Annotated in this window: 50 protein-coding genes (2 of these 50 running past the window's edge); 29 read left to right on the top strand and 21 right to left on the bottom strand. The window is 69.9% G+C overall.

Features of this window, described 5'->3' with window-relative positions; all coding sequences use genetic code 11:
- Positions 1-281 carry the end of a 4-alpha-glucanotransferase gene (gene malQ / locus GF068_RS00775; RefSeq protein WP_153817376.1) on the top strand. Its footprint begins 1246 nt before the window's first position, so only the last 281 of its 1527 coding nucleotides appear in the window; the start codon falls outside the window, past its left edge; it ends in the stop codon at positions 279-281.
- Positions 278-697 carry a zf-TFIIB domain-containing protein gene (locus tag GF068_RS00770; RefSeq protein ID WP_153817375.1) on the top strand — a complete coding sequence of 140 codons (420 nt, stop codon included), beginning with the start codon at positions 278-280 and terminating at the stop codon, positions 695-697. Before malQ ends, GF068_RS00770 begins: the two co-directional genes overlap by 4 nt.
- 5 nt (positions 698-702) lie before the next feature.
- On the opposite strand, the gene GF068_RS00765 is transcribed toward GF068_RS00770, so the two are convergent.
- Positions 703-1629, bottom strand: a complete 927-nt coding sequence (locus GF068_RS00765; protein ID WP_153817374.1) for an NHL repeat-containing protein — start codon at positions 1627-1629, stop codon at positions 703-705.
- Positions 1630-1807: 178 nt separating this feature from the next.
- On the opposite strand from GF068_RS00765, the gene GF068_RS00760 reads away from it, so the two are divergent.
- Entirely contained in the window at positions 1808-3949 is a 2142-nt protein-coding gene (locus GF068_RS00760; RefSeq protein WP_153817373.1) for an SBBP repeat-containing protein, read from the top strand.
- Between the two features lie 49 nt (positions 3950-3998).
- On the top strand, positions 3999-4541 hold the full coding sequence (locus tag GF068_RS00755; protein ID WP_153817372.1) for an inorganic diphosphatase: 543 nt from the start codon (positions 3999-4001) through the stop codon (positions 4539-4541).
- Positions 4542-4607: 66 nt separating this feature from the next.
- Here GF068_RS00755 and GF068_RS00750 read toward each other — a convergent pair whose 3' ends face one another.
- Positions 4608-5522, bottom strand: a complete 915-nt coding sequence (locus tag GF068_RS00750) for a M57 family metalloprotease (protein WP_240806556.1) — start codon at positions 5520-5522, stop codon at positions 4608-4610.
- A gap of 230 nt (positions 5523-5752) precedes the next feature.
- Here GF068_RS00750 and GF068_RS00745 point away from each other — a divergent pair, with 230 nt between their 5' ends.
- A complete protein-coding gene (locus GF068_RS00745) occupies positions 5753-6388 on the top strand; it encodes a hypothetical protein (protein ID WP_153817371.1) in 636 nt (211 codons plus the stop codon).
- Positions 6389-6403: 15 nt separating this feature from the next.
- Here the strand turns inward: GF068_RS00745 and GF068_RS00740 are convergent, their stop codons facing one another.
- Positions 6404-7651: a right-handed parallel beta-helix repeat-containing protein gene (locus GF068_RS00740; RefSeq protein WP_170319237.1), complete on the bottom strand. Its 1248-nt coding sequence runs from the start codon at positions 7649-7651 to the stop codon at positions 6404-6406.
- Positions 7652-7704: 53 nt separating this feature from the next.
- Positions 7705-8937 carry an LA_2272 family surface repeat-containing protein gene (locus GF068_RS00735; protein ID WP_153817369.1) on the bottom strand — a complete coding sequence of 411 codons (1233 nt, stop codon included), beginning with the start codon at positions 8935-8937 and terminating at the stop codon, positions 7705-7707.
- Between the two features lie 103 nt (positions 8938-9040).
- On the opposite strand from GF068_RS00735, the gene GF068_RS00730 reads away from it, so the two are divergent.
- Both GF068_RS00730 and GF068_RS00725 read left to right on the top strand, forming a co-directional pair.
- Positions 9041-9550, top strand: coding sequence for a universal stress protein (locus GF068_RS00730; protein ID WP_153817368.1), 510 nt, complete (start codon positions 9041-9043; stop codon positions 9548-9550).
- 111 nt (positions 9551-9661) lie between these two features.
- Positions 9662-11017 (top strand): cytochrome P450, encoded by a 1356-nt coding sequence (locus GF068_RS00725; RefSeq protein WP_170319236.1) that lies wholly within the window; start codon positions 9662-9664, stop codon positions 11015-11017.
- Here the strand turns inward: GF068_RS00725 and GF068_RS00720 are convergent.
- The gene (locus tag GF068_RS00720) at positions 10988-11386 is read right to left on the bottom strand and encodes a response regulator (protein WP_240806555.1); all 399 of its coding nucleotides are present in this window, start codon (positions 11384-11386) and stop codon (positions 10988-10990) included. The two genes, GF068_RS00725 and GF068_RS00720, sit on opposite strands and share 30 nt — an antisense overlap.
- A complete protein-coding gene (locus tag GF068_RS00715; protein WP_170319235.1) occupies positions 11373-13700 on the bottom strand; it encodes an ATP-binding protein in 2328 nt (775 codons plus the stop codon). Before GF068_RS00715 ends, GF068_RS00720 begins: the two co-directional genes overlap by 14 nt.
- Positions 13701-13803: 103 nt before the next feature.
- Between GF068_RS00715 and dinB the strand changes: the two genes are divergently transcribed.
- From dinB to GF068_RS00700, 3 genes are read left to right on the top strand one after another with little or no spacing between them, the layout of a single operon-like run.
- The gene (gene dinB, locus GF068_RS00710; protein ID WP_153817365.1) at positions 13804-15039 is read left to right on the top strand and encodes a DNA polymerase IV; all 1236 of its coding nucleotides are present in this window, start codon (positions 13804-13806) and stop codon (positions 15037-15039) included.
- Positions 15040-15082: 43 nt separating this feature from the next.
- Complete coding sequence (locus GF068_RS00705) at positions 15083-15736, top strand: succinate dehydrogenase/fumarate reductase transmembrane subunit (protein ID WP_153817364.1); 654 nt, start codon at positions 15083-15085, stop codon at positions 15734-15736.
- A gap of 42 nt (positions 15737-15778) precedes the next feature.
- A complete protein-coding gene (locus tag GF068_RS00700; protein WP_153817363.1) occupies positions 15779-17698 on the top strand; it encodes a hypothetical protein in 1920 nt (639 codons plus the stop codon).
- Positions 17699-18385: 687 nt separating this feature from the next.
- Here the strand turns inward: GF068_RS00700 and GF068_RS00695 are convergent.
- Genes GF068_RS00695 through GF068_RS00680 form a run of 4 tightly spaced genes read right to left on the bottom strand, consistent with a single transcriptional unit; the run spans position 18386 to position 23307 of the window.
- Positions 18386-19123, bottom strand: a complete 738-nt coding sequence (locus tag GF068_RS00695; protein ID WP_153817362.1) for a hypothetical protein — start codon at positions 19121-19123, stop codon at positions 18386-18388.
- A 60-nt stretch (positions 19124-19183) separates the two neighbouring features.
- Positions 19184-20665 (bottom strand): ATP-binding protein, encoded by a 1482-nt coding sequence (locus GF068_RS00690; RefSeq protein ID WP_153817361.1) that lies wholly within the window; start codon positions 20663-20665, stop codon positions 19184-19186.
- A complete protein-coding gene (locus tag GF068_RS00685; RefSeq protein WP_153817360.1) occupies positions 20662-21078 on the bottom strand; it encodes a response regulator in 417 nt (138 codons plus the stop codon). Before GF068_RS00685 ends, GF068_RS00690 begins: the two co-directional genes overlap by 4 nt.
- A gap of 6 nt (positions 21079-21084) precedes the next feature.
- Entirely contained in the window at positions 21085-23307 is a 2223-nt protein-coding gene (locus GF068_RS00680; protein WP_153817359.1) for a GAF domain-containing sensor histidine kinase, read from the bottom strand.
- 164 nt (positions 23308-23471) lie between these two features.
- On the opposite strand from GF068_RS00680, the gene GF068_RS00675 reads away from it, so the two are divergent.
- The 5 genes from GF068_RS00675 (at position 23472) to GF068_RS00655 (ending at position 28837) form a co-directional block, all read left to right on the top strand.
- On the top strand, positions 23472-23963 hold the full coding sequence (locus GF068_RS00675; RefSeq protein ID WP_153817358.1) for a DsrE family protein: 492 nt from the start codon (positions 23472-23474) through the stop codon (positions 23961-23963).
- Positions 23964-24028: 65 nt separating this feature from the next.
- Positions 24029-24673: an Isoquinoline 1-oxidoreductase subunit gene (locus GF068_RS00670; RefSeq protein WP_153817357.1), complete on the top strand. Its 645-nt coding sequence runs from the start codon at positions 24029-24031 to the stop codon at positions 24671-24673.
- Positions 24670-25137 carry a (2Fe-2S)-binding protein gene (locus GF068_RS00665; RefSeq protein ID WP_153817356.1) on the top strand — a complete coding sequence of 156 codons (468 nt, stop codon included), beginning with the start codon at positions 24670-24672 and terminating at the stop codon, positions 25135-25137. The genes GF068_RS00670 and GF068_RS00665 overlap by 4 nt, the downstream gene beginning before the upstream one ends.
- Positions 25134-27371, top strand: coding sequence for a xanthine dehydrogenase family protein molybdopterin-binding subunit (locus tag GF068_RS00660; protein WP_153817355.1), 2238 nt, complete (start codon positions 25134-25136; stop codon positions 27369-27371). Before GF068_RS00665 ends, GF068_RS00660 begins: the two co-directional genes overlap by 4 nt.
- 53 nt (positions 27372-27424) lie before the next feature.
- Complete coding sequence (locus GF068_RS00655; RefSeq protein ID WP_170319234.1) at positions 27425-28837, top strand: FGGY family carbohydrate kinase; 1413 nt, start codon at positions 27425-27427, stop codon at positions 28835-28837.
- A gap of 10 nt (positions 28838-28847) precedes the next feature.
- On the opposite strand, the gene GF068_RS00650 is transcribed toward GF068_RS00655, so the two are convergent.
- The gene (locus GF068_RS00650) at positions 28848-29657 is read right to left on the bottom strand and encodes an inositol oxygenase family protein (protein WP_153817353.1); all 810 of its coding nucleotides are present in this window, start codon (positions 29655-29657) and stop codon (positions 28848-28850) included.
- Between the two features lie 47 nt (positions 29658-29704).
- On the opposite strand from GF068_RS00650, the gene GF068_RS00645 reads away from it, so the two are divergent.
- The 3 genes from GF068_RS00645 to GF068_RS00635 are packed head-to-tail and all read left to right on the top strand — an operon-like array spanning position 29705 to position 32459.
- Entirely contained in the window at positions 29705-30676 is a 972-nt protein-coding gene (locus GF068_RS00645) for a sugar ABC transporter substrate-binding protein (protein WP_338046143.1), read from the top strand.
- 8 nt (positions 30677-30684) lie between these two features.
- Positions 30685-31668: an ABC transporter permease gene (locus GF068_RS00640; protein ID WP_420814108.1), complete on the top strand. Its 984-nt coding sequence runs from the start codon at positions 30685-30687 to the stop codon at positions 31666-31668.
- Positions 31665-32459 carry an ATP-binding cassette domain-containing protein gene (locus GF068_RS00635; protein ID WP_240806553.1) on the top strand — a complete coding sequence of 265 codons (795 nt, stop codon included), beginning with the start codon at positions 31665-31667 and terminating at the stop codon, positions 32457-32459. Before GF068_RS00640 ends, GF068_RS00635 begins: the two co-directional genes overlap by 4 nt.
- Here GF068_RS00635 and GF068_RS00630 read toward each other — a convergent pair.
- From GF068_RS00630 to ribA, 8 genes are all read right to left on the bottom strand, one after another.
- Complete coding sequence (locus GF068_RS00630; protein WP_153817352.1) at positions 32454-33695, bottom strand: lactate racemase domain-containing protein; 1242 nt, start codon at positions 33693-33695, stop codon at positions 32454-32456. The two genes, GF068_RS00635 and GF068_RS00630, sit on opposite strands and share 6 nt — an antisense overlap.
- Position 33696: 1 nt before the next feature.
- On the bottom strand, positions 33697-34524 hold the full coding sequence (locus GF068_RS00625) for an SDR family oxidoreductase (protein WP_153817351.1): 828 nt from the start codon (positions 34522-34524) through the stop codon (positions 33697-33699).
- The gene (gene uxaC, locus GF068_RS00620; RefSeq protein WP_153817350.1) at positions 34521-35954 is read right to left on the bottom strand and encodes a glucuronate isomerase; all 1434 of its coding nucleotides are present in this window, start codon (positions 35952-35954) and stop codon (positions 34521-34523) included. The genes GF068_RS00625 and uxaC overlap by 4 nt, the downstream gene beginning before the upstream one ends.
- A 111-nt stretch (positions 35955-36065) precedes the next feature.
- A complete protein-coding gene (locus tag GF068_RS00615) occupies positions 36066-38570 on the bottom strand; it encodes a DUF8189 domain-containing protein (RefSeq protein WP_153817349.1) in 2505 nt (834 codons plus the stop codon).
- A gap of 87 nt (positions 38571-38657) precedes the next feature.
- Positions 38658-40205 carry an IS1182 family transposase gene (locus GF068_RS00610; RefSeq protein ID WP_153818295.1) on the bottom strand — a complete coding sequence of 516 codons (1548 nt, stop codon included), beginning with the start codon at positions 40203-40205 and terminating at the stop codon, positions 38658-38660.
- A gap of 230 nt (positions 40206-40435) precedes the next feature.
- Positions 40436-41608 carry a LuxR C-terminal-related transcriptional regulator gene (locus GF068_RS46805; RefSeq protein ID WP_206079373.1) on the bottom strand — a complete coding sequence of 391 codons (1173 nt, stop codon included), beginning with the start codon at positions 41606-41608 and terminating at the stop codon, positions 40436-40438.
- Between the two features lie 447 nt (positions 41609-42055).
- A complete protein-coding gene (locus GF068_RS00600) occupies positions 42056-42982 on the bottom strand; it encodes a hypothetical protein (protein WP_153817348.1) in 927 nt (308 codons plus the stop codon).
- 95 nt (positions 42983-43077) lie between these two features.
- Positions 43078-43851: a GTP cyclohydrolase II gene (ribA, locus tag GF068_RS00595; protein ID WP_153817347.1), complete on the bottom strand. Its 774-nt coding sequence runs from the start codon at positions 43849-43851 to the stop codon at positions 43078-43080.
- A gap of 92 nt (positions 43852-43943) precedes the next feature.
- Here ribA and GF068_RS00590 point away from each other — a divergent pair, with 92 nt between their 5' ends.
- The 7 genes from GF068_RS00590 (at position 43944) to GF068_RS00560 (ending at position 52357) form a co-directional block, all read left to right on the top strand.
- A complete protein-coding gene (locus GF068_RS00590; protein WP_338046141.1) occupies positions 43944-45059 on the top strand; it encodes a penicillin-binding transpeptidase domain-containing protein in 1116 nt (371 codons plus the stop codon).
- Between the two features lie 82 nt (positions 45060-45141).
- A complete protein-coding gene (locus tag GF068_RS00585; protein ID WP_153817345.1) occupies positions 45142-46710 on the top strand; it encodes a WD40 repeat domain-containing protein in 1569 nt (522 codons plus the stop codon).
- Between the two features lie 15 nt (positions 46711-46725).
- The gene (locus GF068_RS00580; protein WP_153817344.1) at positions 46726-47760 is read left to right on the top strand and encodes a rhomboid family intramembrane serine protease; all 1035 of its coding nucleotides are present in this window, start codon (positions 46726-46728) and stop codon (positions 47758-47760) included.
- A 60-nt stretch (positions 47761-47820) separates the two neighbouring features.
- Positions 47821-48405 carry a 2-hydroxychromene-2-carboxylate isomerase gene (locus GF068_RS00575; protein ID WP_153817343.1) on the top strand — a complete coding sequence of 195 codons (585 nt, stop codon included), beginning with the start codon at positions 47821-47823 and terminating at the stop codon, positions 48403-48405.
- Positions 48405-49364, top strand: a complete 960-nt coding sequence (locus tag GF068_RS00570; RefSeq protein WP_153817342.1) for an alpha/beta fold hydrolase — start codon at positions 48405-48407, stop codon at positions 49362-49364. The genes GF068_RS00575 and GF068_RS00570 overlap by 1 nt, the downstream gene beginning before the upstream one ends.
- Positions 49365-49455: 91 nt before the next feature.
- Positions 49456-50085 (top strand): hypothetical protein, encoded by a 630-nt coding sequence (locus GF068_RS44085; RefSeq protein WP_206079372.1) that lies wholly within the window; start codon positions 49456-49458, stop codon positions 50083-50085.
- A gap of 61 nt (positions 50086-50146) precedes the next feature.
- Positions 50147-52357 (top strand): hypothetical protein, encoded by a 2211-nt coding sequence (locus GF068_RS00560; RefSeq protein ID WP_206079371.1) that lies wholly within the window; start codon positions 50147-50149, stop codon positions 52355-52357.
- 9 nt (positions 52358-52366) lie between these two features.
- Here GF068_RS00560 and GF068_RS00555 read toward each other — a convergent pair whose 3' ends face one another.
- Positions 52367-53173 carry a hypothetical protein gene (locus tag GF068_RS00555; protein WP_153817341.1) on the bottom strand — a complete coding sequence of 269 codons (807 nt, stop codon included), beginning with the start codon at positions 53171-53173 and terminating at the stop codon, positions 52367-52369.
- A 156-nt stretch (positions 53174-53329) separates the two neighbouring features.
- Here GF068_RS00555 and GF068_RS00550 point away from each other — a divergent pair, with 156 nt between their 5' ends.
- The gene (locus GF068_RS00550; RefSeq protein WP_153817340.1) at positions 53330-53635 is read left to right on the top strand and encodes an EthD family reductase; all 306 of its coding nucleotides are present in this window, start codon (positions 53330-53332) and stop codon (positions 53633-53635) included.
- A gap of 180 nt (positions 53636-53815) precedes the next feature.
- Complete coding sequence (locus GF068_RS00545; RefSeq protein ID WP_153817339.1) at positions 53816-54079, top strand: hypothetical protein; 264 nt, start codon at positions 53816-53818, stop codon at positions 54077-54079.
- A 7-nt stretch (positions 54080-54086) separates the two neighbouring features.
- Here GF068_RS00545 and GF068_RS00540 read toward each other — a convergent pair whose 3' ends face one another.
- On the bottom strand, positions 54087-55178 hold the full coding sequence (locus GF068_RS00540) for a M20/M25/M40 family metallo-hydrolase (protein ID WP_170319233.1): 1092 nt from the start codon (positions 55176-55178) through the stop codon (positions 54087-54089).
- 59 nt (positions 55179-55237) lie between these two features.
- Here GF068_RS00540 and GF068_RS00535 point away from each other — a divergent pair, with 59 nt between their 5' ends.
- Positions 55238-56188 carry a class I SAM-dependent methyltransferase gene (locus GF068_RS00535; protein ID WP_153817337.1) on the top strand — a complete coding sequence of 317 codons (951 nt, stop codon included), beginning with the start codon at positions 55238-55240 and terminating at the stop codon, positions 56186-56188.
- A 1-nt stretch (position 56189) separates the two neighbouring features.
- Positions 56190-56674: the 5' portion of a polysaccharide deacetylase family protein gene (locus GF068_RS00530; RefSeq protein WP_153817336.1), read on the top strand. It continues 217 nt past the right edge of the window; the window shows 485 of its 702 coding nt (coding positions 1-485); the start codon lies at positions 56190-56192; its stop codon lies off the right edge, out of view.

Below are 56674 nucleotides of genomic sequence, written 5' to 3'. Positions count from 1 at the left end.
ATCACATCCAGCGTTACCTCCGCGTGAGCGGTCAGGACATCGCCTGGGACTTCATCCTCGCCGCGTTCGCCTCCACCGCGCGCACGGCGATCATCCCCATGCAGGACGTGCTCGCGCGCGGCAGCGAGGCGCGCATGAACAACCCCGCCACGACCCGCGACAACTGGCGCTTCTTGCTCCAGGGCGACGTCTTCCGCCGCGAGACGGCCATGCGCCTGCGCGAGCTCGCCGAGCTCTACGGGCGCGTCGCGGAGCCCACGCCCACCGGAGCCGCGCGATGAGCGAGCAGTACCGCCTCGCCTCCCCGCAGTGCCCGCTCTGCAGCGGCCTGCTTCAAGAGAAGCCGACGCCCGGCGCGCTCGTCGACGTCTGCGCCGACTGCCATGCCGTGTGGATCGACTGGTTCGACGGCGACGTCTCCACCGTCGCCGCGGCCGTCGACGTGCGCCCCGCGGTTTCGCAGGCCAAACCCGGCGATCGCATCTGCCCGCGGTGCAAGGATGTCCTCGCGCCCGAGCACCTGCGCGGCCAGGGCCCCGAGATCCTCCGCTGCCCGAGCTGCGCCGGCGTGCTCATCGCCTCGACCCAGCTCGCCGAGGTCGTCGCCCTCGGCCCCGTCGACGACACCACGCAGGACACGCCGGAAGAGGGCCTCTTCCGGCGCATGCTCAACGCGATCCGCTCGCTCGGCGCCTGACCGGATCACTTCGGCGGAGGCTCGATCGGCGCGATCGTCGTCGAGCCTGCGCCCCAGAAGATCAGGTTCAGGTCTCCCGAGGTCGGGATCTGCGTCGACGTGATGCCGCTCCCGTTCGGATCGAAGGTGATCTCGAAGAGGAAGCCCGACTGGTTGAAGCCGTAGACGCTGCCTGCCCAGAAGGCGATCCCGAAGACGTTGTCGTAGCCCACCGGGCCCCAGTTCTTGATGAGCGCGCCCGTCTTCGGGTTCACCTCGACCAGGCAATCGCTGCAGCCGTTGCCGGTCACCGTGAGGTACGTCCCGCCGCCCTTCACCGACACGATGTCCCCGCTCGACGCGTACCCGCCCCCGAGCGAGCCGACGGTCGTCACCGCCCCCGTGACCTTGTCGATGCGCACGTACGTCGCGATCTGATACCCGACGAGCACCTCCTCGTTCGGATCGAGCGTCCCTGCGGGCACGAACGAGAGCGAGTTCGGGTAACTGCCGTTCTGGATGAGCGTGCACTTCGCGGTCGTCTTGTCGATCGCGACGAGCCCCCCGAAGGTCGTCCCGAAGATCTTCGAGTCCTTGTCGATCGCGATGTCGATGACGTCGACCCCGCACCCTTCGAAGTAGTCCACGAGCGTGACCTCCTTCGTGTAGGGATCGAGCTTGTACAGCCGGTCCGGGCCGTGCCCGAACACCTCTCCAGGCAGCTCGGGCTCCGGCGGACCGCCGTCGGTCGGGAAGTCGAACCCGCCCGCGCCGCCCTGCCCGGCCTCGCCGCCCTCCCCGCCCCCGCCGGCCGAGCCTCCTTGCCCGGCCTCGCCGCCCTTCCCCCCGTCGCCCTGGAACGTCCCGTCGGTGTTCGTGGCCGAGCAGCCGTAGGCGAACGCGGCGGCCGCGATCAAGGCGAACGAAGAAAAAAGCAAGGAGGCGCTTCGCATGGGGAAAAAGAGAGCAGAGCCCCTCCCGGGCGTCAAGGAGCGCACCCAGCGCACGTTTCCCTCGACATTTCTCGCCGGAACCGGCAGGAAACGGCCCGGCTATTGTGGATGGCCTTGCATTCGCTAATGTGACGGAAACTCGGGAACACTCCCCTCGGTCCACGCCGGAGGCTCCAGCATGCTTCGCCGATCGCGTATTCTTTCTCTTTCTTTCCCCACGATCACCCTCGCCCTGCTCACCGCCGTGACGGGCTGCAGCGACGCCCCCCCCATCACCACCGGAGGCGCGCAGGGCGGCGCCGGCGGCACCGGCGGCCAGGGCGGCGCCGGCGGGATCGGCGGCCAGGGCGGCGCCGGCGGGATCGGCGGCCAGGGCGGCGCCGGCGGGATGGGCGGCCAGGGCGGCATGGCCGGCTGCACCCTCGGCACCACGCAGCCGTGTTATTCGGGCCCCGACGACAGCCAGGGCGTCGGACCCTGCGTCGCAGGCGTGCAGACCTGCGAGCCGAGCGGCGAGTTCGGCGCGTGCGTCGGCGAGGTCGTACCCGCGACCGAGACGTGCAACGGCGTCGACGACGACTGCAACGGCATGGTCGACGACGGCGCCGACTGCGTCTGCGTGCCGGGCGAGATGATGGACTGCTACGAAGGCCCGGGCGGCACGGCCGGCGTCGGCATCTGCATGATGGGCAAGGCCACGTGCGCGGCCGACGGCAAGTCCTACGAGGCCTGCGTCGGGCAGGTCCAGCCCGCGGTCGAGGTCTGCAACATGCTCGACGACGACTGCGACGGCAACGTCGACGACGGCATCGGCTGCGCCTGCGTCCCGAACACGTCGATGTCTTGTTACACCGGCCAGGATGGCACGTCCGGCGTCGGCGTCTGCATGCCCGGCATGCAGACCTGCCTCCCGGACGGCACGGGTTACGGCGCCTGCATGGGCGAGGTCCTCCCCTCGCTCGACAACTGCGCCTCGCCCGCCGACGAGGACTGCAACGGCGTGGCGCTCGCGTGCACGGGCAACCACGTCGCGAGCAAGCCCTACGGCGACGCCTCGAACCAGATCGGCATGGACGTCGCGGTGGACAGCCAGGGCAACGTCTACACGATCGGCCACTTCGAGGGCTCGATCGACTTCGGCGGCTCCGTCGGCACGCTCACGAGCGCGGGTGGCTTCGACCTGCTCGTCGCGAAGTACGACCCCATGGGCAACGTCCTCTGGGCGAAGCGGTACGGCAACAACCTGAACCAGGTCGGCAACGGCATCGCCGTCGACGGCTCGGGCAACGTGTACGTCACGGGCTCGTTCCAGGGCACGCTCAGCTTCGGGAGTGGCACGCACACGAGCATGGGCGGCGACGACCTCTTCGTGGCCAAGTTGACCACGGAGGGCGTCCAGGTCTGGGTGAAGACGCTCGGCAACACGGTCACGCAGCAGGGCATGGACATCGCGGTCGACGCGGCGGGCGCGGCCTACGTGACGGGCCAGTTCTCGGGCAACATCACCTTCGGCGGCCAGCAGCTCATGGGGGTCGACGGCCTCGACGCGATCCTCCTCAAGTACTCGACGACCGGTGGCGAGCTCTGGGCCAAGACCTTCGGCGGCCAGGGCACGCAGTTCGGCTACGAGGTCTCGGCCTCCGGATCGAACCAGGTCACGTTCGTCGGGGCCTTCCAGAACAGCGTCAACTTCGGCGGCGGCACGCTCACGAGCGCGGGTGATTACGACGTCGCCGTCGTGCGGCTCGACAGCTTCGGCACGCACCAGTGGAGCAAGAGCTACGGCGACGCCTCGAACCAGCGCGCGTTCGCGGTGGCCGTGGACAACCAGGGCGCCGTCGTCTTCACGGGCGAGTTCGCCGGAGCGATGACGATCGGCGGGTTCGCGCTGACCTCGGCCGACGGGACGGCCAATGTCGACGGGTACATCGCCAAGCTCGACGCCATGGGCAACCCGGTCTGGGCCAAGAGCTTCGGCAACATGAGCGCGCAGCGTGGCCAGGGCGTCGCGGTCGACGTCTTCGGCAACATCGTGGTGACGGGCGAGTTCTTCGGGCAGGTCAACTTCGGCGGTGGCCCGGCGGTCAGCGCGGGCGGGCGCGACGTCTTCGTGGCCAAGCTCGACCCGAGTGGTGGGCCGCTCTGGCTCCGCCGTTACGGCAGCGGCATGCTGACGCACCAGTCGGGCGAGTCGGTCGCGATCGACCCGATGACCAACACCTGGGTGACGGGCACCTTCGAGAACATCATCGACTTCGGCGGCGGGCCCTTCACCTCGGCCGGCGGGACGGACATGTTCCTCGCCAAGCTCGCACCCTGAGCTCGCCGAGACTGGCAAATGTGCGCGGTTGGGGTAGAGCCTGCCGCGCATGCATCCGCTTCACGATATCCACGTCGTCCCCTCCACCATTTCGGACTTCGTCCCCGCGGTGATCGAGATCCCGCGGGGATCCAAGCTCAAGTACGAGCTCGACAAGCGCACGGGCCTGCTCATGCTCGACCGCGTCCTTTACTCGTCGGTCCACTATCCCGCGAACTACGGCTTCATCCCGCAGACGCACGCGGGCGACGGCGACCCGCTCGACATCCTCGTCTTGATGCAGGAGCCCGTTCATCCCCTGACCATCGTGCGCGCCCGGCCGGTGGGCGGGTTTCGGATGCGTGACGACAAGGGCGTCGACGACAAGATCGTCGCCGTGGCGATCGACGATCCTGCGTATGCCCATTACGAGGACGCGACGGCCCTCCCGCCGCACGTCCTCGCCGAGATCCGGCGCTTCTTTCAGGATTACAAGATCCTCGAGGGCAAGATCAGCGAGGTCGACGACCTCTACGATCGCAAGCGCGCCGTCGAGGTGATCGCCGAGTCGCTCGCCACGTACCGGAAGGACGCGGCCTGGGACAAACCCTGACCTCCCCACCCCGACCCGCCCTCTCCGCGTGGTGGAGAGGGCGGGCGTCTGGTGAGGCTCAGCGGTTCACTTGGGCTTGCCGCCGCCCTTGCCGCCGCCGCTGCCGCCGCCGTCCGTGCCGCCGCCGCCCGGGGCGCCGTAGAGCGCGGCTGCGCCGGCCTTGTCCTGGCTCGTCAGGTTGAGCGCCCAGGAGTTCGTCCCATTGCACTGCGGGTAGTGCATGACCGAGCTCGAGTCGTAAGGCGTCAGGCCGCGCCAGTTGTTGTCCTCGAAGCAGGCGCCGGCCTCGGGGCGCGTGTGCTCGTGGCGGAAGCCGAGCGCGTGGCCGAGCTCGTGGCGCAGGATGCCGTCGAGCGAGATGCCCTGCGTCGTGAACGAGCTGTTGTCGATGAGCACGTTGCGGCCGTTGCGGCTCGTGTTCGGGAAGAACGCGCGCGCGAGGTACTGCCCGCCCACGTTGACCGGGCGGACGTCGAAGATGACGTTCTTGTTTTGCGCCGAGCAGGCCGAGTCCTGGTCGCTCTTGTGGACGAAATTGATGTTCGCCGCGCCCTCCCAGGCGCTCGTCGCCTGGTTCATCGCATTCACGACCGTGCTGTAGCGGCTGCCGAAGTTCGTGCTGACGCAATACGTGATGTTCAGCGCCGTCGCCGCGTCCCATTTCACGTCCTGGCCGCCGGACGTATACACCGCGAGCGCGCCGTCCTGCACGTGCTCCAGGTAGAATTGCTCGAGCTCGGCTTCGCTGAACATCGGCGTATCGCCGTCGACGATGTAAACGCCCGTCTCCGGCTCCTGGAAGACGTTCGCCTGGAACTCCTCCCAGGTGATCCCCATTCCGACGTTCTCCACGTCCCCCACCTCGCCGGCATCGGCGACGCAGCCGGTCGCGAGCGCGGCGGTGGCGGACAGCACGAGCATTCCGTGAACGAGGCCAAGCTTCTTCATGCGCGACGTCTCCTTCTTCCGATTCGTGGTCATCCCGGACAGAGTCGAATCTGTACCAGGATCGGGAGGAGCCGTCGATGTGGTAACTTTCGTGACCGGCGCGGAGAAATGTCCGATGTGCGCGCGCAATCGACGCCGCGCGTGGGCGTGAAGGTGGCCGAGGTTCCCACCTTGTCTCCTCGATCCCTGCACCCTAACTCCTCGGACGACACGGAACGTTCGGCGCGCCTCGGACGTCCATCGCTCGAAACCCCGAGGTCACGATGGAGATCGTTCTATTCCTTGCGCTGTTTCTGGCTGTCCCGTCGCTGCTGTACGTGGGAGGGCGTATCGCGGGGCGCGGCGTGTGGGGGCTCGTGCTCGCGCGGTACGAGAAGCGCGGCGGCGGCGCTTACCGCGCCGTCGACGTGCCGATCTGGGTCCCGGGCAAGGCGCCGATCCTGGTGAAGCTCGCGGCGATCACGAGCTTCCTCCTCGGTCAGATGGTCGTCCCGGGGGCGCTCGCGGCGCTCGCGGGGCTCGTCGTCAGCCTGGAGATGCTCGGGAGGCCCGTGGAGGTCATGCAGCCCGTGGTCTTCGTCCTCACCCTCTCGGCGCCGACCGGCCTTTACGTCGCCGGGGGCCTTCTCGCGGCGGGCGTCCTGCTGCTGCGCCGGGATCCGAATGCCGCCACCCAGTCGCGCGCCATCGCGCGTTTTTCGCTCGTGCACAATGTCGTGCTGATCCTCGCGCTCCTGGCCGTGAGTGGGTTCGGCGACGGGGCGGTCCTGGTTTGTATTGCGTATGCGCTCGTCTCGATCGGCCAGGCGGCGCTGCTCCTCGCCGCTGCGCGGGCCCTCGACGCGCGCGCGCAGGCGGACGCCCACACGGCCGCGACGTCGCCCGCGGCCGTCGCTTGATCCCGCGAGGGACGTTCAGTCGCAATCGGGCGGAGCGGTCGGCCCGAAGGGCAGCCAGAAGAACGTGTCGAACACGTTCTTCTCGAAGCAGTTGGTGGTCGTCGGCGACGGGCTGAGCAGCGCCAGGTCGCTCGCGACGAAGAAGAACGGGTTCTCCCCCGGCGAGCCTGGATGCAGGCCATTTCCCGTCGCCAGGTTGCTGAACACGTGGTTGTCCCGGGCGTCCTGGTCCTCCTGGAACGCGCCGCACACGTCCCCGCAGCTCGGTTCGCCGGGGGCCACCACATCGAAGTCCGCGAGGACGATGCCCGTGAAATCGTTGCCGACGACGAGGTTGCCGGAGATCTCCGACGCGTCCACGCCGATGTAAAGAATGCCCTGCCCGGACGGGAACGGCCTGAGCGGATGATTCTCCGGGACCGTGTTCGGCTTGTTGTTGTCGTAGACGAGGTTGTGGCGGACGTCGATCCGCTTGGCGCCTGGCCGGATATCGTAAATCTCCGGCAAGAGGAAGGCCGCGATTCCGATGGAGTTGTTCCTGACCACGTTGTAGGTCAGCTCGACATCGTCGCTGTTCGACACCTCGAGGCCGAGGGTGTTGCCTTCGACCAGGTTGTGCGTGACCCGCACGTTCTCCGACGTCTCGACCCAGATGCCGCTGTCGACGGCGCCCGTGGCGAAGCTCCGCGCGATGAGCCCGTTGCGCGAGAGCGTCGGGAAGATCCCGTAGTTCGGGTTGCCCTCCGCGTGGACGTCGACGATACGGAAGCCGTCGACGCACTCCGTGAACAGCCCGTTGTTCTCGAAATTGCGGACGGTGATGCCGCGGATCTCGACGTCGTGCAGGGCGGGCTCGGCGCAGCCCGTGATGTCGTCGATGCCGGGCTTCAGCGCGAACGGCGGCGCCATGCTCTCGTGGCAGCCCATGCAGTCCTTGTGTTCGCTGGGCACGACGACGATACCGTTGCGCTGCGTGTCGCATTTCTCGACGACGACGCGCTCGGTGGGCGTGCTCAGCCCGACGAGCGAGATGCCGCTCTTGTCGATGACGAGGCCGTTGGTCGAATCGGCGCACACCTGGTACACGCCTGGCATGATCAGGATCGTGTCTCCAGGGGACGCCTGATCGATGGCGGCCTGGATCGACTGACCCGGCTGGACGAAGATCGCGCCGGACGAATGGGCCTGCGCAGGGACGAGGCCCGCGGCAGCTCCGACCCCTACGGCACACGACACGACGAGCACGTCGCGATTGCATTTCATGATGGTCGCCCCCTCCATCTCCGCATTTACCACGATTTCCAGGGGCTGACCAATCAGAGCTCGATCCCCGCCGTCCCCTCCGGCAAGACCGTGAACCGCAGCGAATCCGCCCCCTGCACGGCCATCGCCACGCCGCCCCCGACGAACGGCACGAGCCGTTTGGCGATCTCGAACGAGAGCAGCACGCGCGCCTTGTAAAGCTCGTCGTGCGTGGTGAGCGGCACCCCCTCCGCGAAGAGCCGGTTCGCGCCGAGATCCCCGGCCACCGCGAACCCCTCGGCGATCGGCACGCGCGCGCCCAGCGTGAGCCCCGCGGTGAACGCCGCTTGCCGCCGGCCTTCCGGGGTCGGACGATTGTGCAGGCCGATCCCGAGGATCGAATACGCGTACGCGCTGGCGAATTTCACGCCCACGTTCGCGAAGATGGAATTCGATCCCCAGACGAGCGGGTGAACCCCGCCCCGCCGCGGGATGGGCACGAGGCCGAGGGATTCGCCTTCCAGCTTGTCCGTGACGTTGAGGACCCCGATCTGCACGCCCTCGATACGCCGCGCCACGTTGACGATCCCGATCTGCACGCCGCGCACCTCCGCGGAGACGTTCACGACCCCGATCTGCAGCCCGTCGACGCGCCCGATGTTCGTCCCGCCCGCGATTTGAAGCCCGCGGACCCTGCCTCGCGCGACGGAGACGAGGCCTCCGGCGAGGACGCCGTCCACGTCCCCGCTCGCGTGGCTCGCCATCCCTGCGAGCGCGAGCCCCGTCATCCGCCCGCTCGTCCACCCCATGAGCCCGGCGACCTGCGCGCCCGTGAAATCGCCGCGCGCGATCGAGAAGATCCCGTCGATCTCGAGCCCCTCGGCCCGCCCATCGACGACGTGGGCGAGCCCGATCTGCGCGCCCCGCATATCGTAACCGACCCAGCCCACGGGCCCGATCTGCAAGCCGCCGAGATAGCCGATCCGGCCGAGCACGAGCGCGATGTCGAGGTGGGTGAAGATGTCCGGCGCGCCGACGTTGGTCGCGATCGGATACATGAACCCGAAATTGACGGGGCGGTACGGGACGGAGGAGGGCGACGGCGGAGGTGGATCGTCGGGGACGACGACGGGAGGCGGGTACTCCGGATCAGGAATGGGCGCGGGGGCGGGCGCGGGAATGGCGACGGGAGCGGGTTCGGGGTCGGCTGCGCTCGCCGCCGCGGGGGCGAGCGAGCCGAGGGCGAGCGCGGCGGTCGCGGCGAGCGTACGTCTTGCGGAGGCGGTGGGGTCGGGACGCGGCGTCATGGCGCGGAGGCGAGCTTAACCGGTCTCGGCCGCCGCGCGAAGCCCGCCATTCAGGACGCTGGGCACGAGCGTTGCTTCATCGCTCGGCGGAGTATTGAATCGCATGCCGCTCATCCGCAAGATTCTCGTTCCGATGGATCCTTCGGCCTGCTCGATCGCCGCGCTCGAATACGCGAGTTCGTTCGCGGACGAGCTCGGGGCCAGCGTCGATGTGCTGCACGTGCACGAGCAGGGCGACGTCGGCGTGGGCTCCACGGTGCCGCTCGCCCCCGAAGCGCAGCGGCAGGCCGAGCAGCAGATGGAGGAAGCCATCTCGAGGGCCCGGAGCCGCCTGGGGGACCGGCTCGGCCGCAGCACGCAGACCGGCGACCCGCTGAAGACGATCGTCCATGCGGCGGCGGACGGCGAGCACGACCTGATCATCATGGGGACACACGGCCGCGTCGGGCGGCTGCACATGCTCGTCGGCAGCGTCGCCGAGGGGGTCATGTGGAACGCCCCCTGCCCCGTGCTCACCGTGCGGGTCTCCGAGGGGGAGGAGTCGCTCGCCGAGCGGCTCCGCGGGGGCGTATCGCCCGCGGACCTGGTCCGAGAGCGGCGACAGGGCGCCTGAGCGGAGGGGCGCGGGACCTCCTCGCGCCCGACGAGGGGCCATTGCGCCTCCGTCCTGCCACTGTTTTTCCAGTACAATCCCCCCATGTCCTCCGCCGCCCCCCTCCCTCCCATGGCCCCGGGCGCCCTCCCGCTCGTCGGCCACTCCCTCGCCTATCGCGGCGATCCTCTCTCCTTCCTCCTCTCCCTGGCCGCGCGCGGGCCCCTCGTCGGCATGCGCCTCGGCCCCATCGACGCCTACCTCCTCCGCGAGCCCGACGACATCGAACGTGTCCTCGTCACCGAACACCGCCGCTTCTGGAAAGACCGCATGACCCGCGGCCTCGGCCGTGTCCTCGGCGACGGCCTCCTCACCTCGGAGGGCGACATCTGGCTCCGCCACCGCCGCCTCCTCGCCCCCGCTTTCCACCGGGAGCGCATCGCCGCCTACGGCAACGACATGGCCCTCGCGGCCGAGCGTTTTGCCCTCTCCCTCCAGCCTCGCGAGGTCCGCGACCTTCACCGCGACATGATGCGCCTCACCCTCAACATCGTCGCCAAGGCCCTCTTCGACAGCGACGTCGACGACCGCGCCGCCGACGTCGCGCGGGCCATCAACTTCGTCACCGATCGCTTCGGGGACGGCTTGATCACCCTCTACCCCTGGGTCGAGCGCCTCCCCTTGCCCGACCATCGCCGCCTCCGCGACGCCATTGCCACCCTCGACGACGTCCTGCTCGGCATCGTCCGTGAGCGGCGGGCGCGTCCTCGTGGTGGCTCCGATCTCCTCTCCATGCTCCTCGCGGCCGAGGATGACGCTGGCCGTGGCCTCTCCGATCGCGAGATGCGCGACGAGCTCATGACCCTCTTCCTCGCTGGCCACGAGACCACCGCCCTCGCCCTCTCCTTTGCGTTTGTCCTCCTCGGCCGCAATCCCGATATCGAGGCGCGCCTCTGCGCTGAAATCGACGCCGTCCTCGGGCAGGACCTCCCCACCACCGACACCCTCGCGCGCCTCCCTTATGCCCGCGCCGTCGTCCTCGAGACCTTGCGCCTCTACCCGCCGGCGTATGCCATTGGCCGCGAGGCCATCGAGGACCTCACGCTTTGTGGTTATCGTATCCCCCGGGGCACCCAGCTCTGGATGGCCCAGTACGTCAATCACCGCGACGCCCGGTATTTCCCCGAGCCCGAGCGCTTCCTCCCCGATCGCTGGCTCGGCGGCCTCGAGCGCGCGCTCCCTCGTTTTGCGTATTATCCCTTCGGCGGCGGGCCACGCATCTGCATTGGCAACCAGTTCTCCCTCCTCGAAGCCACCATCGTCCTCGCCACGATCCTCCGCCGCTTCCGCGTCCGCCTCCTCGATAGCTCCCCCCTCGCCCTCGATCCCCTGATCACCCTCCGCCCGAGGGGCCCCATCGTCGTCGCGTACGAGCCTGCTCCCCCGCCCGAACGCGAGCTACTTCGTCCCGCCGTTTCGCCTTCTTGACGCCACCTCTTCCACCGTATCGAGCAGCGGCATGAGCCCGACCGGCTTGTGCAACACGCGCGTCGGCCGGATCGCCTCGATGGGCTCCTCGGCCCTCGCCCCGGCCGCCGTCATCACCACGACGGGCACCTCTGCGAGCGACGGATCCGACGTCTGCGCGATCCGGAATTGCGCCCCGTTCATCACCGGCATCATCAGATCGAGCAGGATCACGTCCGGGATCGGCCCGCTGTGCAGCCGCGAGAGCGCCTCGGCCCCGTTCGCCGCCTCCAGCACCTGATACCCCTCCTCCGAGAGGACCGACGACACCGCCTGGCGAAGGTCCTCGTCGTCGTCCACCACCAGCACGCAGCGGTTAGGCTCCAGCAACGCCCTGGCCCTCCTCCTCGTGTCTCACCCTCCTCACGAGCGGCAGCCGCACCGTGAACGTCGCGCCTCGACCCTCCGTCGAGTCCACCGACACGCGACCGCCCATTTGCTCCACGAACTGCTTCACGATCCAGAGCCCCAGCCCGAACCCTCCGTAATGGCTCGTCGGCACCGCTCGCTCGAATCGCTCGAAGATCCGCGCCTGCGCCTCGACCGGGATGCCGATGCCCCGATCCTTCACCACGATCTCCGCCTCCCCTCGCCCCGCCGTCACCTCGATCGTCACCGGCTTCCCCGCGCCGTACTTGATCGCGTTCGTGAGCAGGTTCGTCACCACCTGATCGAGCCGCCCCTCGTCCCATTGCCCCACGACCCCCGGCTCCGCGTGCACCTCCATCGTGCACCCCGCCGCCGCCGCCGGCAGCAAGTGCCGCTCCGCCACCCGACGCACGAGCCCCCCGAGATCCATCTCCGAGAACGAAAGCGCGAGCTTGCCCGACGACAGCTTCGACACGTCGAGGAGCTGATCCACGAGCGACGCCGTCCGCTCCACCTGCCGCTGCGCCATCTCGATCCGCGGCAGCGCCTCCGCCGGCCGCAGCCCCCCCTCCGCGCGCGACACCGCGCGCTCGAGCCCGTCGAGCGTCAGCCGCAGCGTCGCGATCGGCGTGCGCAGCTCGTGCGACGCCACCGTGAGGAAATCGTCCCGCGTCCGCAGCGCCGCCCGCAGATCCGACGCCAGCCGCGCGAGCTCCGCCGCTTGCCCCAGCACGATCGCCGCCACGGCCGCGCGTAGCGCGCTCGCCGCCTCGATTTCCCACGGCTTCCAGGGCTCCGCGCGCCCCTTCACCGTCTGTCGCCACACCTCGAACGACCGCCGCGGCGCGAGCCGCATCGTCATCGGATCCCGCGTGAGCGGCTTGCGTGGATCGCCGCCCCACGTGACCGTCCGCTCCACCTCCGGCCGGAACCACATGAGCAGCGTCCGCGCCCCTGGGCTGAACGACGTCACGAGCAGCCCGCTCGCCACGGGCGCGAGCGCGCGCGCCTCGGGCAGCTCCTCCCCCAGCGCGTCCGTCGCGTAGATCGGCTCCGCCATCACCTCGCGCAGCCACGCCACGATCCCGAGCACCTGCTCCCGCGCCGGCGTCACTCCGGCCGTCGCCACGTTCTGCTCGTCCACCACGGCCACGCCCGTCGCCTCCACGAACCCCGAGAGCGCCTCCACCTGCCCGAGCAGGCCCCTCTCCGCGTCGCCCGTCGCCGGCGCGCGTTTTCCTGCCGCGCCGAGCCCCTGCGTCACTTGCTCCACGTAGCGCTGCGCGCGCCGGCTCGCGCGGAGCTTCTGCTCCGTCGCCTCGTGTTGCGCGAGCACCTCGACCTGGAGCGACACCATGCGCCCGAGCACCACGCACATCCCGCGTGTCGCCGGCCCGAGCAGCCGCGGCACGCGGTGGTGGCATGCGACGAGGCCGAACAGCTCGCCCTCGCGCACGATCGAGATCGACATCGACGCGCGTGCCCCCATGTTGCGGAGGTATTGCACGTGCACCGGCGAGACGCTGCGCAGCCATGCGTCGCTCAGGTCGAGCGGGCGGCCGGTCCGCGGGTTCTCTTCCGGCACGATCTGCGCGTCGCGCGCCTCCACGTCCCGGATGCACCGGATCGGGTTCTTCTTGTACAGCCGGCGCGCCTGCGGCGGGATGTCCGAGGCCGGGTAGTGCAGCCCGAGGTACGGCTCCATCTCCGCCTCGCGCTCCTCGACCACGACCTCGCCGTGCCCGTCCTCGTGGAACCGGTAGATCATCACCCGGTCGTAGCCCGTCAGCGCCTTGAGCTCGGACGTCACGATTCCGAGCAGATCCAGCACCGATCGTGCTCCTCCGAGCCGCTCGAGCACGAGCTCGAGCGCGCCTGCGATCCGCTCCTCCTCGGGCGGACCTGGCGCCTCCAGCTCGATCACCACGAGCCCCTCCGATCGGTGCATCGTCGCCGTCAACGCGAGCCCCGCGAAGCGCATCGGCAGCGGGCTCTCCTTGCGGAGCGAGGGGCGCCCGAGGGCGCGCTCGAGGGGGCCCCACGACGCTGGATCCAGGAGCGCCCGCAGGGGCCTGCCGACGAGCGCGCGCGCGTCCACGCCGACGAGGGCCTGGGTGTTCTCGCTCGCCTGCGCGATCCGCAGATCGTCCTCGCGCACGGTGATCAGCGCGCCGTGCGGCTGCACGCTGCCCGGGACGTGGATCGGCTCCCGCGCGCACTCCTCGAGCTCTGCGGGCGAGATGTCGAGCTCGGATGCTGCTGCCGCGATGGCCACGCGCGGGCTCCGAAGCAACACCGGGGCCCGATGTCACACCCGGGCGTCCTCGGCCGTGTTTTTCGGATACGAACATTGCCACGACGTGGCATACCCTCGCCCCATGAGCCGGGTCGTCGTCCACGTCGACATGGATGCGTTTTACGCCTCCGTCGAGCAACGCGACGACCCTGCCCTCCGCGGCCGCCCCGTCATCGTCGGCGGCCATCCGCGCCGCGGCGTCGTCCTCGCTGCTTCCTACGAGGTCCGCCCCTTCGGCGTCCGCAGCGCCATGCCCATGGCTCGCGCCCTCGCCCTCGCGCCGGGCGCCGTCGTCGTCCCTCCTCGCTTCGCCGCGTACGTCGAGGCGAGCGAGCAGATCCACGCCATCTTCGAGTCCGTCACCCCCCTCGTCGAGCCCCTCTCGCTCGACGAGGCCTTCCTCGACGTCACCGCCTCCCGCGCCCTCTTCGGCACGGGCGAGGCCATCGCCGCGCACGTACGCGCGCGTATCGCCGACGAGGTCCACCTCCCGGCCTCGGCGGGCGTCGCCTCCTCGAAGCTCGTCGCCAAGATCGCCTCCGACCTCGCCAAGCCGAACGGCCAGCGTGTCGTCGCGCCCGAGGACACCACCCGCTTCCTCGCGCCGCTGCCCGTCGCGCGCCTCTGGGGGGTCGGCCCGAAGACCGAGGAGATTCTGCGCGCGCACGGCTTGCACACCGTCGGCGACGTCGCTGCGCGGGATCCTGCTTCGCTCGGCGTCTTGCTCGGCAAGCTCGGCCCGCACATCCATGCCCTCGCCACGGGCCATGGGGACGACCGCCCCGTCATCCCTGATCGCGAGCAGAAATCGCTCGGGGCCGAGGACACCTTCGAGCAAGACCTCCAGGGCATCGGCGCCCTCGCCCCGCACGTGCACGCGCAGGCCTTGCGTGTGGGCCGCCGCTTGCGCCGCGCCGGCCTCGTCGCGCGTGCGGTCGTCCTCAAGGTCAAGCTCTCCGACCACACCCTCGTCACCCGCCGCGCCACGCTCGACGAGCCCACCGACGACGGAGCGCTCCTCCACCGCGCGGCCCTCGCGCTCCTCGACGGCCTGCCCCTGTCGCGGCGTGTCCGCCTCACGGGCGTCACGGCCCACGACCTCAGCCGCGGCGGCGGCCAGCTCGGCCTCTTCGACCAGGGGGCGCAACGCTCGAAGCGCCTCAACCAGGTCCTCGACCGCATCGCCGACCGCTTCGGCGCTGCGGCCGTCGTCCCTGCCGACGTCGCGCGTCTCGGGCATGGCAACACGGACGACGAGGCGCGCAGAAAAGTCGGCGCGGCCCGATTCGACGAGCCTCCTGGCCACCGCAAGCGCTAGCCAGCTCTTGTCATTCGCGCCCAAAGCTACTAAGGCCGAGCGCATGTCGGCCGAGACCCTCGATGCTTCTCGTGGCGCGCGCAAGACCTTCGTCGCCTCGCGCCTCGGATCGCTGCTCGCCGTGGCGCCGCTCGGCGTCTGGACCGTGAACCACGTCTGGGACAACCTCTCGGCCTTCCAGGGCGCCGAGGCGTGGCAGACGTCCGTCACCCATCACCCGCACCCCGTCGCGCATGCGGCCACGCTCGTCGTCGTGCTCCTGCCCCTCGTGTTCCACACGATCTGGGGCATCGGCCGGCTCACGAGCATGCGCCCGAACAACGAGAAGTACGGCTACTTCGCCAACTTCCGCTTCCTCCTCCAGCGCGCGAGCGCCGTCGGCGTGCTCTTTTTCCTCGGCGCGCACATCTGGCTCGCGATGCTCCGCCCGCGGCTCCTGCTCGGCCATGCCGAGACCTTCGCGGACATCTCGCGCGAGATGCACCACCACATGCCCACGCTCGTGGTCTACCTGCTCGGCACCCTCGGCGTCGCCTACCACCTCGCCAATGGCATCGGCACCTTCGCCATGGGCTGGGGCCTCGCCGCGAGCCGCAAGTCGCTCCGCACCATCGAGCGCCTCTCCTACGTCTTCTTCGTCGTCCTGCTCGCCATGTCCTGGGCCGCGATTTACGCCCTCTGGCGCGCGGGCGCCTGAACCATTTCCCCGGCGTGGCCACTCCGTTACGGTGGCCTCGCCATGCTCCATCACGCTCGCCGCTCCTTCTTCGCTTTTGCGCTCCTCCTCGCCGCCTGCGGTGGTGAGGACACCTCCTCCGTCGCCTTCACCGCGCCCGATCGTGCTGCCGACCAGCGCGCGCCGCTCACGGCCCCGTGTGGTGATCCCGACGAGCTTCGTTGCCTCCTGCCCTGGCCCTCCAGCGCTTACTTGAAGGCCGACGCCGCCACGGCCACGGGCGTCCGCCTCCACGTCGAGGCCACGAGCCTGCCCGTCGCCGACGATCCTCGCTCCCTCGCCCTCGCCGACGGCTTCTCGCGCGTCACCCCGCTCGTCGTGGGGTTCCCCGGCCCCGTCGTGGCCCCCGCGGCCACCTCGGCCGACGGCCCCGTGCGCCTCTTGCTCGCGCAGCCCGACCATCCCCGCCGTGGTGAATCCGTCCCCTTGCGCCTCTCCACCCTTCCGGGCGAGGACACCGCCACCGAGACCCTGCTCCTCGCTTATCCCACGCGCCCGCTCGAGCCCGGCGCCGATTACGTCGGCGTCGTGCTGAACGACCTCACCTATGAAGACGGCGCCGCCATCGCGCCCACGCGCCAGACCCAGGTCGCGCTTGGCCTCGTCGAGCCCGACTCGCAGGCCGAGGCCAATCTCCGCGGTTATCACGCCCCGACGCGAAAGCTGCTCGCGGACGCGGGCATCGATCCGGCGCGTGTGCTCCGCGTCTTCGATTTCACGACCCGCTCCGGCGACGACGCCACGAAGCGGCTCACGGCCATGCGCGAGGCCGCGATCGACGCCGTCTCGCAAGGCAAAATCACGGTGGAAATCGACTCCGTCGTCTGGACCCCGAACGTATCCATCGCGGCCATCGTGCGTGGTCGCCTCGTCGGGCTCCCTTCGTTCCTGGAGGACGATTTCGACCTCTCGCTCGACGCGGCCGGCGACGTGGTCGAGAGCGGCACACACGAGGCGCCGTTCCGGGTGATGGTCCCTGCGGGCGTCGGTGATTACCGATTCGTGATGTATGGCCACGGCATGGGCGGCGACGTCGACGACAGCGCGTTCGACACCCAGCTCGGCCAGAGTGGCGTCGGCAAGGTCGGCATTCGTTTCGTCGGCTGGACCGGCGACGACCTCATCGAGACCTTCGTCAACCTCACGCGGATGGCCGAGGCCACACACCGCTCGACGGCGCGGCTCCTGCAGGCGCTCGCGGACGGCGCGGCGATCCAGCGGTCGATGGACACCGTGCTCGGCGAGCTCCTCTCGGGCCCGACGTTCGACGGCGCAGCGAACCCGCTCATCGACCGCAAGCCGGACGGCAGCATCCCAGTCTGGGCGGGTGGCTCGCTCGGCGGCACGCTTGGCCTCGTGTATGCCTCGGCGGACCCGGACATGCACCACGGCGTGCTCAACGTGCCCGGGGCGGGGTGGTCGCATTTCATCCCCGGCTCGGACGTGTATGCGACGGTGCGGGGCCTCTTGCAGACGACGTACGGCGGCAACCTCGACGTGGGATATGCGCTGGCCTTGAGCCAATCGAACTGGGACGAGGTGGACGGCTCGAGCTGGGCGGATCGAATGCCGGAGGAGCCGACGGCATATCTCATCCAGGAGAGCATCGGCGATCCCATCCTGCCGAACGAGGGCACGGCGCTCCTGTCCGTGGCGGTGGGCGCAGGTCAGGTCGGCGCGGTATTACGGCCGACGGCGGGGATCGAGTCCTCGACGGAGATCGTCGGCAAGAGCGGCCTCACGCAATACAAGGTTCCGAGCGACGACCCGTACGACATCCACGGCTTCGCCGCGAACGGCGGTCCCGCGGGTGACGCGGCGCGGGCGCAGATCACGGCGTACCTGAAGTCGGTCTGGGACGGGCAGCCGACGATCACGGTGCCGGAGGCGTGCACAGGCGGGAGCTGCGATTTCACGAAGTAGGAGGCGGGAGCCGGGAGCTGAGCATGGGTCTCATCGGGCAGGCGCAGAGCTGGGGCGTTGCCCCAGGCCCCACCAGGGGCTGTCCGCCCCTGGACCCGGACCAGCCAGGGGCTGGACCCAACGTCGATGAACTGCGCTCCGCGCAGTTCATCGAACAGCCGCAGTCAAGACCAACAACGACCCTGCCAACCGAGACCGCCGCGCTGCTGGTTCTGCTGGCGACACGGCCTCGACGTCGGCCTGTGGGGTAAACTGCGCGGAGCGCAGTTTTCCCCCCTGAGGTCCAGGGCTTGCCCTGGTCCGGGTCGAGGGGCGGACAGCCCCCGCGGGGTCCGGGGCAGCGCCCCGGCTCTGCGCCTGCCCGATGAGACCCATGCCTTCTGGACAAGCCGACCCCCCCGCCGTCCGATCGCTCCCACACCAACAGGATACCGATGCCTCCGCCCCCCGATCGATCGGGCATCCCCCATGAAACCGATCCCCCCGCCGCCCGATCGCTCCCACGTCGGCATGAAATCGACCTCCCCGCCGCCCGATCGATCGGCCAGGGGGGATGAAACCGACCACCCCGATGCCCGATCGATCGGCCAGGGGGGATGGTGCCGACCGCCCCGATGCCCGATCGATCGCGCGCGGGGATGATGCCGATACCTTCGGTGCCCGATCGAGCGGACCCGGAGGGCATTGTCAGGGGGATTGCGGGGGGGGTGAGCCGCCTGGGGGGCCCTTCTTGTTTGCCAGCGCGTCGGCGCGCATCTGCGCGAGCTGGTCGAACAAACCAAAGACCTGCGCCTCCAGGTCCCGCGGCAGCGCAAGGTTCACCGAGACCTCGTCGTTGAGCGCGCCTCGGAAGCGGCCCAGGACTGCCAGCGCCGCCGTCCGGATCCGCCCGGCGTCCCGACGCGCGCCCGTATCCGCGTCCGCGCGCTGGCTCAGCAGCGTCCCGATTTGCTCGGCCGTGCCCACGTAGCCCTCCGCCCAGTCGAGCAACGTCAGCCCCTCCGCGACCGGGATGAGCTGCAGGTCCGTCTTCAGACCCTCGATCTTCTTCCGGTTCTCGATCGCCGCGTGGACCTCCTCCACGTAGGACGCCTGAAGATTGTCGAGCTCCGGAATGATCGCCGCCCGCACCCGCAACGCTGCCGCCCGTACGTGCTCCGGCGCCTTGGGCCAGCGCGCGTATGCCTCTGCCATGTGCCAGATCGCCCCGCCGAAGCCGTCGTGCATGTCGTCGGCCTCCGCGATCTCCTCTGCCAGCGGCTTGCTCCCCGTCAAGGTGCCCGGCAGCGCGTCGATCTGCTGCTTCTTCGCCAGCAAGATCGGCTCGTACGTCTTGCCCGCGCCGGACAGGACCAGCGCAGGGTGTCTCTCGCTGAACAGATCAGCAAACGCGACCTTCAAGGCCGCGAGGGACAGGTATTTCATGCGAACGAACGGTACAGGTGGTCGATCCTACCCCGCAAGCCCGAAAGGAACCCCCCGCCGTCAGCCCTTCGGCAAATCCACGACGAACGTCGTCCCCTCGCACGCCGTCGAGCGCACCGTCACCTCGCCGCCGTGTGCGCTCACGATTTCCTTCACGATGAACAGCCCGAGCCCGATGCTCCGATCCGGGTCGTGCTTGTGGTCGCCCCGCTTGTAGGGCTCGAACAGCGTCGGTAACACCTCCGCGGGGATCGGCGTCCCCTCGTTGTGCACCTCCACCCGCACTCGCTCGCCGAGGTCCCGGCTCCAGATCGTCACCACGCTCCCGGGCGGGCTGTAGGTCACCGCGTTGCGCGTCAGGTTGTCCACCACTTGCGAGATTCGGTCCGGGTCCCAGATTCCCTGCCCCTCGCCCTCCGCATGGTGCACGATCTGCCGGCCCGCGTGCGCCAGCACGATCTCGTCCACCACCTGCTTGCACGTCGCGTGGATGTCCGACTCGCGCCGCGCCACCGGGATCCCCGTCCCCGTCCGCGCTTGCGTGAAATCGAGCAGGTCCCGGATCAGCCGCGTCGCCCGCTCCCCGCTCGACGCCACCCGCGCCGCTGTCTTCGTCAGCGGTGATCCCTCCGGCAAGGCTCGCCGCAGGATCACCGCCCCCGTCACCATGGCCGCGATCGGGTTGCGCAGGTCGTGGCTCACGATGCCCATGAGCTGCTGCTCGAACTCCAGCCGCCGCCGCGCGAGCTCCACCTCCCGCCGCCGCGCCGTCACGTCGAGCAGCGCCCCCACCACGCGGACTGCCTTCCCTTCCTGGAAGACGACCCGGCCCGAGACGCGCACCCAGCGCTCCTGCCCGTCGACGAGGCCCACGAGGCGATGCTCGAGCTCGTAGCGGCCCCCTCCGGCGCCCGGCTCGAGCGCCGCCGTGAACGTCGCGATCCAGGGCGCGAGGTCGTCCGGGTGGATCGCGGCGCGCGCCTGCTCGAAGCCGAGCGGCGCCTCCGCCGGCAGGCCAAAGAGCTCCTTGCAGCGCGCGTCGCAGCGCAGCTCGTTCGTGCGCGGATCCCAGTCCCAGATGCCGAGGCCCGTCGCCGAGAGCGAGAGCGCGAGCCGCTCGTGCGCGAGCCGCGCCTCTCGCTCGGCCCGAGACACGCGCACCACGTGCCGCACGATGTGCCCGAGCCGGCTGCCCGCGTCCGCGCCCTTCACCAGATAATCGGCGGCGCCCGCCTTCATCAGCGCGACGGCCGTCTGCTCGTCACCCTGGCCCGTGAGCACCACGAATGGGACGTCGATCTCCTCCTGCCGGATCGCCGCGAGCAACCAGGCGCCGTCGCGCCCCGGCATGTCGAGGTCCGAGATCACGCAGTCGAAGAGGCCGCGGCGGAGCTTCTCCAGCGCCGCGTTCGCCGACGTGGCCTCGTGCACCTCGATCGCCGGGTCGGCCTTGCCGAGCGCGCGCACGATCGCCATGCGGTCGACGACGTCGTCGTCCACCAGGAGGACGCAAAGCCGCATCGACCCCTCGCGTTTGGTCACGGCATCTCGACCAGGGTCCAGTACTTGTTCAGCGTCGCCATCACGTCGACGAAGTCGGCGAACTGCACCGGCTTGAGGAGGTAACCCGCGACGTTGAGGCGGTAGGCCTCGACCTTGTCGCGGTCCTCGTTGGAGGTCGTCAACACGACGACCGACGTCGACACGAGCGCGGGATCGGCGCGGAGCTCACGCAGTAGCTCGATGCCGTTCATCCTGGGCATGTTGAGGTCGAGCAGCACGAGCAAGCGCCGCCCGGCGATCGATCCGTCGCGTAGCTTCGCGAGCGCCTCGATGCCGTTCGTCGCCACGTGGATCGGGTTCGTCAGCCGGTTCTTCTGGAAGGCCCGCTTCACGGTCATGACGTCGACCTCGTCGTCGTCGACCAGCAGGATGTGGAGCTCGCGGTTATCCATCAGCCCTCAGGCTCTCGTCGCCTCGTGCTTCGGCCAGGTGAAGAACAAACACGCGCCTTCTCCCAGGGCCGACTCGATGCGCACGTGACCGCCTCGACCTTCGACGATCTTCTTGACGATCGCAAGCCCGATGCCGGTGCTCTCCACCTTGTCGCGCGCCTCGAGCGTCTGGAAGATGCCCCAGACACGCTCGTGGAACTCAGGCGCGATGCCCGGGCCATCGTCGCGCACGAAAAACTCCCACGTGTCGCCGAGGTCGCGCGCCCCGACGCGCACCTCCACGTCCGGCCTGCCCGCGTGCTTGAGCGCGTTGCCGATGAGGTTCGTGAACACCTGCTCGAGCGCGAGCCGCTCGGCGTCGAACGTCGGCAGCCCCTCGCCGAGGATCACGGCGGCCGGAGGCCGCGGCGCGAGCATCTCCACGACCTCGGTCAAGAGCCGGCCGACGTCGACGCGCTCGCGGCTCGCCTTCGAACGGCCGGCGCGCGAGAAGTCGAGCAGGCCCTGGATGAGCCCCTCCATGCGGCACACGCGGCCCCGCAAGAGGGACATCTTCTCGCGCGCGTCGTCGGTCATCGCCGGGCCGAGGTCCTCCTCGATCCACTCGGCGAGGCTGCCGATCGCGCGGAGCGGGGCCTTGAGGTCGTGCGAGGTGATGTACGCGAACTGATCGAGCTCGCGGTTCGTCTCGGCGAGCGACGCGGCGAGCGCCTCGACGCGCCGCCGCGCTTGCACCTGATCGGTCACCTCGATCGCGTAGACGGCGACGCCGCCGATGGCGCCGTGGGCGTCGCGGATGGCCTGGTAGACGATGTTGTACAGGCGCTCCGTGGGGCCCCGGCCGTCACCCGCGTCGAGCCGGACCGAGAGCTCGGAGGCGACGTAGGTCGCGCCCGTCGCGTGGACGCGGTCGAGGATCTCGAGGATCCCCTGGCCCTCGAGCTCGGGGAAGACCTCGCGGACGGTCTTGCCGACGACGTTCGTCCTCGACGCGAGGCGGAGATACGGCCGGTTGGCGAGCTCGAAGCGCAGATCCTCGCCGCGCAGGATGCAGATGCCCGCGGGCGCCTCCATGAAGAGGTCGTGTAGCTCCTTGCGCGCCGCCTCGGCGGCCTCGTAGAGGCGGGCGTTGTCGAGCGCGAGGGCGGAGCGGCGCGCGAGGTGCTCGGCGAAGGCGAGGTCCTCCTCGTCGAGGCGCCGCGGCCCCTCGCTGACGAGGGTGAGGGCGCCGATGACGCGGCCCCGCGTGAAGAGCGGGACGATGGCGTACGAGGTGAGGCCGAGCGAGCGCGCCATGGCGAGCTGCTCCTCGTCGGTCGAGGTCGCGACGAGCAGCTCGTCGGGGATCTCGGGCATCCACTCGGTCTCGCCCGTGCGCAGGACGCGGGGCACGCCGTGCGGGGCGTCCGGGTTCGGCGGGTACTTCTTCACGAGCTCGTGGGCGAGCGCGACCTTCTGTGGATCCTTGTGCTCGACCGCGAGGCGGCGGATGCTGCCGTCGGGCGCGAGCTCGTCGATGGCGCACCAGTCGGCGAGGCGCGGGACGACGAGCTTGGCGAGCTCGGCGAGGGCGTGGCGCGACGCGAGGGTCGAGGAGAGGCGCTCGGCGGCCTGGGCGAGCACGGCGAGGCGCTCCTGCTGCTTCTGCAGGGCCTCGCGGGCGCGCCTCTCGGCCTCGAAGGAGAAGGCCCGCTCGATGGCGAGGCCACACTGGGTGCAGACGGTCGAGAAGAAGTCACGCGTGACGGAGTCGAAGGTCGGGACGTCGCCGTAGAAGCTGAAGGCGATGCCGCCGATGATCGTGGTGGTCGTGCAGAGGGGGATGGCGACGACACCTTCGAGGCGCGCCTGCCCGCGAGGCAGGGCGGCGGCGGCGGGGAAGACCGCGGCGACGTCGGCGTGGCCGGCGAGCCAGACGGCCTCGCCGCGGCGAACGGCGTGGGTGAGCGGGACGTCGGCGTCGAGGGGCACGCGGCGGAAGCGCTCGAAGCGCTCGGACGTGGCGCCGGCGACGGAGGCGAGCTCGACGAACTGCCGGCGCTCGTCGAGCAGGTACACGAGCGAGGAGGTGGCGCCGAAGAGCTCGTGGCCATGGGCGGTGACGACGTCGCCGATCTGCTGGACGGTGGCGGCGCGGGCGAGGGCGGCGGTGATCTTCTGGAGGAGCGAGGCGCGGCGCGCGAAGGCCTCGAGCGCGCGGACCTTGGCCTCGAGGTCGAGCTCGAGCATGGGGGAGCGTCAAGGTAGGCGGGCGGCGAGGGCCGGGACAACCCGGGAGGTTCCTGATTGGGCGGTTCAGGCGGGATGAGGAGGCGGGCGCGCGTGGATGACACGCGCGGCGTCGGCGGCATCTGGTTCCCTTCTTGCGTGTCGTCGTGGTCGGGGAGGAGACCATGAAGAGAACCATGAAGGTCGTGATCCCGCTCCTGGCCGTCGCCACGCTCGGGCTCTCGCCAGGGAGCCTCGAGGCGCAGACGCAGCAGGCGCCGCCGGCGCCACGAGGCGCGCAGGCCGCCCGTCCGCAGAGGCAGGTCGTCGTGCACCTGACGAAGGACGCGGGGGACCTGCACGCCGTGGCGATGTCGCTCGACCTGGCGCAGGCGCTGCAGGAGGGGGGCGCCCGCGTGACGTTGTTCCTCGACCTCGAGGGCGTGCGCCTGGCCGATACCCGTGTCCCGAACCAGCTCGGCTGGGGCATGGGCAAGCAGACGATCGCGGACCGTTACAATCGCTTCGTGAAGGCGGGCGGCAGCGTGCTGCTCTGCCCGCATTGCGCCGAGAACGCCGGCCTGACGACGGCCAACCTGCGGCAAGGCGCGCGGCTGCCGACGCCGCGGCAGCTCGCGGAGACCATTCTGCAGGCGGATCAGGTCATCGATTACTGAGCCCCGCCGGTTTTCCCCACACGCGCCCGCTTGCCCGCTCGTGGCATCCGTGCTTACTGACCCGCATGCTCCAGCGGCTCCTGCCTCTCGCGGCGGCCCTCGTGGTGGTCGGGTGCGGGAACCCGAATGCAGGCGCGTCCAAGGGCCCGGCGGCGCTCCGGAAGGTCGCGCCGAACGAGCTCCGCGCGCCGGCCGACTTCGCGGGCATCACGGACACACGCGAGCGCTCTCGGGCCCTGTTCCTCGAGGCGAGCCGCGTGCTCATGCATCCGCGCTGCGTGAACTGCCATCCGAACGGCGACGTCCCGCATCAGGGGATGAACATGCAGCTCCACGACCCGCCGGCCGTGCGCGGGCCCGACAACCACGGCGTGGTCGGGATGGAATGCACGAGCTGCCATCAGGACAGGAACCAGGAGCTCACGCGCGTGCCCGGCGCGCCGCAGTGGCACCTCGCGCCGCTCGAGATGGCCTGGGTCGGGAAATCGGCGCGCGAGATCTGCGAGCAGATGAAGGATCCGAAGCGGAACGGCGGGAAGACGCTCGCCGAGATCGTCGAGCACAACACGCATGACGCGCTCGTCGGCTGGGGATGGCACCCGGGGGCGGACCGCGAGCCGGTCCCGGGGACGCAGCCGCAGTTCGGCGCGATCGTCGCGGCGTGGGCGGAGACGGGGGCCGAATGCCCCGCGGAGGGGGCGAGACCATGAGCGTGCGTATTCGCGTGAACGGCGTCGAAAAGGCGCTCGACGTCGACCCCGAGATGCCCCTGCTCTGGGCCCTGCGCGACGTGCTCGGGTTGACCGGGACGAAGTACGGCTGCGGCCAGGCGCTCTGCGGCTCGTGCACGGTGCACCTCGACGGAGAGGTCGTGCGCGCGTGCGTGACGCCGGTCCGCCGCGCCGACGGGAGAGCGGTCACCACGATCGAAGGGCTGTCGCCGGACGGGAGCCACCCCTTGCAGCGGGCGTGGGTCGAGCTCGGGGTGCCCCAATGCGGGTTTTGCCAGGCCGGGCAGATCATGACCGCGGCGGCCTTGCTGAAGGCGAAGCCCAGGCCCTCGGACGACGAGATCGATCAATCGATGGCCGGGAACCTCTGCCGGTGCGGCACCTATTCGCGGATCCGCGCGGCGATCAAGAAGGCGGCCGGGATGCCGGAGGGCGAGCGATGAGCCGGGAGGTCGTGCGCGTGACCCGGCGCGATTTCCTCGTCGGGCTGAACCTGTCTTTGGCCGGGCTCGCGATCGGGCTGCCAGCGCTCGGCGACGAAAAGAAGCCGCCGGGGCTCGACCCGAACCCGTTCGTGCACGTGGCGCCGGACGGGACCGTGACCATCGTCTGTCATCGCTCCGAGATGGGCCAGGGCGTGCGGAGCACGATTCCCGTGCTCATCGCCGAGGAGCTCGGCGCGGACATGGGGCGCGTCGTCATCCGGCAGGCCGTCGGCGACAGGAAGTACGGCGATCAGAACACCGATGGATCGAGCAGCATCCGGAAGTTTTACGACAACCTCCGCCTCGTCGGCGCGACCGCGCGCACGATGCTCGTCGCCGCCGCGGCGGCGAAATGGAAGGTGAAGCCGGAGACCTGCGAGGCGCGCGGGCACGTGGTGCTCCACGTGCCCACGAAGCGCTCCCTCGGCTTCGGCGAGCTCTCGGAGGCGGCGGCGAAATGGCCCGTGCCGAAGCCCGAGGGCGTGAAGGTGCGGCCTCGGGACGAGCTCTCGCTCTTGAAGAACCCGAAGCTGCCGCTCGTCGACGGGCCCGCGTACGTGACGGGCACAGCCGGGTTCGGGGCCGATCTCGGGCTGCCGGACATGCTGATCGCGGTGATCGCGCGGCCGCCGGTGGTCGGGGGGAAGGTCGCGAGGTACGACGCGTCCCGCGCAACGAAGATCCCGGGCGTCAAGCGGGTGATCGAGATGCCCGCGGCGGCGCGTCCTTATGGCTTCCAGACGTGGGGCGGGATCGCGGTGCTCGCGGAGAACACGTGGGCCGCGATGCGCGGGCGCGAGGCGCTCGACATCACCTGGGACGGGGGCGAAAACGAGAAATACGACTCGAGGGTGTATCGCGACGAATTGCTCGCCTCCGTGCGCGCGGCGGGGACGCCGTACCGCGCGCTCGGCGACGTCGACGCGGCCTTCAAGAAGGCCGCGCGGATCGTCGAGGCGGAGTACGTCGTGCCGCACCTCGCGCATTTGCCGATGGAGCCGCCGGTCGCGCTCGCGCGGGTCGGGGGCGGGCGCTGCGAGGTCTGGGCGCCGACGCAACATCCGCAGGCCGCGCGGAGCACGGTGGCGAAGCTGCTCGGCCTCGGCGAGGAGGCGGTCACGGTGCACGTGACCTTGCTCGGCGGCGGGTTCGGGCGAAAATCGAAGGCGGACTTCTCCGCGGAGGCGGCCTTCCTCGCGCGCGAGGCGGGCGTACCGGTGCGCGTGCAATGGACGCGCGAGGACGACGTCCGGCACGACTATTACAACACGGTGAATGCGCAGCGTTTCCGGGCGGGCCTCGATGAGAAGGGCAAGGTGATCGCGTGGCACCATCGCACGGCCTTCCCGCCGATCGCCTCGACCTTCGGCGACGTCGACAGGCCGGGCGTCACGGACCTCCAGCAGGGCGTGCTCGATCTCGCGCTCGACGTGCCGAACGTGCGCGCCGAGGCGTGCCCGGCCAGGGCCCACGCGCGGATCGGCTGGTATCGATCGGTCTACAACATCTTCCACGCCTTCGGGATCGGCTCGCTGGTGGATGAAATCGCGCACGCGCGCGGCGCGGATCCGCGGGACGTGTGGCTCGAGCTCATCGGGCCGCCGCGCACGCTGGGGCTCGCCGAGCTCGGGGTGGAGAAGCTCGCCAATTATGGCGAGACGCTCGAAAAACACCCCGTGGACGCGGGCAGGCTCCGGCGCGTGATCGAGCGGGTCACGGAGGCCTCGCGGTGGAGCGCGCGCAAGAAGGACGGCCGCGCGTTCGGGCTCGCGGCGCATCGGAGCTTCGTGACGTACACGGCCGTCGTGCTGGCCGTCGTGCCGGACGCGCGGAACAAGGTCCGCGTCGACGAGGCCTGGATCTCCATGGATGCGGGCACGGTGGTCAACCAGGACCGCGGGCGCGCGCAGATGGAGGGCTCGGTGGTGATGGGGATCAGCAATACGCTCTTCGGCGGGATCACCATGAAAGGCGGGGCGACGGAGCAATCGAACTTCCGGGACGCGCGTATCGCGCGGATCGGCGAGGTGCCGCGGAAGATCCACGTGGACCTCGTGCCGAGCGACGGGCCTCCGTGCGGCGTGGGCGAGCCAGGCGTGCCGCCGGTGGGGCCGGCGCTGGCGAATGCGGTGTTCGTGTTGACGGGCAAGCGGATTCGAGAGATCCCGCTCTTGCGGGGGCTCTCGGCGTAGATCGTCCACGGCTCGGCTTGCCTGGCTCGGCGTCTTTGTGGCAAGGGGCTCGGGTGACGCACGTCCTCGTGGTGGATGTCGGCAGCTCGTCCGTGCGCGCCGCCATTTGTGACGGGAGCGCTCAGATCGTCGCGGAGACGGCCGAGGCGTATTCGTTCACGGTGGCCGCGGACGGCACCTCCGAGGTGGACGCGCGGCGCCTGCAGGGCATGGTCGAGCGGTGCGTCGATCGGATCCTGACGAACGCGGCGCCGATCGAGGCCGTCGCGCTCGCGACGTTCGTGGGCAATCTGCTCGGCGTGGACGGGGAGAATCAGCCCGTGACCCCGGTCTACACCTACGCGGATACGCGCCCGGCGCCCGAGGCCGCCCTTCTCGCCGCCGAGGGAGGTATCGCCTCTCTGTACCAGGCGACGGGCTGCCCGCTACATACCGCGTATCATCCCGCGCGGCTGCGCTGGTATGCCCGCGCGCGGGGGGCCGCGCCTGCGATCTGGCTGGATTTCGCCACGTACCTCTATCGCGCGTGGTTCGGCCGGGAGGTCCCGTGTAGCCATTCGGTGGCCTCGTGGAGTGGCCTCTTCGACCGCGCTTCCCGGAGCTGGTCTGCGGAGTGGCTCGCTCGCCTCGGGCTCGGCCCGGAGAGGCTCCCTGCCCTCGCCGATTTTCGCGAGGCTGAGGTCGGCCTCGCGTCCGCTCATGGCGAGCGCTGGCCGGCGCTGCGCGACGTGCCGTTTTTCCTGGCCATCGGGGACGGGGCGGCGGCGCATATCGGCGGCGGGGCGATATCGCCGCGGAGCACCTCCCTCACCGTGGGCACGACGGCGGCGCTGCGGCAATTGCGTATGGCCGAGGTCCCGCCGGGCGAGGTGCCCGAGGGGTTGTGGGCGTATCGTCTCGACGAGCGGCGCGAGCTCGTGGGGGGAGCGACGAGTGAAGGCGGCAACGTCCACGCCTGGGCGCGCGCCCATTTGAAGCTCGACGCGGAGCCGCTTGCCTTCCGCGAGCCCTTCGCGCACGGGCTCACCGTATTGCCCATGTTCGCGGGCGAGCGGAGCCCCGGGTATCGCGCCGACGCGACGGCCACGTTGCACGGGTTGCGGCTGTCCACGACCGCGTTCGACATCGTCCAGGCGCTCTTCGAGTCGGTCGCCCTGCGGATCTCGCAGGTCCACGACGCGCTCGGCGGCAGCGACGCGCTTCATGCGGGAGGCGGCGCGCTCCACGCCTCGCCCGATTGGGCCCAGATGTTCGCGGATGCCATGCAAACGCCCGTGTATCTCATGGGCGAGGAGGCGACGCTGCGCGGCGCGGCGATGCTCTTGCTGGAGGCGCTCGGAAAGGGGGCCCTCGACGTTTTCGCGCCGCGCGTTTCGCGGATCTTCGAGCCGCGGGCCGAGGTCGCCGAGGTGGTTCGGGCGGCCAAGGAGCGGCAGATCGAGCTCTATCGGAGGCTGTATTCGTGAGGTTGAACGGCTACCAGCGCAGCTCGGCCGGCAGGTATTTTCCGATCAATTCCTGATAATAGGGACGCAGCTTCGCCACGTCGGGCGGCGCGTCGGCCTTCGAGTAGAGATCGTACGGGTTGAACCGCCGCACCCACTCCATCATCCGCCGATCCTGCTCGTTCATGAGGTGCGCGTACGCGCCCTCGCGGTGCGCCGCGTAGAACGAGTGATACCGGATCATGTACAGGGCCTCCATCGGGAGGTACTCCTTCACCACGTGGTAGAGGTACTCGTCGTGCCCCCACGACATGTGGACCTCGGAGAGCCCACAGCCCTCCTCGTACATGCCACACGGCGTGCGATAGCGCGGGTTTTGCAGGTCCGGGTTCCTCGCGAAGAGCTCGGGGAAGACGATCCGATCCGAGAACGCGCAGCCCACCGGGAACGTGTCGCCCACGACGGCCCATTGCGGCTCGCCCCAGAGCGCAAGGACCTTGCCGGCGTCGTGGATCAGGGCCGTCAGGACGAACCACGGCGGCTGATCGTCGCGCCGCGCCGCCTCCGCGGACTGGAGCGCGTGCGCGATCTGCGAGCTCTCCGTGTCCGGATCGCTGTCGTCGACCAGCCGATCGAGTTTCTCGAGCACCTCCCACATGCCCGCCCGGCGGCGATCGAGGCCGAGGTATCGGCGCTCCTTCTCCTGCACGAAGGCGAGCGTCTGGTTCTCGTGGTTCAGCCGGTAAAGCTCCTTGACGCTCGGCCGCGCCTCCGCGCGGTAATCGCGAAACTCCGAGGTTTCCTTCTTCTCGATCTGTCCGAGGTGCTCGCTCACGCTCATCGTTCGGGGCAATAGCGCGGAGGTCGGGGCGGCGCTAGGATTCTCCCGTGCGGGCGTTATGGGTGGTCCTCGGTTGCCTCCTCGCGCTCCTCGCCGTTTCCTGCGGCAGGGGCGAGCGCGCGAGCGCGACCACGCGTGATTCGAAGCGAGAAGCGCGCTTCGCCGTCGTCACCCACGGCCAGGCCTCCGATCCATTCTGGTCGGTGGTGAAGAACGGAATCGACCGGGCGGCCAAGGACATGGGCGCCAAAGTCACGTACCAGGCGCCCCAGACCTTCGACATGGTCGCGATGAGCCGCCTCATCGACGCCGAGGTCGCCCGCAGGCCCGACGGCCTCATCGTCTCGGTCCCGGATCCCAGCGCCCTCGCGCGTTCGCTCCTCGCCGCCAGAGACGCGGGGATCCCCGTCCTCACCATCAACGCGGGCGGCGACGAGGCGCGCGAGATGGGCGCGCTCCTGCACGTCGGACAGAGCGAATACGACGCCGGCAAGGCCGGCGGTGAGCGTATGGCGAGCGCCGGCGTGCGGCGCGCGATCTGCGTGAACCACGAGGTGGGCAACATCTCCCAGGACGAGCGTTGCCGCGGCTTCCTCGACGCGCTCACGAAGGCGGGGGGCACAGGCCGCGTGCTCGCGGTGAATGCCACGAGCCCCACGGACACACAACAGAAGATCCTCGCCGCGGCGACGCCCGAGGTGGACGGCATTTTCACGCTGGGCCCGCCCGGCGTGCACCCCGCCCTCGCGGGGCTCTCGCAATCGGGCCGGCTCGGCCAGGTGAAGGTCGCCACCTTCGACCTCTCGCCCGACGTCCTCGCGGCGATCCGCGACGGGAAGATCCTGTTCGCCATCGATCAGCAGCAATACTTGCAGGGGTATCTCTCGATCGTCTTGCTCGACCAGTACGTGCGAAACGGCTTGCTCCCCGCGGCGGAGGCCATCCCCACGGGGCCGTCGTTCGTCACGAAGGAGAACGCGGCGGCCGTGATCGACGCGAGCAAGAAAGGTATTCGTTAGCCGTGTTCGTGCGCAAGTTGCTCCAGCGCCCCGAGCTCGGCGTCGCCTTCGCGGTCGCCGCCGCCTGGCTCTTCTTCGCCATCGTCGCAGGCGATTCTGGGTTCTTGACCCTCTCCGGCACGGCGAGTTACCTCGCGATCGCCGCCGAGCTCGGGATCCTGGCCGCGGCCGTTTCGTTGCTCATGATCGCGGGCGAGTTCGACCTCTCCGTCGGCTCGACCATGGCCGCCGGCGGGATGACCATCGCCCTTTGCACGACCGAGCTCGGCTGGCCGTTATGGGCGGGCATCGGGGCGGCCGCGGCGCTCTCGGCCTGCGTGGGCCTCGTCAATGGGCTCATCGTGACCCGCACCCGATTGCCCTCGTTCATCGTCACGCTCGGCACGTTGTTCATCCTGGCCGGCGGCACGATTGGCGTGACGCGCCTCATCACCGGCCGGACCCAGGTGGGCGGCCTGGAGGAGTCGGGCGGCTTTGGCGCCGCGGAGAAGCTCTTCGCGGGTATGCTCGGGCCCTTCTCCGTCACGCTGTTCTGGTGGATCGGCGTCACCACGCTCGCCACGTGGGTCCTCGTCCGCACGCGGCCGGGCAACTGGATTTTTGCCGTTGGAGGCGCGCCGGACGCCGCACGTCGGCTCGGAATCCCGGTCGACCGCGTAAAAATCCTCCTTTTCATGACCACCTCACTCGCGGCGTGCCTCGTCGCGACCTTTCAAACCGTGCAATTCCGCGGCACCGACGTCCTCCGCGGCACGGGCAAGGAGCTCGAGGCCATTCTCGCCGCGGTCCTCGGCGGCACGCTCCTCACGGGCGGCCGCGGGTCCGTCGTCGGCGCGGCGTGTGGCGCGCTCCTCTTCGGCATGGTCCAGCAGGGGATCGTGTTCTCGGGCGTGGATTCGGACTGGTACAAGGTGTTTCTCGGCGCGGTCCTGATCCTGGCGGTGCTGCTCAACAGCTCCGTCCAGATGCGGGCGGCGGAGGCGCGGCGATGAACGACGACGCGAATGGAAGAGCCCCGATCCTGGAGGCGGATCACGTCACCAAGCGGTTCGGCCGCGTCACCGCGCTCGAGGACGTCTCGATGTGCGTGTATTCGAGCGAGATCCTCTGCGTCCTCGGCGACAATGGCGCCGGCAAATCGACGCTGATCAAGACCCTCTCCGGCGTCCACCCGCCGGACGAGGGGCGCTTGCTCGTGGACGGCGAGCCCGTGCGGTTCTCCTCGCCGCGGGGCGCCCTCGCCCGCGGCATTGCGACGGTGTATCAGGACCTCGCGATGGTCCCGATGCTCTCGGTCGTGCGCAACTTTTTCCTCGGCGCCGAGCCCACGCGGGGCGTGTGGCCCTTCTCGCGCCTCGATCTGCGCGAGGCGGAGGGCGTCGTGCGCGCCGAGCTCGCGCGAATGGGGGTCGAGCTCCGGGACGTATCGGTGCCGGTCTCGGCCCTCTCGGGCGGGCAACGTCAGGCCGTCGCCATTGCGCGGGCGATCCATTTCGGCGCCCGGGTGCTCATCCTCGACGAGCCGACGTCCGCGCTCGGCGTCAAGCAGGCGGGTATCGTCCTGCGCTTCGTGAGGGAGGCGCGCGCCCGCGGCTGCGGCGTCATTCTCATCACCCACAACCCGCACCACGCGTACCTGGTCGGGGATCGCTTCACCATCCTGAACCGGGGCCGCTGCGAGGGCACGTTCACCAGGGCGGAGATCACGCAGGGCGAGCTCGTCCGGCGCATGGCGGGCGGCGAGGAGCTCGAGGCGCTCCAGCACGAGCTGCGCGCCTCATGACCGATACAGCACCTCGCCCGCGCTCCGTACGACGAGGAGCCCCTCCTCTTCCCGCCCTTCCCATTCCGCCGGATCGATATCGCGGACATCGGTAAATCCAAGGTTGATCCGCCGGCAGCGCGGTTCCGGGATCCCCGTCGCGAGCGTCACCTGGATACGCGGCCGCTCTCCGTGTTGCGCGTCGTAGCTGCCCGCGCCTTTCACGTGGGTGCTGTGGGCGAGGATGGAGAGCGGCACGCCGCGGAAATGGTCCCACTGGGCGAGGAAATAGTCCCGCACGTGGTAACCGACGCGATCGATGAGCGCGCCGTGGGTGAACGAGACCTCCACGAGGTGCGGCGCGAAGATGACGACCTCGCCGCCGTCCTCGATGACGGGCTCGGTCTTGTACATCGCCTTGGCCGCCGTCCAGAGATCGGCATATTTGCTGGAAGGGAGCGAGAGCACGCGCCGATAACGCCGCTTCGTGTGCACGACGTTGAGCTCGTTCGAGAGATCGGCCGCCGCGCTCCACGCCTCCTCGTGAGGGCCGACGTAAAGCCCGTGGAGGTCCGCGCCGCGCAACACGAGGGCCGCGCAGGAGACGGGCACGGGCACGAATTCGGCGGCGCGGTGGATCACCCTGCGCACCATCGTGTCCTTCACGCCGATGGTGGACATACTCGTCGAGAGCGCGCCGAGCCAGTGCGTCGTGTCGATGATCTCGCGGCCCGCGATGCCGGGAAACAGATACTTGGCGCCCCCGGAGAAGCCCACCACCTCGTGCGGGAACACCGGGCCGCAGATCAAGATGTGATCGTAGTCGAAGATCCTCCGATTGATCCGCACCTCGGTCGCGATCGAGAGCAGCCCGCCCGTGAGGCGCGCCATTTCCTCCTCGCCGATCACGCCGAGGGTCGCGAGCGCGTCGGGGTCGTCCCACGCGTGATTGAAGATCGAGGTCTTCCCGCCGTCACGACCGGGCGCGTCCTCTCCGACGAGACGCTCGATCGCGGCTTCATCCATCGGCGGATGTGTGCCGAGGGCGATCAGGTAATCGAGGCGCGAGACACGCCCGGCGAGGAGGGAATGCAGGTGCCGGAAGAGGAGCGGAATCGGCGCCGTGCGCGTGGCGTCGGGGAGGAGGACGAGCAGCCGCCGGCCCGTGAGCGGCAGCGCCTCGAGCGCCTCGGCGAGGATTGCAAAGGTGGCCTCGTCGGAGAGCGTCCGCGCGGCGGAGCCGTGGCCGTTCACCATTTCATACCCCGCTCTGCGCGGAGAAACCGCCGTCCACCGGCAGGACGATCCCCGTGACGAAGGCCGACGCGGAGCTCGCCAGGAAGAGCAGCGCGCCCGAGAGATCCTCCGGCGCGCCCATCCGCGCCATCGGCGTGTGAGAATGGATCGAGCGCCCCCGCTCGGTCAGCGCGCCCGTGTCGTGGTCCGTGAGCAAAAATCGGTTTTGTTCCGTGAGGAAAAAACCGGGCGCGAGCGCGTTGACGCGGATGTTCGGGCCGTAGCTCTGGGCCATGTGGACCGCGAGCCAGCGGGTCAGGTTGACGACGGCGGCCTTGGCCGCGCTGTACGCGGCCACGCGCGTGAGCGGCCGATCGGCGCTCAGGGACGTGATGTTCACGATGCTGCCCCGCCCCCGCTCGGCCATACCACGCCCGAAGACCTGGCAGGGCCGGAGCGTGCCTTGCACGTTCAGATCGAAGACCTCGCCGAAGGCCGCCGGATCGAGCTCGAACAGGCTACGATCCGGCCCCGTCGTGCCCTTCGGGTGGTTGCCCCCTGCCCCGTTCACGAGGATGGTCACCGGCCCGAGCGTCGCCTCGACATCCCGCGCCGCCGCCTTCAGCGCCTCGGTATCGAGCACGTCACACGACACCGCGAGCGCGTCGCCGCCGTCAGCCCTTATCGAATGCGCCAGGGCCTCGCAGGGATCGAGCCTCCGCCCCATCACGGCCACGCGCGCGCCCGCCGCGGCGAGCGTGCGGCAAAACATGGCGCCGAGCACGCCGCTGCCGCCCGTGACGAGCGCCACCTCGCCGCGCACATCAAAGAGCGCCGTCGGATTCATCATGGTCCTTTCCCCTCGTCGAGCCGATAAGCGCGCTCGGCCAGACCCACCGCGTTTTCCCGGGCGAGCACCGCCGCCGCCTCGGCGTCGAGCCTGCCCGTCACCACGAGCCCCGCGAGCCAGTTCGAACTCACCCGGCGCCAGACGTCGTGCCGCGCCGGGATCGAGCAAAACGCCCTCGTATCGTCGGTGAACCCGGCGGTGTTGTAGAGGCCCGCCGTCTCGGTGACCTGATCGAGGAAGCGGACCATTCCATTCGGGCTATCGAAGAACCACCACGGCGGCCCGAGGAGCACGGCCGGATAATACCCGGCGAGCGGGGCGAGCTCGCGCCCGTAGGTGCTCTCGTCGAGCGTGAAGAGCAAAAGCCGGAAGCGCGGATCGTCGCCGAACGCCTCGAGCAGCGGCCGCAAATTCCGCGTCCACTCGGTGGCGACGGGGATATCGGCGCCCCGATCGGGCCCGAAACGCGCGAGCAGGTCTCCGTGGTGGTTGCGCAGGCTGCCGGCGTGGAGCTGCATCACGAGGCCGTCCTCCACGCTCATACGGGCCATCTCGAAGAGCATGTGGGCCGAAAAGAGCGCCGCGTCCCCCTCGTCCGCCTCGCCCCGGAGGGCGCGGAGAAAGATTCGTTCGGCCTCCCCGGCGTCGAGCCGCTCGGCGCGGGGCGTGACGGCGCCGTGGTCGGTGGCGGTGGCGCCGAGCGCCTTGAATGCGGCCCGCCGCTCCTCGAGGGCGCGGATGTAATCGGCGTAGCGCGTGATATCGATACCCGCGGCCGCGCCGAGCCGCTCGATGTTCTCCCGGAAGCCGGGCGTATCCAGGTGGACGACCGCGTCGGGCCGGAAGGTCGGGCGGACGTCGAGCCGGCCCTCGGAGCGAATGCGGCGATGATGTTCGAGCGAATCGGCGGCGCCGTCCGTGGTGCACAGGACGCGAATGTTGAATTTTTGGTAAAGCGCGCGTGGCGAGAACTCCGGCCGCTCGAGGCGCTCGGCGAGGTGATCATAAACGCGCTGGGCGTTTTTCCCGTCGAGCCGCTCGGTCACGCCGAAGACGTCGATGAGCACGTCCGAGAGCCAGAGCCCGCTCGGCGTCCCGGCGAAGACGTAAAAATGGTCGGCGAACCGTTGCCAGACACGGCGGTGGTCGCGCTCGTAGCGGCTGCCGTCGCGGGTGGGGACGCCGAGGTCTTCCATGGGCACGCCGCGGCTGTGGAGGAGGCGGCAGACGTAATGGTCGGGGAGCACGAACAGATCGGCAGGCGAGCCGAAGCGGGCCGAAGGATCGGCGAGCAGCGCGGGATCCACGTGGCCGTGCGGGCTCACGATGGGCAGGTCACGCACCAGGGAATGAAGCTGCCGGGCGAGCGCGCGTTGCGAGGGCTCGGCGGAGAAGAGGCGGTCGGGGTCGAGCGTCCAGCGGGGAGGCATTTCTCCCAGTATAAAGAACGCTGCGGCGACGCCCAGCGAGCCGACGCGAGCGGCGGGAGGGAGCGCGCGGTCGTGAGGGCGGCCGAGAGCGGGAACGGTGCGATCCCGCAATCACGGGACGGGCGCGAGGTGCGCGATCTGCGTCCACGGCGCCCAGCCGTGCGACCCATCCCAGTTACGATACCAGAGGTTCTTCACGGCGTCGCGCGCGTAGACCTGGATCCGCGAGCGGTCGAACTGATCACGCCAGGCGATGGCCATCGGGTTGCCCACGAAGGGCGCCCCGGTGATGCTTCCCGACGGCTCTTCCCAGTCACTCCACGACCCGCTCGGCGCGCCAATCTGCGTCTTCTGCTGGATGCCGTCGTCGGCCCGCAGGATGAAGAGGTCGATTCGCCAAAGGCCGTCCTCCGCCCGTGACGCGGCGGCCACGGGGTCGCCTGCGTGGGCGGCAGCGCCGTCCGCTTCGGGTGCGACTTCGTCGAAAGTGTACGCGCAATCGTCCTCTTCAGCGCTGCCGTCGCATTGGCCCACCCAGATGGCGCCCGAGGTGCTGCGGAAGAAGACGCTCTGGTGGAAGACGTTCTCGTGGTCCCGAAATGCGACGACGCTGGGGCTGCCGCCGACGGAGTGATGACCGAGCTCGACCCATTTGCCCCACACGCCCGAGGCGCCTCCGTCGGTGGAGGTGAAATCGCGCCGGTAGAGGCGCTCGTCGGTCCGCCGCTCGACGACCGAGAGCAGCACCGTCTGGTGGTCGCTCCCCATCCATTGGCTCACGCTCGGGATCCCCGTGCCGCTCGGCGCGTCGCTCATGATCGTCCATTCGGACCAGTTCTCGCACGTATCCGCCGCGCCGACGCACCGGCGGTGATAGATGTAATCTCGCGTGTCGCGCGCGAAGAGCTCGTGACGGACGTCGCCGCCGACGACGTAGGAGACGGCCGAGATCGATCCGGGCTGGAAGCCGGAGAAGCCTTGATCCGTGGGCCCGCCGAGGGACTCGTGCTCGGGGACGACGACGAGCTCGTCATGGAACTCGACGGGCGCGCAATGGTTCGTCGAGGAGCCTCCGAGGTGGGGGATCCGAGCCGAGGCCATGCCTTGCGCGCCGATCCCCAGGACGAAACCGGTCGGATTGACGGCGCTCCCGGAGCCCGCGCTGGGCTTGCCGATCGTGATCACCACGTTGTCGTCCATGGGATAGGCCGTCAGGGTGGCGAACTGCGGGCAATCGGGGCAAGGGTCTTCTGGAATGCAAGACGCGCTGAACCACGGCGTGATCTCCCCGTTCGAGTAGACGATGCGCTTTCGTGTCACCCACGTGCGGCTCACGAGATTCCCCCACGTGTCGTACTCCTCGTTGCACTCGCCGCGGCACTGCTCCTCGGATTGGGGCACCGGGGTGCAGTTGCCCGGCTGATCCCACTCGCCGAGGAGGTATCGCTCCGGCTCCGGCGCGCTGCAATCGTTGAGCCGGCACTGAGGGTTCCCGCAGAGCACGACCGGCTGGTCTCCCCCGCACCATTGCCCGCCGATCTCCCGATCCGGGCAGAAGCAGGTCTTCGCCCTCGAGCAGGCCGCGTCGACCTCGTCCTGCCCGTCCGCGCCGTCCGTGTTGATCCAGTCGTCGAGGCCCTGCTTGTCGCCATTCGAGACGCAATCTGCGTTGTTTCGGTCGAGGAAGACGGCCCAGAACACCCCGAGCCAAGCCCAGCCAGTGCCGCCGGCGTACAAGGTGTATAAACCACACCACGCATACTGGCTCGCCCAGCAATCCACGAGCTCTTGATTCGCAGCGTTCTGATCCGCGCAGTCCCCACCGCAGAAGAAGGCCCGGTCGTGCTCGAGGCAGCAGGACCGCCACGGTATCTGGCAGACACCAAACGGATCGCCGTACAGCGGGCTCGTGATCGCCCAGATGATGGGCGCGTTCTCGGAGCAAATGCTGTCCTTGTCCCAGCATCGATCGTCGCTGTAGCGGTCCGGCAGGTCGACGAAGGTCGGAAGCGGATCCTCGCAGACGGTCGTCGCCGTCCGATGGGGAGGGTTCCCCGTGCAGGTGAGCGGGACGTCGACGCTGCCCGGGTAATGCTGGTTCCACCGGGTCATTTCGGACATCATCGCTCTCCACCTGCGGCTGTCGGCCGCCGCCATCGCGACGACTCGATCGTATTTCTTCATGACCGCCGCGGCCGCGACGCTCGAGATCTGTTCGAGCGTGAGCGGGGCCTCGCCCCCGGCATGACTCCCCTCCGCGACCTTCTCCTCGCCGCCGATCGTACAGCGGGCCTCGTACCTCCACGTCGACGTCGAGTCGTCGAGCCATTGCTTCACACGGACGTCCAGCGCGTGCAGCACGGAGGGGTCCTCCGGATCCGGCAGCTCGACGCGAATGACGGAATGACCTTGCTCCATCTCGTCCCAGCGCGTCACCAGCATGACGAGCTCGGTGCCCGCCTCGTCCGAGAAGTAACGATCCGTCGCTGGCTCGATCCACGCGCCGCTGGGGTTCTCGTACGGCGCGCCGGCGCGCGCCTCCCGGCTCGCGACGGGGAGCGAAGCGAGCGAAAGCGCGAGCGCGAAGTTCGCCCGCCACCGCGTTTTTCGAGTCATGACCTTGTCACCTCCGGCGTTCGTCGCCCGGGCATCGGGGACGCGCAAGGGAGGCTAGAGCGCCGAACGGTTCGATCGTCCCAGGAACTACGCGGCGTTGGCCATGTCGCTGCGACGCTGGATCACCTCGAGGTTCAGCACGGTGGCATGGCGCCTCAGGTCGAAGAGGTTGTTGCGTAAGCCTCGATAGCGGGCACGTGGCCCCTGCTTGGACGCAAGGTGGGCGAGTCGGTGCTCCACGCCAACGCGCTTCCTGAGGGCTTCGCGGCCTTTGGTCGTCCCGACGAGTTTGCGGAATCGTTGCTGCCTCTGCTCGTCGGCAGCGATGCTTATGGTCCGGCCGGCGTCGTTGCTCGCTTTCGTGCAGCGAGACCGCAGAGGACACGCATTGCAGATTGCGGGGTCGAATTCCACGACCTCACCAGGACGGAATCTCTGCGTCTGGCCCGCCGGGCACGTGACCGTTCGGAGCCGGAAGTTCAGCTTGAAGTCGGCCTTCTTGAAGAGGTCGCCGTTGGTCCCGTTCCATGGCTTGCAGTACACCTTCGCGCCATTTTCAGCCGAGGCTTCGACGATCTCGCTGTTCACGTAGGCTCGGTCGACGAATACCTCTCCAATGGCCTCGTGCCGTGGCGAGCGCGCGAGATCCTCCTTTAGATCGGCAGCGCCTTCCCCTTCCGGGCGGTTGGCCGGCGTGACGGCGCACGCCAGGATCAGCTCGGTGTCGAGGTCCGCGGCGATATGCTGCTTGTAGCCGTTGAATCGCTTGCTCTTGCTCTTGCGCCCGTGGCGCATATCGGGGTCCTCGATCGAAACGCGGCGATCCTTCGCGACCCCTTCGCGAATCCGTGGTCCGCCGCCTGGCGGCTCCGGATCCAGGTCCTGCTCGCGAAGCTGCGCGATGAGCTCGAGCAGATCCTTGAGCGGAGGCTCCTCCGCTGCCTCGCCGACCTGCGCGCGGATCCAGGCTTCGATGGCGTCAATCTGCCTCACGAGCTCGCCGATTGCGTCGGCCTTCTGCTCTGGATCCGTCCAATCGATGTCCAGCCCCGTCTTGATGCTCGACGCCAGAAACACGGGCGCGCCTGCACAAGCCGCGATCTCTTCGGCCCTGCGCCCGAGCATCATGGCGGCGGCAGAAAGCAGCTTCGCCGTGGCGCGGCCGAGCAGATTGAAGGTATCTTCGACACGCCCAGCGCCCTCCAGCGGTCGCGAATCGACGCCGATCCGTAACGACTTGGGTAGCTTTTTCCAATCGAAGCCTTTCGTCTTCTTCGCGAGCTCGACGGTGCGCTCGAGGAGGCGAAGATCCATGTCGTGACGGATCAACCGCTCACGGAAGCTCTGCAGCGTGCCTTGCGCGAAGGCCGGTTTCTTGGAGCCGAGCATGCCGAGCACGAGCTGCCATCGCCGATCGTCGACCATCGAGTCGATGGCCTCGGCATCGGACGCGCCCGTATACGCTTGCAGAAGCAAGACCATGCATAGGAGCGCGGGGGGCACCGGCATCTTGCCCTCGCCTGTATCGCGGTACATTGCCGCGAGCTCGTCCTGGAAAGCCTCGTCGAAAAGCTCCGCGCGGTGAAGGCGCAAGAAGGCGAACTGCCGACGGCGCTTGCCGAGTCGGTCCAGCATCTCCTGCTCTTCCGCGATGATGAGCGGGCTCGGGGTCCAGCGGGGAACGGTCGTCAACACAGCAATCCACTCCGTCGGCTGGGCGAGCCGCGCATAGTGGATCATGCCTGAAGGCGCGTGTCGATCCCCATCGCACAAGTCCGCGAAATGAGGGGAGAAGTGGAACTGATCGCCGCTCTAGAGGGTCTCGCGTGCTCGGATCCATACGGGGAAACCCATAGGCCGCAAAGCTACAGCTCTCCCCAGAACCGCGCCGCGAGCGCGGCCCGGTTCGACGCGCCACATTTGCGCAGGACATGCGTGACGTGCACCTCGACGGTGCCCTCGGTGCAGCCGAGCGCCGCCGCGATCTCCTTGTTCGTCCGGCCCGACGCGACGAGCGAGAGCACCTCCGCCTGGCGATGCGTGAGCGACCAGAGCGCCTTGGCGCGCTCGAGGCGCCGCTCGACGCCGCCTCGCTCGGGCGCGGGGAACGCCTCCGGGGCGCGCGCGCCGGCGACGGCGACGGCAATGAACGGCACGAGCTCGTCCACGAGGCCCCGACCCTCGGCGCCGCGCTCCGGCCCGCCGACGTCGATCTTGCCCACCGTGCGGCCCGCGACCGTGAGGACGAAGCTGCGCTCGGAGCGGCCGCCCCGCGCGCCCACCTCGCGAAGGAGCCTCGCGTCGCCATCCATGCCCGTGAACCAGAGCGCGACGTGATCGTGACCCATTTCCCGATGGAGCAGCTCGAGCAGCGCGTCCGCGAGGACATCGAGATCGGTGTATTGCGTGAGCTCCTGCGCGATGAGCGGGAGATCGGCCTTCGACGGGCGCTTCGTCGCGCGGAGGGCATTTCGCGGCCAGCCGATCTTCGCGCGGAACACGCAGGTCGCGGCGCCGAGCGCGCGGCAATGCGGGTGCTCGAGATCGGCGACGCGCGCGCCGAGGATCTCGAGCGCGCGGCCGAGGAACCCGAGGATCGTGACGCACATGAGCCGGTCGACCACGGCCCAGCCCTCGAGCTCGGCCGTGACCCGAGAGGCCCCGAGCTCCGCCTTGAACGTGCCGGTGTCGTGGCTCCGCCGCCAGTACAGGTCCATGTTGCGTATCGCGAACGAGGCCGGCACGAGGCGCAGGTACCAGCGGTGGGCGGTGCCGAACTCGCGGTCGGCCTCGTAGCGCCCGAGCGCGAGCAACATCGAGTCGCCCGGTCCGAAGCGCTCGTGGATGGCGTGGATGAGCTTCTGGCTCAACGCGACGTCATACCAGCCGGCCTCGTCGATCTCCGTGAGCCTTTCGCGTTCCGAGGGCAGCAAGCGCTGCAAGGCCGAGCGCCAGGCCTCGGGGCCGAGCCGCTCGACGAGGAACGCCTTCTTGTTGAGCAGCTTGATCCCCGCCTCGAGCCCCATCCGCGCGCTCACGACGTCGCGATACGTACCACGTCTCGAGGCCCGAACAAATCACCCGTCACGGCGCCCGGATGCCCGGCGTCGATTGGCTTCATCCGACGGGCGCGTTTTGCGGCGGGGAGCCCTCCCGGGCGCCGCTCCCGGGTCCGCTCGGGCCGCAGAACGGTTCGGTCGATCACCGACGAGGCCGTTCGGCGACCACAAAACCCGATCGTCGACGGTCGACGAGGTCGTTCTGCGATGGCAAAACCCGATCGTCGACGGTCGACGGGGTCGTTCTGCGATGGCAAAACCCGATCGTCGACGGTCGACGAGGTCGTTCTGGAGGAAGGGCCCTCACGCGGGGCGTCGACGGTGTCGTTCTGGGCCCCCGAGGCGCTCGGTCGGCGGTCGACGTGTGGGTTCTCGTGTGGCAGAACGGCTACGTCGACGGACGACGAGCCGGTTCGCGCGAATCAGTCACTTCGGCGGCAGCGGGATATCCTCGGCCGCGATGCGGAAGATCAGGTACGCGCGGAACGTGTTCGAGCCGGTCGACTGGAATGGGTTGGCCACGCCGCCCGGCTGATACCACATCCAGTGCGCCTCCGGGTCGATGCTGGCCGTGCCCGGGGGCGCGGCGCCCGTGGGGCACGTGGGCGGGAAGGTGCCGCCCGGCGTGGGGTCGTTGGCCTCGCCGACCGCGAGCGAGCCCGTCGCGCCCGGCGTCACGGCCCCGGCCGCGTTCACCCAGCCGCCGCTCGTGGTGGCGTCGTCGCCGCTGCCGCTGTTGCAAAGGGCGATCTGCTGGTTGATCTCGTCCTGCGTGGGGCCGGTCTGGCTGCTCTGCATGTTGATGCCCGTCGCGCAGACCTCGAACTGGCCGTCGCCGGTATAAAGCGGCGCGCCGGTGCCGCGGCGGAATTGCCCGAGTACGCCTTGGGTCACCGCGAGATCGTCCCAGGTCACGATGTAGAGGTAGGCGGACGGCGGGGCGGCGGCGGCGGGCACGACATAGGCCTCGGGGCCCTCGCCGCAATTGAAGATCTGGCCGGCGGTCTGCGCGCGCGAGCCCTGGATGAACGTGTTGATGCCGGCCGCGTCGCCATACCCGAAGCTATAGGCATTGTCGGCCGTGAGGACGACGTCGACGTCGACCGCGGGCGGGCCGCCGCCGTTGCCGCTCGTGAAGTTGATGCCGCCGTCGCCGCCCATTCCCATTCCGCCCATTCCGCCCATGCCCCCGAGGCCGCCCATGCCGCCCCCCGCGGAGCCGCCGCCCGTCGCGCCCCCCGCGCTGCCCGTCGCGCCCGTCGGATCGGCGGGGCTCGCGCCGCAGGCCATCACGACGACGCTGACGACGGCGCCAAGGATCCACGCTCTGCCCGGACGAAGGAAGTCATGCATTGCAGGATCGTACACGACGCGCCCCGGGCGTGTCCACTTCCGCCCCCGCGCCCGTCGGGCAAACGCTTGCCCCTCGCGTACTCGTTGAAGGCCCGTCAGCGGCCCACGTCCGTCTCGGCCGGGTCCTCGTCGGCCGGCCCCGCCATTCCGTCGACCATCACCGGATCACTCTGCTCGGCGAGGTGCGGCTTGCCCTCGGTGTCGATGTAGTGGCCGCTGCGCTTCGCCTTCGTCTCGAGGTAAAACTTGTTGTACTCGTTCGGCGGGATCACGTGCGGGATCCGGCCCGCCACCTCGACGCCGTATTGCCCGAGCTGGCTTATCTTGTTCGGGTTGTTCGTGATGAGCCGGACCGATTTCACCGCGAGGCTTTGCAGCATGTGCGCCGCCACCGCGTAATCGCGCTCGTCGTCGCGGAAGCCGAGCGCCAGGTTCGCCTCCACCGTGTCGAGGCCCTGATCCTGCAGCCCGTACGCCCGGATCTTGTTGATGAGCCCGATGCCCCGGCCCTCCTGCCGCAGGTAGAGCAGGATGCCGCGCTCCATCGACTGGATCCGCCGCAAGCCCTCGAGGAGCTGATCCCGGCAGTCGCATCGGAGCGAGCCCATCACGTCGCCCGTCAGGCACTCCGAGTGCAGGCGCGTGGGCACCTCCTCGGCGCCGATCACGTCGCCGTGCACCATGGCCACGTGCTCCTTCGCGTCGCGGTTGTTCCAGAACGCCACGATCTGGAAGCGGCCGACCCGCGTGGGAAGATCCGCGACGCCGACCACACGCACGCAGACCCCCGCAGGGCCGAAGCCGTCACACGCGTGGTTCTTGTCGCGCTCGACGAGCTCTGCCAGCGCCCTGCGTGCCTCGTCCGCCATCGACTCTCCTCTCTCGCCTTGCGACTAGCAGGCCAAGGGGCCGCTGCCAAAAATCTTGGCCTGCACGCGCCGTTCGATCGATAGCCCCCGTGGTGTCTCCGATCCGCTCCCTCCTCGCCCCGGTCGCGCTCGCCTCGGTCCTCCTCCTCGGCTCGCCCGACGCGCACGCCGCGCCGCGTGGCCTGCACCGCATCCGTGTCACCGACGGCGCGGTGTACGGCGCCGTCGGCGGCAAGGAAAAGCCCGTGCGCCTGACGCTCGATCCGCGCCTGCAACAGAAGGCCGAGCGGCTGCTCGCGCGCTCGGACGCACCCGAGGCCGCGATCGTCGCGTCGGACGTGCGGACCGGGCGGATCCTCGTCTGGGCGAGCCGCGGCGGCCGCGACTACGTGGCCGAACCCCACGCCCCGAGCGCGAGCCTGTTCAAGATCGTCACGGCCGCGGCCCTGCTCGAAGGCGGGTACGCGAACGCCAGCACGGAGACGTGTTATTCGGGCGGCTTCAGCAGCATCAAGCCGGCCGATCTGGAGAGCCGCGGCTCCGCCTGCACGACGTTCGGCGAGGCGCTCGGCAAGAGCATCAACGTCGTCTTCGCGAAGATGGCGAAGAAGCACCTCGACGCCGGTGATCTCCGGCGCATGGCAGGCACGCTCGGCTTCACGGGCGAGCTGCCGATCGACGTGCCCGCGAGCTCGGGCCGCGTCGACATCCCCGACGATCCCTTCGGCATGGCCCGCGCGGCGGCGGGGTTCTGGAACGGAAAACTCTCGCCGCTCGGCGCCCTCTTCGCGATGCAGACGATCGCCAACGGCGGCGAGCGCGTGCGGCTCGTGCTGAAGGATCCCGGCGTCCCCGTCGCCCGCGTCGTCGAGCGCCGCGCCCTCGATCCGCGCGTCGCGCGCACGCTGAACCGCATGCTCCAGGTGACGACGAAACGAGGGACGTGCGTGAAGGCCTTCCGTCACGCCGACGGGACACGCGCCTTGCCGGGCATGGCCGTGGCCGCGAAGACCGGCACGCTGGTCGGCAAGAAGCCCGCGCGTATGTTCTCGTGGTTCACCTCGTTCGCGCCCGCCGACAAACCGGAGATCGCCGTCGCCGTCATGCTGGCGAACGACCTTACCTGGCGCACCAAGGCGAACATCGTCGGCCGCGAGCTGCTCGAGGCCTACTTCGCCGGCGGCCGCGACGAACCGCACGCGCGGTAATCGGGCAAACGAACGATCAAAAAGAATTTCGGGCGCCGCGGGGCATCGTCTCGCGGGCGCGAGGGCGCTAGACTCGTGCCGCGTGCACGCCAGTCAACTCCCCCTCTCGCACGAGGCCACGGCCCTCGCCGTCTCCGCCGACGGCAAGCGGCTCGCGGCTTCGGCGATCGGCAACGGACGCACGGTCGTCTACGATCTGCGCGTCGGCCGAGCGCTCTTCCGGTTCGGCGTGGGCGCGACGGGGCTCGCGCTCTCGCCCGACGGCGCGCGCCTGGTGACGGCGTGGTCGGACGACACACGCGCGCCGCCGAGCGCAGCCAGGTTCGCCGTCGACGCGCGCGTGGAGGCCGACGAGGCGGCGTACACGGTGCGGGTCTTCGAGCTCGTCTCGGGCAAATGCCTGACGCCCGAGCCGTGGCGCGGCGAGGCGCCGATCGCGCTCTCGCCGGACGGCAAGTTGCTCGCGGTGACGGCCGATCGCCTGACGAGCGCGGTGCTCGTCTACGACCTCGCGGGGGAAGCGCTGGTGCACGTGCTCGTGTACCCGCACCGGCGCAGGCTGCGTAGCCTCGCGTGGAGCCCCGACGGTCGCCTGCTCACGGCCGCGACGGGCGCGACGCCGGTGGTGCACTGGTCGACGGACGATTTTCAGGAGGTGCGGCCGAAGGGCGTGCGGGAGCACGACGCGGCCGTCGCGTTTTCCCCCGACGGCGAGCTCGTCGCGGCGGCCGGGCCGGACTCGCGCATCCGCCTGTTCGAGCGGGATCGAGAGGGCGAGCCACGCGCGGTGCTCTCGGTGATGAACGGCCAGAAGCTCCTGCGCGGCGTGGCGGCGCTCGATTTCTCGCCGGACGGGGAGCTCGTCGTGGCGCTCGGCCGGACACGCGCGACGCAGCTCTTCAGCGTGTCGCTCGCGCGCCCTCTCTGGACGGCGAGCCCGGGGCCGATGGCGTTTTTGCCCGACGGCAAGACGCTCGCGGCGTGGTGGTGCGGCGCCGTGTGGCTCCGGGACGCGGAGAGCGGCGATCTGCGGGTCTCGACGGCCGACGACACGAGCGACGAGGGGCCCGTGGGCGGGCCCGTGAGCCGCACGGTGACGCTGCGGAGCCGCGAGCTCGAGGGGCCGATCCCGCCGCCGCCGCAGACGATCCGGGTCGTGGGCGCGTCCCACGCCGTCGCGGAGGCCGAGGCGCAGGCCGCATCCGCGGCGCTGCTCGCGCGGCTGTCGACGGGCTGGGCCGAGTCGAGCTACCGCACGGCCGCGCACCTGCTCGCCCGCGACGCCGACGGGCTCGGCGTGCGCCTGCCGCTGCTCGGCGGGTACACGTACGTGCAGATCCGGCCCCGCGGGGAGCGCTTCCGGATCCTCGTGACGGTGACCGCGGACGAGCCCGATCACGATCCGCCGCCCTCGTCGAGCCTGGTGCGGCTCTCGCGCTGGATCCGCGATCGGCTGAGCGCCGAGGCGCGCAGGGTCGCCGCGGCCGATCGCGAGTGGGCCGCGGAGATCGCGCCCGGCGCGGGTGAAGGGGACGTGCACGTCGAGCGTGGCCAAGGTTCGCTCACGATCACGCTCGATCTCGCGTCGCTGCTCTCGCTCGACGACCTCGAGGCCCTGATCCACGCGGTCAAGCACAAGCTCGAACCCTGAGCCCACGCCCGCGCCGTGAAGAAGCCGCCGCCCGTCGCCGAGTTCTATCGGTTCCCCATCACGGCGGGCGTGGCGATGCTCGCCATCTTCGTCACGGCCCTCGACGCGTCGGGGCGATCCATCCACGAGCTCGTGATGAACGTGCGCGCCTTCGAGCGCGAGCCGTGGCGCCTCGTGACGAGCGCCCTGCCACACGCGAACGCGCTTCACCTGATCTTCAACGTCGCCTGGCTCTGGACGCTCGGGACGATGCTGGAAGAGCGCTTCGGCTCGTTCCGCCTGCTCGGCCTCGTGCTGCTGTTCGCCGCGGGATCGGCGGCGGCCGAGTACGCGATCTTCCTCGGCGGCATCGGCCTGTCCGGCGTGGTGTACGGCCTCTTCGGCCTCGCGTGGGTGCTCTCGCGCGCGGACGCGCGGCTGCGCGGCGCGGTCGATCCGACGTCGACGTGGCTCTTCGTCGGCTGGTTTTTCCTCTGCATCTGGCTGACCGTCGAGGACATCCTGCCCGTGGCGAACGTGGCGCACGGCGTGGGCGCGTTGCTCGGCGTGCTCGGCGGGCTCGTGATCACGGGGGGCGTTCGGATCGCGCAGCGGCGCGCCGTGGTGCGTGCCTTCGCGGGGCTCTTCGCCCTCGGCGTGCTCGGGGCCTCCGGCGCGGGCGCGACGGTGCTTCGGCCGCGCGTGAACCTCGCGAAGGGCGCAGGCGCGGACAGCACGCGGCTCGGCAACGAGGCGTTCGAGGCGGAGAACTACGACGAGGCGATCCGGCGCTACCACCAGGCGCTCGCGGTGAACCCGAAGCGCGCGATCGTCTGGTACAACCTCGGCCTCGCCCACGCGCGAAAGGGGGAGCTCGACGAGGCCACGCGCGCGTATACCCAGGCCGTCGCGCTCGCGCCCGAGGACGAGGGGCTCAAGCGCACGCTCGACGAGGCCATGCGCCTGCGCGCGCGGGGTGGTGGTGGTGGTGGTGGTGGTGCGCAGGGTGATGATCTCGCGGCGCCGCCCGAAGGTGGCGACGTCGAGCCCGAGAGCGACGCCGCGCCCTGAGAAAGCCTTCTCCTTCGGCACGGTCGCCCCTACACTCGTCCTCCCGGAGGCACGCGCCCGTTGAAGACCCTCGATTTCTACTTCGACTTCTCGTCCCCCTACAGCTACCTCGCCGCCACGCAGCTCCCGGCCCTCGCGGCGCGCGCGGGCGCGACGGTCCACTACCGCCCCGTCGTGCTCTTCGCCGTCTTCAAGGCCGCGGGCAACGACATGCCCGCCAAGGTCCCCACGAAGGGCGCGTACATGCTGAAGGACCTCGAGCGCTGGGCGCGGCACTACGGCGTGCCCTTCCGCTTCTCGAGCCACTTCCCCTCGAACACCCTCAAGGCCATGCGCCTCGTCCACGTCGCCGCCGATCAGGGCAAGGCCGAGGCGTTCACGCAGGCGGCCTTCCGCGCGATGTGGGCGGAGGATCGGGACCTCGCGCGCCCCGACACGCTCGCCGATCTCGCGCGTGGCGTGGGCCTCGATCCCGAGGCCGCGCTCGCCGCGATCGAGACGCAGCCGATCAAGGATCGGCTACGCGCCGATACGGACGCCGCCGTCACGCGGGGCATGTTCGGGGCGCCCGCGATCTACGTCGGGGACGAGCTCTTCTGGGGCAACGACCGGCTCCACTTCGTCGAGGAAGCGCTGAAAGGCTGATGGCGCTCCGTCCCTTCGAGCGGCTCCCGTACGACGCGCTGCCCGCCCTGCCCCGCATCCCCCACGGCTACCACCGCGCCGAGGCGCGCACCGTGCGCGTGCCTTCCCGCATCTTCGGCGACGTCCGCGTGCACGTCCGCGTCACGGGATCCGGCCCGCCGCTCCTGCTCGTGCACGGGCTCATGACGTCGAGTTATTCGTTCCGGTACGTGCTCGAGCCCCTCGGCCGGCATTTCCGCGTCTACGCCCCCGACATGCCCGGATCGGGCCGCTCGGACAAGCCCACGGGCGCGGACTTTTCGGCCCGGAGCTTCGGCGCCTTCCTCGCCGAGCTCCAGGAGGCGCTCGGCATCCGCGGCTGCGTCATCGCGGGCAACTCGCTCGGCGGATACGTGGCCATGCACCTCGCCCTGCAGGATCCGGCCGCCGCGTCGCGCCTCGTCGTGAACCACGCGCCGGGCACGCCGGATCCGCGGTATTTCGCGCTCCGGGCCCTGCTCTCGACCGGCGCCGGGCGCGCGCTCCTGCGCCACCTCGTGCAACGTGATCCGCGCCGCTGGGTGTACCGGAACGTCCATTACCACGACGAACGGCTCAAATCGCGCGAGGAGCTCGACGAGTACGGCGCCCCGCTCGCCACGGACGACGGGATCACCTGCTTCACGAAATCGCTGCACGAGACGCTGGCGCCCGCGGGCTTCCGCGCCTTCGTCGACGCGCTCGGCCGCGCGCCTTTCCCCGTGCCGCTGCTCTTCGTGTACGCGCGGAAGGACCCGGTGGTGCCGCCCCGCGTGGGCGAGGCCCTCCACCGCCTCGCGCGGGGCTCCGAGCTGCGTTACCTCGACGGCACGTCGCATTTCTCCCACGTCGACTCGCCGGATCGTCTGGTCGACACCATCCTGCCTTTCCTCCGCGCAGGCGAGCCCGGCGAGGCCGCGCGGGCCCCGCTCGGCGGCTGAGCTCATCGCGGACGGCGCGACGGAAACCGTGTACGATCCTCCCCGCGGATTTCGTCTGGGCAAAAATCAGGCGAAAGAAGGGAGTCGTTCCATGAAATTGTCTTGGTCTTTCTGGGGGTTCGTCCTGGCGAGTATGTCGCTCGGCGTCGCCGGCTGCGGCAGCGAGGTGAACGAAGGCGGCGGCGGCAGCGGCGGCTCGGGCGCGGGCAGCACCGCGTCGAGCGGCGGATCCGGGGGCACGGGCGGCGCGGGTGGTGGGACGGGAGGCGCGATGGCCGGCTCGGGCGGCGCGGGTGGCGCGGGTGGCGCGGGTGGCGTGATGGCCGGCTCGGGCGGCGCGGGCGGGGGCATGGGCGGCGCGGGCGGCTCGGGCGGCAGCAATTACGCGAGCTGCGAGGCGTGCACGGACGCCGCGGGCGCGGCCGCGACGGAGTGCCTGGCCGCGTTCGATGCCTGCATGGAATGGAAGACGTGCGTCAGCATCTACAACTGCACGAAGAACGGCATGCCGAACGGCCCTGGCCCTTGCGACAGCACCCAGGCCGGCGCCTGTTGCACCTGGTTTTGCCAGGAGACGATGAACTTCGACATGGAGGGGATCAAGCGTTTCCGCGCCCTCGATGACTGCATCCATTGCAAGACGTGCGCGGGGCTCTGCGAAACGGCGGATACCTACTGTCCCGTCTTCGAGGAGGGCGGCAGCTCGGCCTGCATCCCCTGAGCGACACGATCGGCGACGAACGCCGGTTGACGCCGCCCGAGAGCGCTGCTTTGGCGTCTCCATGCGCTCCGCTCTCGTCCACCTCGTGCCGCTCGTCTTCCTCGCCGGTTGCGCCGGAGAACCTCCGCCGCCCGCCGAGGCCCCGTCCCCCTGCCCGCCCGAGGCGCGGACGTGCGCGCCGTGCCCTGCGCCCGCGTGCCCGGCCGTCGCCCTCCCGCACGCGCCTGGGCCCGTCGGCGTCGATCTCGGCGCCCTCGAAGCGGAGCTCGTCGGCAAGCACGGTGAAGCCGCGCGACCCCGGATCAAGCGGGGGCTCGCGCAGGTCGCGTCCCTCTGGCGCGCGGAGGACGGGGATCTCGGCGCATTCGTGCGCGCGCAGTTCCTCGCGGAGCCCGCGGCGATCGACGCCACGTTCGCCCGGCTCGAGGGGCTGCTCGAACAGCTCGAGGGGCACCTGCACGAGATGGGGCGCGCGCTGCGTTTTCCCACGGACACCGACACCGGGCCGCTCTTCCCGCTCGATCCGCTGCTCGCGGGTTACGAGCCTGCGGCGCACCTCTACGAGGATCTCTTCCAGTCGAAGATCGCCTTCGTCGCATTGCTGAATTTCCCGCTCTCGGACCTCGCGACGAAGAGCGCCGAGGGCGAGCGCTGGAGCCGGCGACGCTGGGCCGAGGACCGGCTCACGGGGCGCTTCGCCCTTCGTATCCCCGGCGCGGTCGCCCAGGACATCGCGCGCGCGGGCGCCGAGGGGGATCTCTACATCTCCGATTACAACGTCTGGATGCATCACCTCGTGAGTGAGAAGGGGTTCGGGGCGCAGGGCGCCGAAGGGCGACCCGGAGCCCCGAGCGTCGAATCGGGTGAACGTCCCTTCCCCTCCGGGCTCCGGCTCATCAGCCACTGGAACCTGCGCGACGAGCTCAAGGCCAATTACGGCGATCCCAGGGGCCTCGAGAAGCAGCGGATGATCGTGCAGGTGATGGAGCGTATCGTCACGCAGACGATCCCGGCCGCGGTCATCGACGATCCGCGGGTCGACTGGAACCCGTTCACGAACGAGGTCCGCCCCGCGCCGGCCGCGGAGATCGAGCCCTCCGCGCCGAACCGCGCGCCCCTCACGACCGCCTCCGCGCGCCCCGAGCCCTTCGTCCGTTACGAGAAGCTGCTCGCCTCGTTCCGCGCCTCCCGGCGGGCCGATCCCTTCTCGCCGATCGCGAACTCCGCCATGAAGCGCCGATTCGAGCTCACCCGCGAGATCGGCGAGGACCGCGTGCGCGGGCTCTTCCTCTCGATCCTGGGCTCGAAGACGATCCCCAAGGTGGCCGCCGAGATCGAGCGCCGGCTCGGCCGCAAGCTCGGGCCGCAGGATCTCTGGTATGCCGGCTTCAAGCCCCGCGGCGGCAAGACCGAGGCCGAGCTCGACGCGATCACGCGGAAGCGTTATCCCGACGCGAAGGCGTTCTCCGCGGACATCCCGCGGATCCTCGTGGAGCTTGGTTTCCCGAAGGATCACGCCCGGACGATCGCCGACAAGATCGCGGTCGACCCCTCGCGCGGCGCCGGGCACGCGATGGAGCCGCGGCGCCGCGGGGACAAGGCGCGCCTGCGGACGCGTATCGAGAAGGACGGCATGAACTACAAGGGGTACAACATCGCCGTCCACGAGCTCGGGCACAACGTCGAGCAGGTCCTCTCCTTGTACGACGTCGACCACACGCTTCTCGCGGGCGTGCCGAACAACGCCTTCACCGAGGCGCTCGCCTTCACGTTCCAGGCGCGGGACCTCGAGCTGCTCGGTCTGTCCAAGCCCACGGCCGAATCCGAGCGGGATCGCGTGCTCGGCGAGCTCTGGTCGGCCTGGGAGATCGCGGGCGTCGCGCTCGTCGAGACGGACGTGTGGCATTGGCTCTACGAGCACCCGGAGGCGACGGCCGAGGAGCTCGGCAAGGCCGCCGTCACGATCGCGAAGAGGTACTGGAACCAGTATTATGCGCCGCTCCTCGGCTCCCCGGATTCGGCGCTGCTCGCGATTTATTCACACGCGATCTCGACGCCGCTCTACCTGCCGGATTATCCGCTCGGGCACCTGATCGCGTTCCAGATCGAGGAGCACGTGCGAAAGCAAGGCAAGCTCGGCCCGGAGTTCGAGCGCATGGCGAAGTACGGATCGGTGTTGCCGGATCTGTGGATGAAGCACGCGACCGGGGAGCCGATCAGCGCGGGGCCCCTGCTCCGCGCGGCGGAGAAGGCCCTCGGGGGGAAGCCGTAGCGGCCTGGGTCAGGGCATCGTGGGGGGCAGGATGCCGACCGCGTCGATCTCGTTGAAGCCCGTCACGGCCTCGGAGTCGAGGTCGATACGCACCTCGGAGATGGGCGAGCAGGTCATGGTCGGCACGGAGAGGACGTGCGCGCAGCCTCCGATCGCCTTGGGCATCGGGTTGTCGTAAATCACCTTGTCGCCGTCGGCGGTCTTGATCGTCACCTTCTTCACGGCGCCCGGGTTGTACGTCTCGTAGATCCAGACCGCTTCGCCGGTCACGGGCGTCGAGAACCCGACGGTCAAGTACTCGTCGGCGGCGTCCTCGGTCGCCGTGGCCCAGGCGTTGGCCTCGTCCCCGGCGGTGGGATACACATTCGGCGCGCCGAGGGCCTGGGTCGCTGAATAACTGCCCGCGGCGGAGTATTCGGAGGAGACGGCGATCTCCGTGTCGGCCCACTTCATGCTGGCCGGGGCCTGGATCTCGTTCACGAGATTGGTCACGTTGACGCAGCGCTTCGTATCGTCGACCTCGTCGACGACCATCCCGTCGTCGCAGAGCGCCATGGGGCCGCCGCCCATGCCACCGGCGCCGCCCATGCCACCGGTACCGCCCATGCCACCGGCGCCGCCCATGCCACCCGTGCCGCCCGTGCCGCCCATGCCGCCCGTGCCGCCCGTGCCGCCCATGCCGCCGGCCGCGCCGCTGCCGCCCGTGCCGCCGTTGCCGCCCGTGCCGGTCGGGCCGTCGTCCCCGCATCCCGCGAAGCAAGCGAGCATCACGAGCATCGGGGCCACCATCGAGATTCGTCGCACGTAAAGGTTCATTCTAATCGCTCCTTCCGGTGAGAGTGAACTCACCGGGCGGAGGGGAACGTATCCGGCTGGACGGACGCGTGTCAACCGGAGGAGGCGGCTCGCTCGCCTGCCGCGCGCCGCCCGCGTCCGTGGTAAGAACAGCGAGCACCCGAGGAGGCCACTCGCATGTACCGCGTCACCATCCTGTACCCGCACGCAGAGGGCAAGCGCTTCGACCTCGACTATTACGTGCAGAAGCACGTCCCAATGGTCAGAGCCCTGCTCGGCCCGTTCGGCTTGAGGAGCGCGGAGGTCGCCGAGGGGCTGCCTCGTAATGGGGCGCCCCCTCCCTTCGTCGTCATCGCGAGCATGACCTTCGACTCCCTCGAGGATTTCCAGCGCGGAATGGCGCAGCACGGCCGGCAGATCAACGAGGACCTGCCCAGCTACACCGACATGAAGCCGACCTTCCAGGTCAGCCGCATCCTCTGACGCCCCCGCGTCCCCTGACCCTTTTTCTCCCCCGTCGAGAAATGTCTAGCAAAACGCGGCGGAACCCCGTAGAGTAAAGGTTCCCCGCACAATGGCCCCGATCCGTCGCGATCGGGTTCGGCGGCGCGTTCATTCGCTTTCGCGCGTGTGCTCTCCCCGCGCGACGGGAGGAGTGTATCCATGGGCTTTCCGCACGGCGAACTCGTTGTCCTCGGCACCGTGGTCCTCGCGGGTATCGTGGGGAGGTTGTGGCTCGCGGGTCGCGCAGGCGGCCGAGAGGCGGCCGAGGTGGGCTTGCGTCGCGCGCGCCGGAGCGCCGGCGCGGCTCCTCTGGCGGAGGCGCACGGCCGCGGCGAAGACGTCGAGGAGCCCGTCCCGGAGAGCGGGGTTCGTGTCAAGAGGGGCGCGCGTGTGCGGCGCGTCGATTTTCGTAAAGGCGGCTGACAGGGCGTCAGCCCGCTGAACCGGAGGCCCGCGTGATCACCTGGCGGAAGACCTCCACGGCCCATTGCAGGTCGCTCTTCGTCACGTATTCGTCCGGGGCATGCGCCTGCGTGATGTCGCCCGGGCCGATCACCACGGCGTCGATGCCCGCGGCGGAGAACAGCGCGGCCTCGGTCCAGAACGGCAGCGTCGCCTCGGCGCGCGGCAGGGAGCCGAGGAGCGCGCGGAAGGGAGCGACGTCGCGCGTCTCGAAGGGCGACATCGACAGCACGGTCTGCGTCTCGATGCCCTCGCCCGCGGCCCGCGCGCTCGCCTCGAGCTCGGCCTCGAAGGTGGCCACGTCGAACCCGGGCGGCGGCCGCACCGAGAACGTGAGCGCGGCCCGGTTCGGCACCACGTTGAAGGCGACGCCGCCCTCGATCGACGCCACGTTCAAGCAGAGCCCTTTCATGTCCGCGGGCCCGCGATCGAGCCAGCGTCGCCCGATCTCGTCGAGCCCCAGCGCGAGCCGGGCCATGGTGACGATCGGCTTCGGCATCTGGTCGGCGCCCGATGAATGCCCGCCGCGGCCTTTCACCTCGGCCGACATCGCCACGCAGCCGCGGTGCCGCACGCCCACGGCGCGCCCCGTCGGCTCGCAGACCACGGCGCGCTTGATCACCTGCGCCCAGGAGCTCGACAGGAAATGCTTGATGCACGTGCCCGTGCGCTCCTCGTCGCCGGAGAAGACCACGCCCACGTTGCGCGGCTTCTGGCCTTCGAGCGCGACGAGCGTCGCGGCGATCGCGCCCTTCGTGTCCGCCGCGCCGAGGCCGATCACGCGATCCTCGGTGATCACGCCTTCCCACGGCGGCACGGTCCACCCGCTGTTCGCGGGCACCGTGTCGACGTGCGCGTTGATGATGGTGTGCGGCTCGCCCCAGCGCGCGACCACGTACGCGCCCGTCCCTTCGTCGCGCGGCACCTCCACGACGGCGACCTCGTCGGCACCGAGCGCGGCGAGCGAGCGCGAGAGCATGCGGCAGATCGACGGCTCGTCGCCCCCGGGGTTGTCGGTGCGGTGTCGGATGAGCTCGGCGAGCAGGGCGGCGGGATCCATGGCGCCCATCCTACCTCTCCTTTGACGCGCTCGCCCGTTGCTGATACGTGCCCGCGCAGATGGAGGCCGTTTCCTGCATTTTCTGTGGTGACCGAGGGACGCGCCCCTACCACGAGGAGAACGGCTACCAGGCCGTCTCCTGCGACGGTTGTGGCCTCGTCTTCGTCACGCCGCGGCCCAGCGAGGCCGAGATGAAGCGCCTCTACGAGGGCCAGGAGACCAAGGTCGACCTCGGCCTCCAGATCCGCAACGTCGAGCGCGCCACCTACGAGGCGCGCCGCGCCCTCGACCTCGTCGGCCGCTACCAACCTTCGGGCCGCCTCCTCGAGATCGGCTGCGCCGCTGGCTACTTCCTGCGCGAGGCCCTCCGCCGCGGCTACGATCCCACCGGGATCGACATCACCGGCCCCTTCGTCCGGTACGCCACCGACGTCCTCGGCGTCGACGCCCGCGAGGGCACCCTCGCCTCCGTCGAGCTCCCGCCTGCGAGCTTCGACGTCGTCTACCACCGCAACGTCCTCTCCCACCTCGCCTACCCGCTCGACGCCTTCCGCCAGATGCGCTCGCTCCTGCGCCCCGGCGGCTTGATGGTCTACCAGACCGGCAACGTCGCCGAGCTGCCCGGTGAGCGCTGGGCCGGCACGAACGAGCTCGACCTGCCCGACCACCTCTACCATTTCGGCGAGAGGCAGCTCCGCATGCTCGCCGAGCGCACCGGCTTCGAGACCCTCGACGTCCGCCGCTACGCCCTCCTCCTCCACGAGCCCGCCCCGCGCGCCGCCCTCCTCCACCTCCAGTCGCTCTTCCGCAAGAACCACAAGAACGGCGCCCCCGCGAAGGAGCAAAAAAACAAGCCCGCGCCCTTCGTCGTGCCGAACGACGTCCCGCGCGCGCGGCTCCTCCACAGCCTCGAGGTCCTCGTCGACGGGTACATCACCTACGACCTCGGCGCCGTCGCGCCCAAGGAGGGCCGCCGCGCCACGCTCGTCGTCGTCGCCCGCGCCCGCTGACATGCGCCTCTCGTCCCGCTCGCCCCGCCCCTTCCGCGCCCTCCGCCGCGCCCTCCGCGCCGCGCGTGGTCTCCTCCGCGGCGGCCTCGTCATGCACGGCCCCTTGCGCCCCGAGGTCGCCCTCACCTTCGACGACGGCCCCGACCCCGAGCACACGCCCGCGATCCTCGACCTGCTCGCCGCGCGCCGCGCCCGCGCCACGTTTTTCCTGCTCGGCAGCGCCGTCGAGCGGTTCCCCGATCTCGCCCGCCGCGTCGCCGCCGAGCAGGAGATCGGCTGCCACTCCTATGCCCATGATCGTTCGACCGTGAACGACCTCCAGGCCTTCCGCGCCGACACCGAGCGCGCCCTCGACCTCTTCGATCGCGCTCTCGGCGCCCGCCCTCGCCATTACCGTTTTCCCTGGGGAAACCCCGGCCGCATCACCCCGCGTGACGTCGAGCGCCTCTTCGGCATGACGTGTGTCCACTGGTCCGGCGGCGGCTA

The sequence above is a fragment of the Polyangium spumosum genome (assembly GCF_009649845.1).
Lineage (GTDB): Bacteria > Myxococcota_A > Polyangia > Polyangiales > Polyangiaceae > Polyangium > Polyangium spumosum.
Note: the sequence above shows the minus strand (reverse complement) of the source record. Positions and strands in the feature narration are given on the sequence as shown.

What these genes read in the sequence shown, in the direction of transcription:
- GF068_RS00755 (WP_153817372.1), top strand. Translation starts at nt 3,999, where the DNA reads ATGCATCCGCTTCACGATATCCACGTCGTCCCCTCCACCATTTCGGAC.
- GF068_RS00635 (WP_240806553.1), top strand. Translation starts at nt 31,665, where the DNA reads ATGAACGACGACGCGAATGGAAGAGCCCCGATCCTGGAGGCGGATCAC.
- GF068_RS00735 (WP_153817369.1), bottom strand. Translation starts at nt 8,937, where the DNA reads ATGACGCCGCGTCCCGACCCCACCGCCTCCGCAAGACGTACGCTCGCC.
- GF068_RS00685 (WP_153817360.1), bottom strand. Translation starts at nt 21,078, where the DNA reads ATGGATAACCGCGAGCTCCACATCCTGCTGGTCGACGACGACGAGGTC.
- GF068_RS00560 (WP_206079371.1), top strand. Translation starts at nt 50,147, where the DNA reads ATGCGCTCCGCTCTCGTCCACCTCGTGCCGCTCGTCTTCCTCGCCGGT.
- GF068_RS00730 (WP_153817368.1), top strand. Translation starts at nt 9,041, where the DNA reads ATGCCGCTCATCCGCAAGATTCTCGTTCCGATGGATCCTTCGGCCTGC.
- GF068_RS44085 (WP_206079372.1), top strand. Translation starts at nt 49,456, where the DNA reads ATGAAATTGTCTTGGTCTTTCTGGGGGTTCGTCCTGGCGAGTATGTCG.
- uxaC (WP_153817350.1), bottom strand. Translation starts at nt 35,954, where the DNA reads ATGCCTCCCCGCTGGACGCTCGACCCCGACCGCCTCTTCTCCGCCGAG.
- GF068_RS00555 (WP_153817341.1), bottom strand. Translation starts at nt 53,173, where the DNA reads ATGAACCTTTACGTGCGACGAATCTCGATGGTGGCCCCGATGCTCGTG.
- dinB (WP_153817365.1), top strand. Translation starts at nt 13,804, where the DNA reads ATGAGCCGGGTCGTCGTCCACGTCGACATGGATGCGTTTTACGCCTCC.
- GF068_RS00770 (WP_153817375.1), top strand. Translation starts at nt 278, where the DNA reads ATGAGCGAGCAGTACCGCCTCGCCTCCCCGCAGTGCCCGCTCTGCAGC.
- GF068_RS00600 (WP_153817348.1), bottom strand. Translation starts at nt 42,982, where the DNA reads ATGCATGACTTCCTTCGTCCGGGCAGAGCGTGGATCCTTGGCGCCGTC.
- GF068_RS00665 (WP_153817356.1), top strand. Translation starts at nt 24,670, where the DNA reads ATGAGCGTGCGTATTCGCGTGAACGGCGTCGAAAAGGCGCTCGACGTC.
- GF068_RS00725 (WP_170319236.1), top strand. Translation starts at nt 9,662, where the DNA reads ATGGCCCCGGGCGCCCTCCCGCTCGTCGGCCACTCCCTCGCCTATCGC.
- GF068_RS00705 (WP_153817364.1), top strand. Translation starts at nt 15,083, where the DNA reads ATGTCGGCCGAGACCCTCGATGCTTCTCGTGGCGCGCGCAAGACCTTC.
- GF068_RS00625 (WP_153817351.1), bottom strand. Translation starts at nt 34,524, where the DNA reads ATGATGAATCCGACGGCGCTCTTTGATGTGCGCGGCGAGGTGGCGCTC.
- GF068_RS00660 (WP_153817355.1), top strand. Translation starts at nt 25,134, where the DNA reads ATGAGCCGGGAGGTCGTGCGCGTGACCCGGCGCGATTTCCTCGTCGGG.
- GF068_RS00680 (WP_153817359.1), bottom strand. Translation starts at nt 23,307, where the DNA reads ATGCTCGAGCTCGACCTCGAGGCCAAGGTCCGCGCGCTCGAGGCCTTC.
- GF068_RS00550 (WP_153817340.1), top strand. Translation starts at nt 53,330, where the DNA reads ATGTACCGCGTCACCATCCTGTACCCGCACGCAGAGGGCAAGCGCTTC.
- GF068_RS00540 (WP_170319233.1), bottom strand. Translation starts at nt 55,178, where the DNA reads ATGGATCCCGCCGCCCTGCTCGCCGAGCTCATCCGACACCGCACCGAC.
- GF068_RS00675 (WP_153817358.1), top strand. Translation starts at nt 23,472, where the DNA reads ATGAAGAGAACCATGAAGGTCGTGATCCCGCTCCTGGCCGTCGCCACG.
- GF068_RS00650 (WP_153817353.1), bottom strand. Translation starts at nt 29,657, where the DNA reads ATGAGCGTGAGCGAGCACCTCGGACAGATCGAGAAGAAGGAAACCTCG.
- GF068_RS00695 (WP_153817362.1), bottom strand. Translation starts at nt 19,123, where the DNA reads ATGAAATACCTGTCCCTCGCGGCCTTGAAGGTCGCGTTTGCTGATCTG.
- GF068_RS00745 (WP_153817371.1), top strand. Translation starts at nt 5,753, where the DNA reads ATGGAGATCGTTCTATTCCTTGCGCTGTTTCTGGCTGTCCCGTCGCTG.
- GF068_RS00765 (WP_153817374.1), bottom strand. Translation starts at nt 1,629, where the DNA reads ATGCGAAGCGCCTCCTTGCTTTTTTCTTCGTTCGCCTTGATCGCGGCC.
- GF068_RS00630 (WP_153817352.1), bottom strand. Translation starts at nt 33,695, where the DNA reads ATGGTGAACGGCCACGGCTCCGCCGCGCGGACGCTCTCCGACGAGGCC.
- GF068_RS00545 (WP_153817339.1), top strand. Translation starts at nt 53,816, where the DNA reads ATGGGCTTTCCGCACGGCGAACTCGTTGTCCTCGGCACCGTGGTCCTC.
- GF068_RS00615 (WP_153817349.1), bottom strand. Translation starts at nt 38,570, where the DNA reads ATGACTCGAAAAACGCGGTGGCGGGCGAACTTCGCGCTCGCGCTTTCG.
- ribA (WP_153817347.1), bottom strand. Translation starts at nt 43,851, where the DNA reads ATGGCGGACGAGGCACGCAGGGCGCTGGCAGAGCTCGTCGAGCGCGAC.
- GF068_RS00740 (WP_170319237.1), bottom strand. Translation starts at nt 7,651, where the DNA reads ATGAAATGCAATCGCGACGTGCTCGTCGTGTCGTGTGCCGTAGGGGTC.
- GF068_RS00670 (WP_153817357.1), top strand. Translation starts at nt 24,029, where the DNA reads ATGCTCCAGCGGCTCCTGCCTCTCGCGGCGGCCCTCGTGGTGGTCGGG.
- GF068_RS00760 (WP_153817373.1), top strand. Translation starts at nt 1,808, where the DNA reads ATGCTTCGCCGATCGCGTATTCTTTCTCTTTCTTTCCCCACGATCACC.
- GF068_RS00700 (WP_153817363.1), top strand. Translation starts at nt 15,779, where the DNA reads ATGCTCCATCACGCTCGCCGCTCCTTCTTCGCTTTTGCGCTCCTCCTC.
- GF068_RS00610 (WP_153818295.1), bottom strand. Translation starts at nt 40,205, where the DNA reads ATGCTGGACCGACTCGGCAAGCGCCGTCGGCAGTTCGCCTTCTTGCGC.
- GF068_RS00535 (WP_153817337.1), top strand. Translation starts at nt 55,238, where the DNA reads ATGGAGGCCGTTTCCTGCATTTTCTGTGGTGACCGAGGGACGCGCCCC.
- GF068_RS00570 (WP_153817342.1), top strand. Translation starts at nt 48,405, where the DNA reads ATGGCGCTCCGTCCCTTCGAGCGGCTCCCGTACGACGCGCTGCCCGCC.
- GF068_RS00750 (WP_240806556.1), bottom strand. Translation starts at nt 5,522, where the DNA reads ATGACCACGAATCGGAAGAAGGAGACGTCGCGCATGAAGAAGCTTGGC.